We start from the raw sequence: 57,671 nt of genomic DNA, 5'->3' as shown, positions 1-57,671 counted from the left end.
GCAGCTGCAACCCGCCTTCGCCCGCGAAGAGATTGCCCGCTACGTCGACATCATGCGCGACGAGGCCGACGCGGCCGTCTGCGGACCGAGGAGCACCCCGAGGCCGCCGCAGGGCTGCTGCGCGGCCTCGGCGGACGGGGCGACGACCGCGTGACGGAATCCGGCCGTGCGATGGCTCCGGGATCACGTGGCCGGACCGTCGGCCGCACGTGCCCTGGGCACTGTGGACTCCGGCACGGCCGCCCCACACCTCCGCGAGGCCCTGTCCGACGAGACGCTCGCTCCGCGCACCCGGGCCGCCGCCGCAGCGGCCATCGGCACCGCGGGCCGCTGGGACGCCGTATGGCTCCTGCTGTCCCTCCTGGACGACCCCGACGACGAGATACGCGCCGTTGTGCTCGATGGCCTGGAGACACGCGTCGAGAACGGCCTGCGCCCCTGGGAACGCCACCCCGTGGCCTGGGCGCTGGCAGAACACCTGGCCACCGACGAGAAGCACATCTGGCGCACACGCAACGCGCTCGACGGCCTCGCCCAGGCTCTGCCCGAGGTACGGCGGCTCGCGGACAACGCTCCGTCCGGGGAGGTCCTGGCCGCCGCGCTGTCCCTGCTCGACCCCGACGCCCCGGACGACGAACACACCCGCCACGACCCACGGCGCTTCCTGCGCGGACTGGACGACCCGCACGAAGCGGTCCGCTACCAGGCCGTCCTCGGTCTCCGACGCTGGGCGGAGGCCACCGGCTCACTGCCGCCGGACAGCGGGAGGACCCGCGACCGGCTGACCGGCCTCACCGAGGACGCCTCGCCCCGACTGCGTCAGGCCGCGACCCGCCTGCTCGGCTCGGCGGACTCCGGCCCGCCGTAGGCGGATCCGGCCGGAAGACACCCTCACCGGCGATTTTCGTCCATGTGCGGCCGTGCGGCGTGTGTCCGCAGCCCGGCCGGTCCACACTGGGACCCATGCGCGTGGTGATCATGACGGCGGGTTCGCGCGGCGACGTCGCGCCGTACACCGGGCTGGGCGCCGGGCTGGCGCGCAGCGGGCACGAGGTCACGCTGGCGACCCACGCCCTGTTCGAACCCCTGACCGTCGGCTCGGGGGTGCGCTTCCACCCGACCCCGGTCGACCCGCACGCGGTGTCCCACTCCGACCAGGGCCGCGAGTTGCACGCCAGCACCACAGGCCTGGGCAAACTGCTGCGCGCGGCGTCGATGGCCCGCTCCGCGGCCGAGGAGATGACCGACGCCCTGGTGCAGGCGGCCCGCGGCGCGGACATCGTCCTGGCCGCCGGAGCCGTGGCACCGCTGGGCCGCGCCATCGCGGAGGGGCTGAACCTGCCCAGCCTGGGCCTGTTCCTGCAACCCCAGCATCCGACAAGGGAGTTCGGCGCGCCCATGCTCGGCGGACGCTCGCTCGGCACGGTGGGCAACCACCTGGGCGGACGGGCCGTCATCTCCGCCGTCGACCGGGTCTTCACCCACGCCGTGCACCGGCTGCGCACCCGGCACGGCATGACGCTGCGCGGCCTCTCCGCGAGCCGCCGGGCCCATGAGCGGGCGAACTGGCCCGTGCTGCACGGGTTCAGCGAGCAGGTGGTGTCCCGCCCCAAGGACTGGCGCCCCGGGCTGGAGATCGCCGGGTACTGGTGGCCGCACGACACCCGCGCACTGCCCGGCGCACTGGAGGAGTTCCTGGCCGCCGGGCCGCCGCCGGTGTTCGTCGGACTGGGCAGCGCGACGGTGCCGGACCCCGAACGCGTCAGCGCCGAGATCGTGCGCGCGCTGCGGACGGCGGGACTGCGCGGCGTCATCCAGCAGGGGTGGGCGGGTCTCGCCGCCCGCGACGACGACGATGACGTGATCACCGTGGGCGACGTGCCGCACGCGGTGCTGTTCCCCCGCACGGCCGCCGTGGTCCACCACGCCGGAGCCGGCACCACCGCCGCCGTCCTGCGCGCGGGGGTGCCCACGGTGCCGGTGCCGGTGCAGTTCGACGGCTTCTTCTGGGCGGCGCGCCTGGTCGCCCTGGGGACGGCCCCGGAGGCCGTCCCCCTGCGGCGCCTGACCGCCGACACCCTCGCCCCCGCCCTGCGCCGCGCCACGGGCGACCCTCACCACCACAGCCGCGCCCGGAAGTTGGCTCACGACCTGGCCGGGGAGGACGGCGTGGCCCCGGTCCTGGCCGCGCTGGACCGTCTCACTTCGTGACCGCTCCGCCCTCCGGGGACGGCTTTCCGGGACGGAACCGCTCGTGCAGCCGGATCGCGACGGGGGCCGCGGTGAACACCGAGGAGTACGTCCCGACGGCGAGGCCGATGAGCAGGGCCAGGGCGAAGTCCGTGAGCGAGGAACCGCCCAGCACGGCGAGGGCGGTGAGCATGAACGCCGCGCCCATGCCGGTGTTCACCGTCCGGGGCAGGGTCTGCAGGATCGCCCGGTTGACGGTGCCGGCGAACGGCGACCCGGGGCCCCGCCGGGTCAGTTCCCGGACGCGGTCGAAGAGGACGACGGAGTCGTTGACGGAGTAGCCGATGACGGTGAGCAGGGCGGCGAGGAACACCCCGTCGACCGGTTTGCCGAGCCAGGCGAAGACCCCGAGCAGGATGACCACGTCGTGGAGCAGGGCGACGACCGCGGCGGAGCCCAGTATCCAGCGGAAGCGTGCCGCGAGGTAGACGAACTGCATGCCGAGGGCCACCGCCAGCGCGACCAGGGCACCTTGGCGCAGTTCCTTGCCGAGGCTGGGACCGATCAGCTCGTCGCGGACCTTGTCCGCCCGGCCGTCCAGGTCGCGCAGCGCGCCGGTGACCTCGGCCTCCTCGGCGTCGGTCAGCGGATCCGTACGCACCGTCAGACCCGTCTCGCCGGAGGACTGCACGACCGCCCGGGGAAACCCGGCGTCGGCGAGCGCGGTACGGGCCCGGCCGGGGTCGACGGGGGCGCTGGTGGCGTATTCGATGAGACGGCCCCCGGTGAACTCCACACCGAGGTCGACACCGCGCACGACGATGCCCGAACCGGCCAGCGCGAGCACCGCCGCGGAGGTGACCAGCCAGCGGCGCGGGTGGCGCATCAGGAGCGGATTGCGACGGGTGAGGCGCTCACGGACCGCGCCGATGGTGGCGATGCCGGTCAGACGGGGGCGGCGGCGCACGCCCGGGCGGCTCGTGGCGAACTCGGCGAGCACCCGGCTGATGACCAGGGCGCTGAACATGGAGGCGAGCACCCCGATGCCGAGGGTGACGCCGAAGCCGCGCACGGGCCCGGACGCGAGGAAGAACAGCAGGGCGGCCGCGATCAGCGTGGTGATGTTGGAGTCGGCGATCGCGCTGAAGGCGTTGCGGAAGCCGGCCGCGAGCGACGAGCGGATGCTGGGCCGGCGGCGGACGGCGTACTCCTCGCGCGCCCGCTCGAAGACCAGCACGTTGGCGTCGACCGCCATGCCGATGGCCAGGACGAAACCGGCCAGGCCCGGCAGCGTCAGGGTGGCGCCGAGGGCGGCCAGGGCGGCGTAGGAGAGCAGGCCGTAGCAGGCCAGGGCCAAGGCGGCCAGGCCGCCCATCAGCCGGTAGACGACGATGATGAACAGCGAGGTCAGCGCGGTGCCGATGGCCGCCGCCCAGGCACTGGCGGTGATGGCCTGCGCGCCGAGGGTGGGGCCGACGGTGCGTTGCTCGACGGTCTCCACGGGCACGGGCAGGGCGCCGCCGTTGATGAGCAGCGAGAGTTCGCGGGCTTCCTCGGGGCTGAAGGAGCCCGTGATCCGGGTGGCGCCGTCGCGGATGCCGGTCCCGCAGGTGAGGGACGGGTCGACCTGCGGGGAGGAGATGACCTTGTCGTCGAGGACGATGGCGACCCGCCGTGCGGGGTCGCCGGGCGCATGGCAGGCGGCCTCACCGGTCAGGTCGGCCCAGCCGGCGCGGCCGGTGCCCTCGAAACCGACGGTGACGTGCCATCCGGCGCCGCCCTGCTGGTCGAACCGGGCGGCGGCCTCCTTGACGTCCTCGCCGGTCAGGGACGTCGGCCCGAGGCGCAGTGGCGTGCCGGACTCGTCGGGCAGGACGCGTTCCCGGGGCCGTTTCGGCAGGGGCCGGGAGGTGTCGTCGGCTTCGTCCGCGGCGCCGAGCACGGGGTGGAAGGTGAGCTGCGCGGTACGGCCCAGGACGGCGGCGGCCTTCTTCGGGTCCTGCACACCGGGCAGTTCGACGATGATCCGGTGGTCGCCGGAGCGCACCAGGGTGGGTTCGGCGACGCCCAGCGCGTCGATGCGGCCGCGCAGCACCTCCAGGGTGCGGTCGGTGGCCGCGCTGTCGGCGTCGGCGGTGGGGGTGGAGCGGGTTTCGAGCACGATCTGTGTTCCGCCGCGCAGGTCCAGTCCGAGCCGGATCGGCACGGTGGCGGCGACGTACAGGGACAGGGCGAGCACGGCGAGGGCGAGCAGCGCCCTCACGCGCAGGGAACGGTTCAACGGGAGCCTCCGGCGGGCACGCCACGGCGGCGGCCGACGTGGGCCGCTGCGGGGCGGGTTGAGTGAAGGGAAGGGGGCGTCAGGTGCCGGAGAACACCGGGGGCGCCCGCCCCCGGTCCCGCGCCGTGTGCGGCTGCGAGGAGGGCACGTGCTCGGTCGGAGCCCCGTACGGGCTCGGAAGCCGGCACGGGGTGGTGTCCGCGCTCTGGCCGTGGGTGCCGAGGTGTCCGCGCGGGGCCGGGTGCTCGCCGTGCGGCTGCTCGTGGCGGGTGGCCGCCCGGACGACGCAGGCGGCGTCGCATCCGTCGTCGGCGCGCGTCCCGTCGTACCGGTGGAGGTCCGCGGCCATGGGTGCGTCGGCCACTCCCGTGCCCCGTGTGCCGAGCTGCGGAGCTGCGATGCCGAGTGTGGTCAGCACCGCCAGGACGACGACGGCCAGCACCGCGCCGGCGGGGGAGCGGGGCCGGGTGATGCCGCCGGCGGACGCCGCATGCACGGTGTGGCGCACCTTCCCCCCTCTCTCTCGTCGTGGCGTGCGGACCGGGCCCGCCTGGCGGGTCAGGGCTCGATCAGCCCGGCGCGGATGGCGTAGCGGGTCAGGTCGAGGCGGTCGCGCAGGCCGAGCTTCTGCAGCAGGTTGGCGCGGTGGCGCTGGACGGTCTTGATGCTGATGAACAGCAGGTCCGCGATCTCCTTGGACGAGTGGCCCTCGGCGACCAGCTTGAGAACCTCCTCCTCGCGGGGGGTGAGGATCTGATCGGGAGTCTCGTCCCCGTGGCGGGCCCGGTCGAGGTAGTTCCGGATCAGGGCGGTGACCGCGCCGGGATACAGGAAAGGCTCGTCCCGCATCGCGGCCCGGCAGGCGGCGACCAGGTCCCGGTCGGCCACGGACTTCAGCACGTACCCGCTCGCGCCGGCCTTCAGAGCCTGGAAGAAGTACTGCTCGTTGTCGTGCATGGTGAGCATCAGGATCCGCAGCCCCGGCTTGAGGGCGGCCAGTTCGCGGGCTGCCTGCAGCCCGGTCAGGCGCGGCATGGCGATGTCGAGCACGGCCAGGTCGACCTCGCTGGTGCGGGCCAGCTCGATGGCCTCGGCCCCGTCACCGGCCTCGGCGACCACTTCGAGGTCCGGCTGCTGGTCGAGGATGAGCCGCACACCGCGTCGGACCAGCGCGTGGTCGTCGGCGAGCAGGATGCGGATCGTGCTCGAGGGCGTCGGGGCGGGCGTGGTCGTGTCGGACATGGTCAGGGCTGCTTCCTTGCGACGGGCGCGGTGAGCTGCACGCGGGTGCCGGTGTGCGGTGCCGGGGTGATCTCCAGGCTGCCCTCGACGAGCAGGGCCCGCTCGCGCATGCCGCGGATGCCGGCGCCTTCGCGGGGTGCCTCGATGCCACTGCCGTCGTCGGTCACCGTCAGCACCACGCTGTCGTCGGCGTGGCGCAGGGCTACGGTGACCCGCCCGGCGTCCGCGTGGCGGGCGACGTTGGTCAGTGACTCCTGGGCGACGCGGTAGAGGACGAGCTCCGTCTCCGGCGTCAGGGCGGGCAGGTCGGCGTCGAAGCGGCGCGTGACCAACAGCCTGGTGTGCGTGGCGAAGTCCTCGCTGAGCGAGGTCAGCGCGCTCACCAGACCCAGATCGTCCAGCACACCGGGCCGCAGCCGGCGCACCAGACGTCGGACCTCGTCGAGGCTCTCCCGGGTGATCTCCTGCAACTCCTGCAGCTCCTTGCGCAGCGGCTCCGGCGCGTCGTCCGCGGAGCGCTTGAGCCCCAGCAGGATCGCGGTCATGCTCTGGCCGACCTCGTCGTGCAGTTCCTGGGCGATGCGCCGGCGCTCCGCCTCCTGGGCCAGCAGGGCCCGGGCGCTGCTGGCGACCCTCTCCTGCTCCAGCCGCTCCAGCATGGCGTTGAACGTGCGGATCACCTCCGCGACACCGCCGCCGCCGGAAGCGGGCAGGCGCTGGCCGGGACGCAGCAGGTCCACGGTGGTCATCAGCTTGGTGAGCCGGTCCAGCGGGGCCAGCCCGAGCCGCAGCAGCGCGGCGTTCGCGACGAGCATGACGGCCAGGCCGCCGACCAGGATGACCGCTTCGGTCAGCAGCACCGGCACGGACACGGTCACCGGAGCCCACAGCAGCAGGGCCGTGGCCGTGCCCAGCACCACCGCGTTGAGGGCGAAGATCCGCCAGAACAAGGACACCGTCCCTGCGCCTCCCCTTGTACGAGCTCGGTCTCACCTCCACTGTCGGCCATCGCGGAGCCCACCGCGTTCGCGGCCCGGGCAACTTGAGCAAGCCTGCGTTCAGGCTCTCCCCTCACCGCGCCCCCGTCCATGGGACCTGGCCCCCATTTCCCCGGGCACGCACCACCCATGGCGCGGCCGCATGGGTCCCTCGACCCGGTGCAAATGGGGCCCGCGCCCGATGGGTATCCGCCGCGCGCCCGGCCAGGCTGGAGAACACACGACCACCCGACAGCGGACGGGCGGCCCGGCAACGCCGCCGGGCCGCCCGCCGCGCATGACCGACCCGCGCCACCGCGCATGACCGACCCGCGTCACCGCGCATGACCGACCCGCGTCATCGCGCACCCGCCGTACGCCGCCGAGAAAGAGACCGACCATGTCGCTCGATGTCACCCGGACCGAACCCCACCCTCACGAGGCCCGCCGGCGCCTGGAACACGCCCGCACCTCCCGGCTGGCCCAGCTGCGTGCCCTCGACGAGACCGAGCGCAGCACGGACGACCATCTGGTGTCCGCGCAGAAGACCGCGATGGAACGGGTCCTCGCCGAGATCGAGGAGGCCTTCGCCCGCATCGACGACGGCACCTACGGAATCTGCGTGGGCTGCGCGAAGCCCGTTCCCGCGGAGCGGCTCGAGATCCTGCCCTACACCCGCCACTGCGTCGCCTGCCAGCGCCGCACGGCCTGACCCTCCCGTACCGACCTCCTACGCCCTGCCGCAAAGGGGTGACGTGGTGAACCACCAGACCATCGACGAGAGCACGACGCACCTGTCGGCCGGGGACCTCGCGGCGCTGCGCGAGAACCTCCACGAGCAGCGACTGTTCCGCCAGGAGCAACTGCGCCTGCTCGCCGGACCGGTCACCTCCCGGGCCGAGGACCGGATCCGGCAGCGGGCCGCCGCCCAGATCGAGGTCCGCGTCAAACTCGCCGCCTCCGCCCGCATGGTCCTCACCGACGTCGAAGCAGCCCTCGCCCGCATGAACGAGGGCTCCTACGGCACCTGCCACCTGTGCCGGCGCCCGGTCGAACGGGAACGGCTCATGATCGTGCCGCAGGCCCGCTACTGCGCCCGCTGCCAGCAGGTCAAGGAGGCACAGCCATGACCGACGCCCACGACCTGTCCGGTCACGCCGCCCGTCACCGGCCGTGGCCCCTGTGCCGGCGCTGCTGCGGCATCGCGCTGGACATGGGCAGCGCCCGCACCCGCGTCTGGCTCGCCGGCAAGGGCACGGTCGTCGACGTGCCCACCGTCACCTTCCCCGGCACCGGCGCGGTCCACCCCGTGCAGCGCGGGACCATCATCGACACCCCGGGGTGTTCCCGGATGCTGCAGCGTCTGCTCGGTCACCGGTTGCCCCGCTTCACCCGGCCCATGGTCATCGTCACCACTCCCGTCCTGGACGGCGTCGCCTACCGCACCCGGGCCCGCGCCGCCGTCGAGGTGCTTCGGCCGCGCACCGTCCTGACCGTGCCCAGCGCCCGGAGCATCGCCCTGGCCGCCGACGCGGACCTGTCCCGGCCGCTGGTGGTGGTGGACATCGGCGCCCATCTCACCGAGGTGGTCCTGCTGTGCGACGGAGCGGTCACCGACGCGCACCGCACGGCCGTGGGAACCAGCGACCTCGACGAGACGCACACGCCCGAGCAACTCGTCGAGGCGGTGGTCGCGATGCTGACCGCGATGCGCCGCCAGGACCGCACCTCGCTCACCGCCGAAGCCCTGCGGCGTGGCCTCCTCCTGGCCGGCGGGGGAGCCCTGCGCCCCGACCTCACCCACCCTCTCACCGCACGCCTCAAGGCGCCGCTGCGTATCGTCCCGGCCCCGCACACCGCGGCCGTCCGCGGCGCCGCCAGGTTCCTCCAGGCCGCCCATGGCCACCCCTCGGCCTCCGCGGCCCTTCCGCCCGTCCTCCGCCCTCACTAGGACGGTCACGAACGCGCCTACTGCCGCGCGCCGGCGCCCGTTTCGCGAACTCCGGGCCGGCGCGCCCTGCCCCCCCCGTGCCCGGTCGGCACCCGCACGCGCCGTCTCCACCGCCGAAAGGAGGAACCATGCCCGGCCGCACACCCCCACCCGCACCGCCGCCTCCGCGGGAGCTGCCCCGGATCATGTTCTGGCGGCTGCGGCGCAACCCCCTGCGCCGCCGCAGCGACCTGGCCCAGGCGTGGATCGGCCTCGGCCTGACCCTGGCCGTCCTGGCGGCAACGCCGCTCGCCCTGTTCCTCGTCGGCGACGCCGCCCACCGCCACCACGCCCGCACCGCCCGGCACCAGGCCGCCACCCGGCACCACACGACCGCGGTACTCGTCGAGGACGCCCGCAGCCACCCCGAACCCGGCTCCGCCGAGGCGAGACAGACCCTCTACCCGACCAAGGTCCGCTTCACCGACCCCCACGGACGCACCCACACGGCTCACGCCGATGCCCAGCCGGCCCTGCCCAGGGGCACCATCATCCGCGTCTGGGCCGACACCGACGGAGCACTCACCGATCCGCCCCTGAGCCCCGATCAGATCCGCAACCGTGCCATGGGCTCCGCGCTGATCGCCGTCCTGGGCGTCCACGTCGCGGCAGCCGCCGCCTACGGCACGGTCCACCGCGTCATCCGGCACCACAACCTCGTGGCGTGGGAGACCGCCTGGGCGGCGACAGCCCCTCGCTGGACGACATCACCCTGAAGGGGCCCGCACCCTGACGGGCCGGGCCCAAGGGGGCACCTGGTGCCCGAGCAGGGAATCACGCGTGGTGCATCTCCGCGGAGCGACCGACGCGCAGGTGGCTCTCCTGCGGCCGCAGAGCGCTGACCTCGGTCCAGTCCGTGGCGAAGCTGCCCGGGGGGATGACCGTGACGTCCGCGATGTTGTTGCCGTCGTCGATGGAGCAGACGACACCGCGCCCTTGCGACTTGCCGTAGAACAGGATGCGGTCGTTGCTCACGGCGGTGATCTGCGTCCAGTCCTTGGCGAAGGCGCCGTTGGGGATGACGGTCACGTCCGCGATGTTGTTGCCGTCGTCGATGGAGCAGACGACGCCGCCGCCCCTGGTCGCGCTGTAGAACAGGATGCGATCGCCGCTGAGCCCGGCGATCTCGGTCCAGTCCTTGGCGAAGCTGCCCGGTGGGATGACGGTCACGTCCGCGATGTTGTTGCCGTCGTCGATGGAGCAGACGACACCGCGCCCTTGTGACTTGCCGTAGAACAGGAGGCGATCGCCGCTGAGCGCGATGACCTCGGTCCAGTCCGTGGCGAAGCTGCCGTTGGGTATGAGGGTGACGTCCGCGATGTTGTTGTCGTCGTCGACGGAGCAGACGACCCCGCCGGCCCTGCTCGCGCTGTAGAACAGCAGGCGGTCACCGCTGAGACCGGTGAAGGCCGTCCAGTCCTTGGCGAAACTGCCCGGGGGGATGACGGTGACGTCCCCGAGGTTGTTGCCGTCGTCTATTTCGGCGACCACACCACGCCCTTGTGACTTCCCGTAGAAGAGTATGCGATCTGACATTGTCGACTCTCCAGTCTGAATTCATCCCGGGCTTCGAATTAGCTTTCCAGCCGCCCGAGAATCCTTTGTGGGCCCTCTCATAACGCTACGCTCACCCCGTCGGACCTGCACTCTCAACCTGTGTAATCGAATGGTGGAGTCGTGTTCGAGTAAATTGTTGACGGTGAAATCGCCGTGAATTTTCGAGGGTGTCCTGATTGAATATGGAACGGTGCCGAAAATGCATCCAGGCGGGTTAAGGGAACGGGTTAAGTGGTGGGGTAAACCTTGATAGGCTCCCGGGGAGGAGGTAGACCGACATGGCATCCGAGGAAGAGCTGTTCGCGAGCGTGGACGCTCTGCTGGAGGAGGAGCCGCAGCTCCCGCCCCCGGCCGAGCGGGCCCGGCTGCGTGAGGCCGCCGGCATCACCCAGGCCCGTCTCGCCCAGGCGTTGAAGACGACGACGCAGACGGTGAAGAACTACGAGAACGGCCGCTCCGAGCCCAAGTCGCCGCGCCTGGAGGCCTACCAGCGTCTGCTGCGCGGCTGGTCGGAGAAGTACCCGGCACACGGCGTGCCCGCCCTCTCCCGGCAGGAGTCGCCGAAGACGGTCGTCGGCCCGCCCGCGGCCGAGGGCCCGGAGCCGGAGAGCGTCGCGCGCGTGGGGGGCCACGTCACCCCAGCCGCACCGGAGCGCCCCGCCGCCCGCCGCTCGGCGGCGTCATCGAGACGCCCGGCGAAGCAGACCCCGCAGCCCGTGTCCGACGCGCGCTTCCCGCACGGCCCGCTGGCCGTGCTGGACGCCGACGGTTCCGCGTACGGCGTCGACGGCATCGTCCTCGACTGTCCCGCCACCTCCGTCCCGGAGCTCGTGGAGTGGACGCTGCAGGAGTCCGGCGTCGGTGCCGCGCGCCTGCACCGCAACGGCAAGGACTCCGACCCGCTGATCGTCCTCACCGCAGCGGCCGCCGTGAAGCTCGGACTGCCGGAGCGCCTGGAGGGCCACGAGCAGCGCCGTAACCTGCGCCTGCCCGACGACCACCCCGTCGTCCAGCAGGTGAAGAAGGCGAAGTGGCAGCTCACCCAGCGCGGCTTCGGCCCCTGGGCGCGCGTCTACCGCAAGGCGCAGGGCACTCAGCGACAGTGCGTACAGCTGGCCGTCCTCTCCTGGGACGCCCTCGACGAGCGGTCCTGGCCCGGCGTCGCCGAGATGGAACCGGCCGACATCGCCCGCGTCCTCGGCGTCTACGCCCGACGCGTCATCACCCCGCGCGGCTCCACCGCCGTTTCGGGCCTGGAACTGATGACGGCCCTGCGCCCGCCCACCCGCGCCGTACGGGACGAGACCACCGGCAACTGGGTCCCCGGCCACAATCCGGGCAGCCTCGGCACCGAGCCGATGGACCCGGCGCCGCCGGAGGCCACGCAGGAGCATCCCGTGGTCGTGGGCTCCGGCTGGAAGGGCGGCTTCCTGAACGAGGAGGCCTACCAGTGGGTGCGCGACGTCGACCTGCTGAGCGACGAGGAGTGCCATCTGCCCTACGCGGTCGGCCTGGACCTGAACACCGCGTTCCTCGCCGCCGCCGCCCGGCTCACGGTCGGCCTGTCGGCACCGGACCACTTCCACGGCCCGCAGTTCAACCCGAAGATCCCCGGCTCCTGGCTGGTGGACCTCTCCCACGTGGAGCTGGACCCGCGCCTGCCCAGCCCGTTCACGCCGACCGGCGAGCGGCCCGACGGCCCGGCCTGGTACCAGACGCACACCGTCGCCTACGCCCAGGAACTGGGCTACAACGTCCAGCCGCTGGAGGCGTATCTGCGGCGGGAGACCGGCGCGTACCTGGATCCGTGGCACGACCGGCTCAAGACCGCCTACCTCGACACCCTCGCCGACCTCGGCGTCACCCGGGACCTCGACGACCGTGCCTTCCTCGCGGCGATGGAGCGGCACAAGGACGCCGATCCGGCCCTGGCCGCGGTCCTCGGGGCGATCAAGGCCACCGTCAAGGGCGGCATCGGCAAGCTGCGTGAGCGCCCCCAGGGCCGCCGCTACCGGGACGGAGAGCGCTGGCCGGCCCTGGAACGCCCGACCTGGCGCCCCGACATCCGCGCCGCCGTCATCTCCAAGGCCCGGGTCAACATGCACCGCAAACTGCTGAACATGGCGAAGCTGACGGGCCTGTACCCGCTCGCGGTGCTGTCCGACTGCGTCGTCTACCCGAGCCCCGGCCCCAGCCCGCTGGACTTCCTGCCCTACGCGGCCTCCGGCAAGCCCCAGCCCGGCGGCTTCCGCCTCGGCCCCAGCCCGGGCCTGGCGAAACCGGAAGGCGTCCAGGAGATGCTCTGGGCAGTGGACCTGATGGAGAAGGGCTACAACCCGGCCCGCCACATCAAGGGCGGCGACGCCGTCCTCGACGAAGGGGAGTAGGGCTGTGACCGTGATCGCGCATCAGCCGGGCCGCCACCCTGACGGCCCGGCCCTCGAAGGGAACTGACGCCGTGGGAGAGATCGACGACGCCATCGAGCGCGCCGATCAGGAAGCCTTCACCCGGGAACCGCCCAAGACCCTCAAGGGCCAGATCAACTTCCTGATGAGGCAGCTCAAGACGACCCGGGCCGTGGCGGCGGAGCTCGGGGTGAGCCAGCGGTCGGTGGAGCGTTACCGCAAGGGCGAACGCAGGCACCCGCCGCAGGACATCCAGCGCAGGATCGACACGGCCGTACGGTCCCGTTGGCAGCCCCAGGTCCGCAAGCGCCGGCGCAGGCAGGCCGCGGCCACGGGCGGCATCACCGTGGAGACGCGGGCCCGCTTCGGCTACACCGCGCCGATCGGCACCACCGACGACGGCCGCTTCCGCCGCCTCACCGTGCACCTCACGCCGGAGCACGCCCGCCGCCTGTTCGAGGCACGCGACGCGGGTGCCGGCGACCAGGAGATGCGGCAGATCATCGCGGACGGCTTCAAGGACGTCTACTTCCAGGACGGCGGCGTCCGTGCGATGGACCTGTCGGACGTGGCCATCAACGACATCGACTACCTGGATCTCGACTACTAGAGGACGTCCGCAAGCAGCCGTTGCCCTCCGGGCCGTCCACGGGGGGCGACCTGATCATCGGTGTGGGAGAAGTCTCGTTCGCCGGACGAGCCCCTGGTCAGCATCAGTGCCATCGGCCCCGCCCCACCCTCGTACGGCTGCCCCAAGTGGCGTTCCGAAGCGCCCAAATCTAGCGTCGTACTAAGATTTCCGGCTTGTTACCGAGCTGGAGCCGGACAACCCCAGGCATACCTGCGGGCCCGCCAGCGCCCCGGAGGCATCCGGGATCGAGACGCGAGGACCGGATGGCAGCCATACAGGAGAGCGACGCTCTCGGCCTGCTCGGCGATGAGCTCGGCGCGGAGATCCAGCAGGAGTTCGGTGACGCGGCCCGCTTCTCGGGACGCCCGGCGGCGTCGCCACGCACCCTCGTCGACCTCTTCGACGCCTCCGTGCGGTCGTATCCGGAGGAGCCAGCCCTGGACGACGGCACGACCAGCCTCACCTACCGGGAACTGGCCGCGGAGGTGGAGCGGCTGCGGCGACGGCTCGGCTCCGCCGGGGTCGGGCTCGGGGACCGGGTCGGAGTCCGGGTGCCGTCCGGCACCAACCAGCTGTACACCGCGATCCTCGCCGTACTCGCGGCCGGCGCGGCCTACGTCCCCGTCGACGCCGAAGACCCCGACGAGCGGGCCGCGTTGGTGTTCGGCGAGGCGGACGTGCGGGCCGTCATCGGCGCCGGGCACGAGATCACCGTGCACGGTGCCGGTGAGACCCCCGCCGCACGCCCCGGTGTCGGGCACGACGCGTGGATCATCTTCACGTCCGGCTCCACCGGCAAGCCCAAGGGAGTCGCCGTCTCCCACCGCAGCGCCGCCGCGTTCGTGGACGCCGAGGCCGCGCTGTTCCTCACCGAGGAGCCGATCGGCCCCGGCGACCGGGTCATGGCGGGGCTGTCCGTGGCGTTCGACGCCTCCTGCGAGGAGATGTGGCTGGCCTGGCGGTACGGCGCCTGCCTGGTACCGGTGCCGCGTTCGCAGGTCAGGAGCGGCGCCGATCTCGGGCCCTGGCTGGTCGAGCAGGAGATCACCGTCGTGTCGACCGTGCCCACGCTCGCCGCCCTGTGGGAGCCGGAGACCCTCAACGACGTACGGCTGCTGATCTTCGGCGGCGAGGCCTGCCCGCCCGAGCTGACCCAGCGGCTGGTGACCGAGGGGCGCGAGGTCTGGAACACGTACGGTCCGACCGAGGCGACCGTGGTGGCCTGCGCCTCGCTGATGAGCGGCCAGGAGCCGATCCGGATCGGGCTGCCCCTGGACGGCTGGGAACTGGCCGTCGTCGACGAGGCCGGAGAGCCCGTGCCCATGGGCGGCAGCGGACAGCTGGTGATCGGCGGGGTCGGTCTCGCCCGGTACCTCGACGCCGAGAAGGACGCGGAGAAGTACGCGCCCCTGGAATCCCTGGGCTGGGAGCGGGCGTACCGCAGCGGTGACCTCGTCAGGGCCGAGCCCGAGGGGCTGGTCTTCCTCGGCCGGGCCGACGAGCAGATCAAGCTCGGCGGACGGCGGATCGAGCTCGGCGAGGTGGACGCCGCACTCCAGGCCCTGCCCGGGGTCGCCGGAGCCGCGGCCGCCGTACGCACCGCCCGCAGCGGCAACCAGCTCCTCGTCGGCTACGTCGTCACCCAGGACGGCTGGGACCACGCCACCGCCGTCGAGAAACTGCGGGCCGAACTGCCCGCCGCGCTCGTGCCGTTGCTCGCCCCGGTCGAGGAGCTGCCCACCCGCACGTCGGGCAAGGTCGACCGGGGCGCCCTGCCCTGGCCGCTGAAGGACCTGGACCAGGGCGGCCCCGCCGAGCAGCTCTACGGCACCGAGGCCTGGCTCGCCGAGCAGTGGACCGAGGTGCTCGGCATCCCGGTCACCAGCGCCTTCGACGACTTCTTCGCGATCGGCGGCGGCAGTCTGTCCGCCGCCCAGCTCACCACCCGGCTGCGCACCCGCTACCCCGGCGCGGCCGTCCTGGACATCTACCAGCAGCCCGTGCTGCGCAAGCTCGCCCGCCGGCTCGAGAAGTCGGCGCAGGACGAAGAGGCCCGGCGCACGATCACTCCGGTGCCCAGGCGCGCCCAGGCCATCCAACTGCTGCTCCTCGTGCCGCTCTTCACCCTCCTCGGGCTGCGCTGGACCGTGGCACTGGCCGCACTCGGCAATCTGCTGCCCGCCTACGCGTGGCTGCCCACGGCCCCCTGGTGGCTCCTTGCGGTCGCAGCCGTAGCGCTGTTCAGCCCGCCGGGGCGGCTCGCCCTGGCCGCCGGCGGCGCGCGCCTGCTGCTGCGCGGCGTGAAGCCCGGCAGGTACGCGCGCGGAGGCGGCGTACATCTGCGGCTGTGGACCGCCGAACGGCTGGCCGAGTTCAGCGGCGCGACCTCGCTGACCGGCTCCTGGCTGGAGCGGTACGCGCGGGCGCTGGGCGCCAGGGTCGGCCCGGACGTCGATCTGCACTCGCTGCCCCCGGTCACCGGCATGCTCAAGCTGGGGCGGGGCGCGGCCGTGGAGTCCGAGGTGGACCTGTCCGGCTACTGGCTGGACGGCGACCGGCTGGAGGTCGGCACGGTCAAGGTGGGCGCGCACGCCGTCGTCGGCACCCGCAGCGTGCTCTTCCCCGGCGCCCGGGTGGGCAAGCGCGCCGAGGTGGCCCCTGGTTCCGCCGTCACAGGGCAGATCCCCACCGGTCAGCGGTGGGCGGGCGCGCCCGCGGTCAAGCTGGGCAAGGCCAAGCGCAACTGGCCGAAGGAACGGCCGCGCCGGGGAACGCACTGGAGCGTGATGTACGGCCTCACCGGCCTCGCACTCACCGCGCTTCCGGTGCTCGCGGGGCTGGCCGCGCTCCTCGTCGCCCGCGCCTTCGTCACCCCCGGCTCGGTCCTCACCGGCGCCGCCCTGGCCGTCGTACCGGCGACGCTCACCTACGGACTCGCGTACGCGGTGCTGCTCCTGATCGCGGTACGGCTGCTGAGCCTCGGCCTGCGCGAGGGGACGCACCCCACGCACAGCCGGATCGGGTGGCAGGCCTGGACGGTCACGCAGCTGATGGACCGCTCGCGCGAGACGCTGTTCCCGCTGTACGCCGGGCTGGTCACGCCGGTGTGGCTGCGGCTGCTCGGCATGCGGATCGGACGCGGCGCCGAGGTGTCGACCGTGCTGGCGCTGCCCAGCCTGACGACCGTCGGCGAGGGCGCGTTCCTGGCCGACGACACCCTGACCGCGCCCTACGAACTAGGCGGCGGCTGGATGCGGATCGGCCGGGCCGAGATCGGGCGGCGGGCCTTCCTCGGGAACTCGGGGATGACGGCGCCCGGACGGAGCGTGCCGGACGGCGGGCTGGTCGGCGTGCTGTCGGCGACCCCGAAGAAGGCCAAGAAGGGCACCTCCTACCTGGGGCTGCCGCCGGTCAAGCTGCCGCGCGCCGCCGCCGACGGAGACCAGAGCCGCACCTACGAGCCGTCGGCCCGGCTGCTGTGGGCGCGCGGTCTGGTGGAGCTGTGCCGGATCGTGCCGGTGTTCTGCTCGGCGGGCCTGGCGGTGCTGACGATCGCCGCGCTGTGCGCCCTGGGGGCCTGGGCGCCGCTGCTGTCGGGGCTGGTGCTGCTGGCGGCGGGCGGGGTCGCGGCCCTCGTCTCGATCGTCGCGAAGTGGACGCTCGTGGGGCGGCACCGCAGCGGGGAGCACCCGCTGTGGTCGTCCTTCGTGTGGCGCAACGAGCTGGCGGACACCTTCGTCGAGGTCCTCGCCGTCCCGTGGCTGGCGGGCGCGGTGCCGGGCACACCGGTGATGACGGCCTGGCTGCGGGGCCTGGGCGCCCGGATCGGCAGGGGCGTGTGGGTGGAGAGCTACTGGCTGCCGGAGATGGACCTGGTGACGCTCCGGGACGCCGCCACCGTGAACCGCGGTTGCGTCCTTCAGACGCACCTCTTCCACGACCGGATCTTGCGGACGGATACTGTGGTCCTCCGTGAGGGCGCGACGCTGGGCCCTGGCGGGATCGTCCTGCCCGGCAGCACGATCGGGGCCCGCACCACGCTGGGTCCCGCGTCGCTGGTCATGGCCGCGGAGTCCGTCCCCGACGACACCCGCTGGCTCGGCAACCCGATCGAGGCATGGCGCCCCTGAGCGCGGGTCACTCGGAGCCGGGAGGCGACGCACCGGCAGGCAGTGGCAGCAGCGCAGCGCAGGGAGATCAGACGGCAGTGGCAGTCCAGCAGGCGGCGGGCGCGGACCCGTACTTTCCGGAGCACGGCGACCCCCGCTACCGGGTGCACCGGTACGAGCTCGCGCTGGACTACCGCCCGGGCCCGAACCGGCTCTCCGGGACGGCCCGCATCAACGCCATAGCGGGACGGGCGCCGCTCACCGAGTTCGTGCTGAACCTGGCCGACTACAAAATCGGCAGGGTGCGCGTCGACGGACGCCAGCCGCACTACACGCACCGCGGCGGCAGGCTGCGCCTGCGTCCCGCCAAGCCGGTCCGCGCCGGGGCGCCCTTCACGGTCGAGGTGCACTGGTCGGGCAACCCCGAGCCGGTGAACAGCCCCTGGGGCGGGCTCGGCTGGGAGGAGCTGGAGGACGGGGCGCTGGTGGCCAGCCAGCCCATCGGGGCACCGTCCTGGTACCCGTGCAACGACCGGCCCGCGGACAAGGCGTCGTACCAGCTCTCGATCACCACGCCGTCGGCGTACGCGGTGGTGGCGGGCGGACGTCTGCTGACCCGGACGACCAAGGCGAGCACCACCACCTGGGTGTACGAGCAGTCGGCGCCGACCTCCAGCTATCTGGTCGGCCTCGTGATCGGCAAGTACCAGACGGTGCTGCTGGGCGACCCGGGCCCGGGCGGGGTCCCGCAGCACGGGCACATCCCGGCGCATCTGCTGGGCGACTTCTCGCGGGACTTCGCACGCCAGCCGCAGATGATGGAGGTGTTCCAGGAGCTCTTCGGGCCGTACCCGTTCGACGAGTACGCGGTCGTGGTGACCGAGGAGGAGCTCGACGTGCCCGTCGAGGCGCAGGGGCTGTCGCTGTTCGGCGCCAACCACGTGGACGGGGCGCGGGGTTCGGAGCGGCTGGTGGCGCACGAGCTGGCGCACCAGTGGTTCGGCAACAGCGTGTCGATCGCCGACTGGCGGCACATCTGGCTCAACGAGGGATTCGCGAAGTACGCGGAGTGGCTGTGGTCGGAGCGCTCGGGCGGGCGCACAGCGGAGCAACTCGCGTCTGCCGCACACCGGTTGCTGTCGTCGCTGCCGCAGGACCTGCGGCTGTCGGATCCCGGTCGCAAGTCGATGTTCGACGACCGGCTCTACGAACGCGGCGGGCTGGTCCTGCACGCCGTGCGCTGCGCGCTGGGCGACATCGCCTTCTTCCGCATGCTGCGCGGCTGGGGCCAACTGCACCGGGGTGGCACGGTCACGACCGCGGCCTTCACCACGCACGTGGCGCGCTTCGCGACCGAGCCGGTGGACGAACTGCTGCAGGCATGGATCCACGGGACGACGCTGCCGCCGCTGCCCGGGGCCGAGAGGCGCGCGGCGGGCTAGGATCCCCGCCCGCCGCGGTTCTTGCCGACCGGCGTGGACCCGGGCCCTCCCGCCGCCGGCGTCAGCGTGGGATGCCCAAGGTGTCGAGCTGCTGGTGCATGACCTCCGCCGGAAGGGCCGGGTTGCTCAGCGCGCGGGAGGCGAGCTCCGGGTCCTCGCAGCTCTCCAGGACGAGGTCGACCGGCAGGGCGGGATGCGCGGCAGCCATGCCACGCACGCGCTTCTCGGGATCGGCGAGGAGCCGGACCACCACGTCGGCCGGCGCATGCTCGTCGAGCCCCACCAGCCACCTCTTCTCCGGGTCCGGATCGTCGGCGAAGCGCCGCCCCGCGCCCGTGCGAGGGAAGTTGACGTGGCCGAGGAGACCGCCCTTGGTGATGACCTTGCAGTCCAGGTAGGTCTGCAGCACGACCTCGCCGTCGACGCTCGGCTGGTTCTCGCACAGCAGGAGTCGCACCGGGTAGTCGTCGTCGGCGGCGAGCAGTTCGACCGCGTCGGCGGGCAGGTGCGGAGCGCAGGCGGCGCTGCGGCGCAGGAGGATGTTGGCCGACCGGGCGCACCGGCGCAGCACGTCGGGATCGGCGCACCGGCGCACCCATTCGACCGGATACAGCCGGTCGGACGAGGTGATGGTGATGTCGAGGGCGGCGCGTTCGCTCTCCGTCAGCTCGGGGCGTACCGACACGGCCAGCCGGACGCTGTGCGCGTCGTCGTCCGCCAGCGTACGGACGATGTCGATGGACACGTCGCGGTTGGCCGCCAGTTCGCGCCGGTCCGCCTCTGCGCCGCTCGCCGCGAGTCGTTCGGCGGTCGCCGTGCTCATGGCCCCGTGGCGGAGCACCTCCTGCCGGGCGAAGGAGCCGAGGTCCGATTCGAGCAGGAGGTCTGTGTAGCCCGCGTCGTCGCGGCAGGCCTTCATCATGGCCGCCTGACGTACGTCCTCGTCGGCGTCGCCGAGCAGACGGTCGCGGGTGTCGTCGGAGAGCAGGCCCCACGCGCGGCACGCCGCCTCCCGGAGGTCCGGGTCCGGGTGGTCGGCCAGCCCGGCGATCAGATCCGGAGCCGTGAACCGGCAGCCGGCCGCGCTGCGGCGGACCCGTGCCTCATGGTCAGCGAGCAGGCGCCTCTGGACGGCCACGGGCAAGGGCTCCACGGGGATGCGGAACCAGTCGGGCCCGTAGCCCAGAGCCTCGCGCACCCGTGCGTCGGGATCGTCGACGAGCCGGGCGCGTTGTTCCGGCGTCACCGAGGGGTTCGCGGCGAACGCCGACCGCAGCCTGTGATCGGGGTGCGCGACGATGGCGTCGACCACCTCGTCCGGAAGCGCGCGCCAAGCCAGCGTGTCCCAGGCCGCGATGGCTTCCTCGGACAGCAGCCTGGTCAGTACGTCAGCCGGTGCCGCCGGATTCCGCGCGAGGGCACCGATGGTCTCGCGGTCAGGACATTTGTCGCACATGCTTCCCCCTGTTCGCCGGCGCAGGACGCAGGCCCGCAAATTGTGCTTGGACCGTGTGTTCGAGGTCAACGTCGGTGATCACGTCCGTCCCGGCACGGTTCGGGTGGTCCGGGCGCCCGTGCCGGGGTACTCGGCGCCGGTGCACGCAGTCGCACCAACGGGCCCTGGCCGCAGGGGGCTTGACAGGGCAAGAGCGGAGGGCGGATGACAGTCGACCTGATCGGTTTCCTCGGCGTTGTGCTGGTGGCGTACGTGGTACCGGGCCCGGACTTCCTCGTGGTGGTCAGATCGGCCGCCGAGGATGCCTCGAAAGGCAGAGCCGCCGCGCTGGGCGCGCAGACCGGGCTGTGCGTCCACATGCTCGCCGCCGCGGCCGGTCTTTCGGTGATCGCCACCCGCTCACCGATGGTGTACGACGGCATCCGACTGATGGGCGCGGCCTACCTCGTGTATCTCGGTGTGCGAGCCGTGCTCGCCGCCCGCCGGGCCGCTCGGGAGAGGCGGAACGTGAAGGAGGCCGCACCTCACGCCCCACCGGGGGGCGGACCCGCCGGCGGGCGTTTCCGGTCCGGCTTCACTCAGGGGTTCCTCACCAATCTTCTGAATCCCAAGGCCGCCCTGTTCTTCCTCAGCGTCCTTCCGCAGTTCGTCGACGGTGACGGGCCGTTGGCGCAGCAGATCTTCTTCCTGGGCACCCTGGACATCCTCATCGGCGTCGCCTACTGGTTCGCCCTCGTCCTCGTCGCCGCGCGACTGCGGGCCCTGCTCTCGAGGCCGACGATCCGTCACCGCTGGGAGCTGACCACGGGCTGGCTGTTCATCGCCATCGGCGTCTCGGTCGCGGCCGCAGCCTGACGGCCCGGGCGGGTCGGGAGAGCGGAGATGCCGGCCGTCGGTGTACTCCGGTTGACGGATTCAATGATGACCCGGCTGGGCAATGGGCTAAAGAATGTCATGAGCACGACTCCCCTTCCCCCACAAGGAGGTCGATCATGCACGTCCGTTTGCTGACCGGCAGTGTCGCAGCTGCCTGTCTGATGTCCCTGTCCCTGACGGGTGGACAGATCGCGGCCGCCGCCCCCCACACGTCGGACGCCCCTCTGGCCGCCCGTGTCGTGACCTACGACGCCAGCGGCTCCGCCGAGTTCAAGAGTGCCGTCGACCGGGGCGCGGCCATCTGGAACGAGAGCGTCGACGCCGTCGAGCTGCGACCGGTCGCCACCGGCCAGCGGGCGAACATCCGGGTTCTCGCGGACAACGGCTGGCCGCGCGCCCTGCCCACGACCCTGGGCAACGGCACCGTGTACATCGGGCGCCAGGCCGTCGATCAGGGTTACAACACGATCCGCATCTCCGCGCACGAACTCGGGCACATCCTGGGCCTGCCGGATCGCAAGCCCGGACCCTGCTCGAGTCTGATGTCCGGTTCCAGTGCGGGCACTTCGTGCACGAACCCGTATCCGAACGCGGCCGAGAAGGCTGAGGTCGGGGGCAACTTCGGCGGCGAACTCGCCGGGCGGGCCCCGGCGGTGCGTGCCGCGGTGATCGTGGACTGACGCCTGCGCTGCCCCGCGTGAAGAGGCCCCGCGTCCCTTCGGGATGGCTCGCTGTCGATCGGTAGCGGAAGCGGGCCACGACGGTTCCCCTGTCACCACGCCGCACGGCAGGGGAACCGACCGGCCCGTCGCGTCGGAGGGCGGGCCTGGTGGACGGTCGTGCCCTCGGGTTCCATCACCCAGGGGTAATCCGCGACAGAGCGCAGTGCCGCCGTCGGCGCGGCGGCATCCGGCGCGGACACCGATGCCGGCAGGGCGAGGTGCAGGGGGGCGTCGAGCAGGTCTTCCCATTGGAGCTCGGCGGGCCGCGGGCTGGGGTTGCCCGGGTACTCCTCGGCGAGGACGAGGTCGAAGTCGCGGGCTTGGAGGGCGGGCAGGGCCCGTTTCCTCTGGTGGTCCTGGGCGCGCAGGCAGTGGCAGCACCGCGGTACCGCACCCGCCGTCGCCGCCGCGGAGACCGGCCCGGCCGTCGGAAGCCCGTGGCGGACGGGCCTGGTCGGCAATGTCCTCAACCCCAAGAACGCCGCCTTCTGCACCGGGCTGCTGCCCACACTGGCCCCGCCCCGGCTGCCCACCGCCTGGGCCAAGGCGCTCCTCGTCCTCCTCCACACCTTCCTCACCCTCGCCTGGCTGGGCGGCTACGTGCTCCTGCTGTCCAAGGCCGGGCCGGTCCTGCACAGACCCGCGTCCACCGTGCGCTCGGGCGGACCACGGGCGTCGTGCTGATCGGCTTCGGCCTCGCGCCGGCCGGGACCGCGGCTGACACGCAGCCCGGCCACGCCTGCTGCCTCCCCGCTGACGGCGCGCACGCCCGAGGGCGGCGGCCCAAGACCGGTGACATTGCCGGTCCGCGCGCGGCGGCCGGTCCCCGACAGTGGCACGGCCAGCCCAACGGCGGTGCCCGACCGCGGGCACGTGGCAGACACCCCAGGTCCCGTCCGTCCACCGCCCGGGCCCGGTCAACGCGCAGGTGGAGCCTAGGGTTTGCACGCCGGAGCGCGCGGACGTCAGCCTTCCGGTCTTCCCTACGCGCAAGTAGCCTCCGTGGGATGACGGGAGACAGCAGCAGGGTGCGAACGGCTCCCCGCGCAGGGAGCCGGAACGGCCGCGACGCCGCCCGATCGGCCGCCGAGGACCGTGGCCATGCGGAACTCGCACGCGGCAGGCGTCAGTTGTTCGACGGTCCCGTGGGCGACGCGCGCGAGACCCTGCTGCTCGCCGCGTCCCTGCTGGCAGCCGACGCCCCGGAGACCGCCGAAGCCGCACATCTCGGCGCGGCGGACGCCGCCTGGGCGTCCGGCGACGTGGTGGCCTGCCTGACCACCCTCGACGGCACGGACGTGCCAGGGCCGGCGGACGGCCGCGCCGCAACCGGGTTCGTCGCCGGTGACGGGGGTGCCGCGACGACCCGTGCGGGTGGTGCCTCGACGGCCGTCGAGGGAGGTGCTTCGACGACAGGCGAGGACAGCGCGCCTGCGATGGACACCGACGGCTCACCACCGCCCGGTGTCACATGTGGCCCCGACACCCCACGACCGCCCGGCCTCACTCACCCCACCTTTCCGCCCGCAGGGGGCGGGCCACCGGAGCTTTCCGCCCCCGGGACCCGACCGGGCGGGTGGGTCCGCGACCCGTTCCTCCGGGACTACCGCGACGGTATGCGTGCCCTGCTGGCCCGGCGGCCGGAGCACGCCGCCGGGCCCCTGCGGCGCGTGCTGGACCGAGCCCGCCGCGACGACCGGCCGGAGCGGCTGCTGCGCGCGTCGGCGGCGGCCCTGCTGCTCGGGGACGTCCACGCGGCCCGCACCGCCGGGGCCCGCGCCCTCGCGGCCGCCCGGACCACCGAATGCGCCGCGTTCGAGGCACGCGCCCTGGAGTACCTGGCCTACGGCGAACTGCGCGCCGGCCGTCATGCCCAGGCGCGCGCCCACGCCGAGGAGGGCGTGCGCGCGGCGCTCGTGGCCGGTCACCGCAACACCGCGGCGAGCCATCACGCGATGCTCGCCCTGGCCGCTTCGATCGAGGGGGACACCACCGCGGTGGCCCGGTACGCCTCGGCCGCCCTGGCCACCGCCCGTCGCCACGGCCTGGCCCAGGCCGCGACCCTGGCCGAGTGGGCCACCGCCCGCGCCGACCTGGCCCGCGGTCGTCCCCTGGACGCCGCCGACCGGCTCGGGCCTCTCGTCGGTCCCGGCCCGCGGCGCGGTCACTTCGCCGTCTGGATGCTCGCCGCGCCCTGCTTCGTGGAGGCCGCGGTGCTGGCCGGGCAGCCGGAGGACGCGCGGGGCGTCGTCGACGACCTCGCCCGATGGGCCTCCTTCGGTGCCGATCCGCACGCGCCGGCCCAGCACGCGCGCTGCCGGGCCCTGCTCGCCCCGGACGACCGGGAAGCCGACGACCTCTACCTGCGGGCGCTCGCCCTGCACGACGAGTCCGGCGGCGACTTCGAGCGGGCCCGCACCGAGCTCCTGTACGGCCGGTGGCTGCGGCGTCGCCGCAGGCTGCGGGAGGCGCGCGGCCGGCTCGGAGCCGCCCTGGTCGGCTTCGACCGCTGCGGCGCCGGAGCCTGGGCCGACCAGACCCGGGGCGAACTGCGCGCCAACGGAGCCGCGTCCGGGAAGGAAGGGGCCGTGGGGCTGTCGGGGCTGACGCCGCAGCAACTGCGCATCGCACGCCACGTGGCCGAGGGCGCCACCAACCGGGAAGTGGCCCAGCGGCTGGCCGTCAGCACCCGCACGGTCGACTACCACCTGCGCAACGTCTTCGCCGCCCTCGGCGTGCGCTCCCGCATCGAACTGGCCCGCATGGTCGATCAAGAGCAGCGCTGAGCCCCCCGGAAATCTCGGCGGCAGCATCGAGAAGACACCGCACGACCCTGGGGACCGACCGGACGGTATGTCATCCTTCGAAGCAGCACTACACGGGTGACGACGGCCGCACGGCCGGCGCACCCGCCGGACGCCGCCGCGCCCGGACGGCGCCGGGGGCCGCCGGAAGGCCGATGTCGGGGGAGGACCGCCATGCATCCTGCCGCACGCACTCGTACGACGTTCCGCACCGGGCCGACACCGGTTCCGCAGCCGCGGTCACGGCGGATCCGGTCGCTGATCGACGCCGACGCGCTGCGCGTCCTGCACCGGGCCGCCCGCGTCCTGCTGGACGACCTGCCGGACCTGACCGACCGGCTGCTGGCGGTCCTGCGCGAGCAGGAACCGGCGTACCGGACCGCGCTGGAGAACGATCACGCGGCCACCTGGCAGGAGGTGCACCGCTCGCTGCGGCACAGCGTGACCTCGCTGCTCGACCCGCGCGGCACCCGTGAGGCCGCCCACCGCTGCACCTGGCGGATCGGCGCCACCCGGGCCGAGCAGGGACTGCCGCTGGACGCCCTGCTGCACGCGTTCCGGCTGGGCGGGTCCCTGGTGTGGCAGCGGCTGGTCGAGGAGACCACCCGCTCGGAGCCCGAGGACATCCGGCTCCTGGTGCACGTGGCCACCGACGTGTGGAACTTCGTCGACGAGCACTGCACCCTCGTGGCGGACGCCTACCGGCAGGCCGAGCGGCAGCTCGCCTGGCGGCGCGAGAACAGGGTGCGCCTGCTGGCCGCGGCCCTTTTGGACGGTACGAGCAGGATCGCGGACCTGCCCGAGACCGCCGAGAGGCTGAGCCTGCCGGAGCACGGCCGGTACGTCGTCGTCGCGATCGCCGGCGGCCCGCCGCATGATCTTCCGATCGGCGGGAGCGCGTACCTCCACTCGGGAGTGGAGGTGGACCACGGCATCGTCCTGGTCGCCGACGAAGGCGACAGGGAGCCCGACCGGGACCCCCTCGCGGCCCTGGACCTGACCGCCGACGCCCCGGCCGGCCGCCGGATCGGCGTCGGCAGCGCCGTGACGGGACTCGCCGCCGTCGGCGACGCCCGGCGCCTGGCCGACCTGGCTCTGAGCATCTGCCCACCGGAAGGCGGCACGGTCCGGCTCACCGAGCACCTCCCCGAGGCACTGGTCGTCTCCTGCCCGGAGCTCGGCGCGACCCTCACCGAGCGGGTGCTCGGCCCCCTGCTCCGCCTGGAACCGGCCGACCGCGACGTATTGCTGGACACCCTGGTCGCCTGGTTCGCCTGCGAGGGTTCCGCCCAGCGCGCCGGTGAACGGCTGTACTGCCACCGCAACACCGTCCTGAACCGCCTGCGCCGCTGCGAGCAGCTCATCGGCCGCTCCCTGGCCCGCCCGCACGACGTGGTGGAGATCAGCCTCGCACTGACGGCGCGCCGACTGCCGCGCGGCTGACCGGAGATTCCTCAGGGTTGCGCAGGGGGCGCAACCGAACCCCGGCGCGGGTTGCGCACCCCGCCCCTGGTCAATCGCACAGCTCCCCGCCGCCCCGGATCACACCCCCACCCCCGGGCACCCCCCGTTGGCCCGGATCGCGCCCCCACCCCCGGGCCCCCCGTTGGCCCGGATCGCGCCCCACCCCTGGGCAGCCGCACAATCCCCGCCCACCCGCGTTGGGAGCGTGCAGCCACCCGGCCCGAACACCTGTACCGCCCCTCCGCGCCCGTGCTGTCGTGAGCTGCCCTTCCCCCGAAGCACCCGTGCCCGACGGCACGGATCCGAGGAGCCGTGATGCCCGAAGCACCACCGGACGAGGAGCCCGCCCTGCACGTCGAGGGCCTCGACGTGACCTACGGCCGCGCCGTGTCCGCCCTTCGCTCCGTGTCCCTGACCGTCCCGCACGGCACGGTCGTCGCCCTGCTCGGCGCCAACGGCGCGGGCAAGACGACCCTGCTGCGGGCGGTGTCGGGCACCCTGCGCCTGCACCGCGGCGCGGTCACGGCCGGCCGTATCCGCTACGGCGCCACGGAACTCGACGGGCGGGACCCGGTCGCCGCGGTGCGCGCCGGGGTCGTCCAGGTCCCCGAGGGGCGCCGGGTCTTCGCCGGGCTCACCGTCGACGAGAACCTGCGCTCCGGCGGCCTCGGCCTCGGGCGGCGCCGCCCGGACCAGGTCTCCGAGGCCCGGGAGCGGGTCTTCACGCTCTTCCCGCGCCTGGCCGAACGCACCCGGCAGGCGGCGGGCCTGCTCTCCGGCGGCGAACAGCAGATGCTCGCCATCGGCCGGGCCCTCATGGCCGCGCCCCGCCTCCTCCTGCTCGACGAGCCCTCCCTGGGCCTCGCCCCGCAGATGGTGTACCGGATCGCCGAGGTCGTCCGCGAGATCAACGCGCAAGGCACCGCCGTGCTGCTCGTCGAGCAGAACGCGGGCATGGCGCTGTCCCTCGCCGACACCGCCCACGTCCTGGAGGTCGGCGAAGTACGCCTCTCCGGGCCCGCCGAAGAACTCGCCCGCACGGACGCCGTGAAGCGGCTGTACCTGGGCGAGACCACCGAGGAAGGCGCCGAGGCCGCCGAAGAAGGCGCCGAGACCGCACAGAGAGCCGGAACCACCGAGGGGCAGGGAGCCGCGTGACCGTCCGCACCACCGCACCGCCCGAACTCGCCGTGACGGACGTGACCGTCCGCTTCGCCGGGCTCACCGCCCTCGACGCGGTGTCCTTCACCGTCGCCCCGGGCTCCGTCCACGCGCTCATCGGACCCAACGGAGCGGGCAAGTCCACCTGCTTCAACGTGCTGTCGGGCCTGTGCCGCCCGGCCACCGGCACCGTACGGCTCGGCGATGCCGACCTGACCCGGCTGGCGCCCCACCGCATCGCCGCGCTCGGCGTGGCCCGCACCTTCCAGAACATCGTCACCACCCAGGGCACGGTCGCCGACAACCTGATGCTCGGCCGCCACGCCCTGTCCCGGGCCGGATTCGCCGCCAGCGCGCTGCGCCTGCCGCACGTGCGGCGCGAACAGCGCGCACACCTCGCCCGGGCCCGCGAGATCGCCGAACTCACCGGGCTCGGGCACCACTTCGACAGCCCCGTCGCCCTGCTCTCCTACGGCGACCGCAAACGCGTGGAGTTCGCCCGCGCCCTCTGTCTGGAGCCCAGCGTCCTGCTGCTGGACGAGCCGGTCGCCGGGATGAACGCGGCCGAACGGGCCCGGACGGTCGAGGTCGTGCACGCCGTGCGCGCCGAGCTCGGCCTGTCCGTCGTACTGGTGGAGCACGACATGGGTCTGGTGATGCGGCTCGCCGACGAGGTCACCGTCCTCGACTTCGGCCGGGCCATCGCGCACGGCACTCCCGACGAGGTCCGCGGCGACCCCGAGGTGTTGCGCGCCTACCTCGGCACCGGCGCCGAACAGGAGGACGCGGCATGACCACCCTTCTGGACACCCTCTTCAACGGCCTCGCCCTGGGCACGGTCTACGCCCTCGTCGCGCTCGGCTTCGTCATCATCTTCAAGGCCTCCGGCGTCATGAACTTCGCCCACGGCTCCCTGCTCCTGCTCGGCGGCTACCTCACCGCCGTACTCCACGACGACCTCGGCTTCGCCGGGGCACTCGCGGTGTCCGTGCTGGCGACGGCGGCCGTGGCCGGTGTCATGGACCGCTTCCTGCTCCAGGCCGGCGGGCCGGACCCGCACGGCGCCCATGTGCAGACCATCGTCACCATCGGCGTCGACATCCTCATCCTCACCGACCTGTCCCGGCGTATCGGCGGTGACCTGCTCTCGCTCGGCGACCCTTGGGGCGACTCGGTCAGCGGGCTCGGTCCCGTGACCGTCGCGGACAGCCGGATCGCCGCGATCGTGGTCTCCGGCATGGTCATCGCCGGTGTCTTCGCCCTGTTCCGGTACACCTCCTGGGGCCTGTCGCTGCGCGCCGCGGCCGAGGACGTCGAGGCGGCCTCCCTGATGGGCGTACGACTGGTGCGGATCCGCATGCTCGCCTGGTGCCTGGCCGGAGCCCTGGCCGCCCTGGCGGCGGTGTTCCTCGCCGCGTTCCCGGCGCCCGGGCTGGAGCGCACGACGGGGCAGATCGCCCTGAAGGCGTTCCCGGCGGCGATCCTCGGCGGGATGGCCTCGCCACCGGGTGCCCTCGCGGGCAGCCTGCTGATCGGCATGACCGAGGCGCTCGTCGCGGGCTACCAGTCCGACCTGCACGTGCTGGGCGAGGGGTTCGGCGACGTCGCCCCCTACGCGGTGATGGTCCTGGTGCTGCTGGTGCGGCCGACCGGGCTGTTCGGGGGAAAGGCGGCGGTCCGTGTCTGAGCGACTCTCCCGTGCCGGCGCCGTCCGCGTCGGCTGGACCTCGGCGGCCGTCGTCGTCCTCCTCGCGCTGCCCTTCTACCTCGACGCGTTCTGGCTGCGCATCGGCCTGTTCTCGATGGCGGCGGCCATCGGCGCGGTGGGCCTCGGCCTGCTGTCCGGCACCGCCGGCCAGCTCTCCCTCGGCCACGCCTTCTTCCTCGCCGTCGGCGCCTACGGCTACGTATGGCTGGCCGGTGAACCCGGGCCCGGACTGCCCACCGCCCCGGCCGCCGTACTCGCGGTCCTGCTCGCCGGGGCGGCCGGCGGGCTCTTCAGCCCCGTCGCCGGACGGGTACGCGGCATCTACCTGGGCGTCGCGACCCTCGCCCTGGTCTTCCTCGGGCACCACGTCCTGCTCACCGCGGACTCCGTCACCGGCGGATTCAACGGCCGCTCGGTGCCGCCGCTGGAACTCGGCGGCTTCTCCTTCTCCGCAGACTCCGAACTGACCCTGCTCGGCGTGCCGTTCGGCGCCGAGGAACGACTCTGGTACCTGGGCATCGCCCTGTTCGCGGTCACCTGGTTCACCGCCCGCGGACTGCTCCGCGGCCGTCCCGGGCGCGCTCTGGTGGCGCTGCGCGACAGCGAGACCGCGGCGGCCGTGATGGGCGTGAACGTCGCCCGGCACCGCTCGGCGGCCTTCGTCGTCTCGTCGATGTACGCGGGCCTGGCCGGGGTGATGCTCGCCCTCTCCTTCCGCCGGGTGGTGCCCGACTACTTCGGCCTGGTGCTGTCGGTCGACTACCTCGCCATGATCGTCATCGGCGGGCTCGGATCGGTGGCCGGAGCCACCGCGGGCGCCGTCTTCGTCACCGCCCTGCCGCTGCTGATGACCCGCTACGCCGACCAACTCCCGCTGGTGGCCGCCCCCGGCACCACCGACGGCACGGTCGGCCCCACCGAGGCCGCCCGCTACCTCTACGGAGCGGCGATCGTCCTGATCCTCCTCTTCGCCCCCGACGGCCTGCACGGCCTGGTCCGCCGCCTGCGCGCACGCCTGCGCCGCCGCCGGGCCGCCCCGCCACCCGTCGGCACCGCCTCCGCTTCCCTGCCGCCCACGTCAGCCGCACGAACCAAGGAGCCCACCCCGTGAAGTCCACGCACCACACCGCACCACGCACCAGAACACTGCTGGCCACCGCCCTCGCGGCCCTGCTGCTCGCGGGCACCGGATGCAGCTCCAAGGCAGACTCCTCCGGAAGCACCGACGACGGCGCCGACGGCATCAAGACCGGCCCCGGAGTCACCGACAAGACCATCAGACTCGGCGCCCTGACGGACCTCACCGGCCCCTACGCCACCCTCGGCAAGAGCATCGTGCAGGCTCAGCAGATGTGGGCCGACGAGGTCAACGCCCGCGGCGGCATCTGCGACCGCCGCATCGAGATCGTCGTCAAGGACCACGGCTACGACGTCCAGAAGGCCGTCACCGCCTACGCCGACATCTCCACGGACGTCGTGGCCCTGCCCCAGGTCATCGGCTCGCCCGTGATGGCCGCACTGCTCGACGACATCGAACGGGACAAGGTGCTCACCTTCCCGCAGGCCTGGGCCGCCTCCCTGCTCGACCGGGACTCCGTCCAGGTCCTCGGCACCACCTACGACATCGACATGATCGCCGCGGTCGACTTCCTCACCCGCACCAAGGGCCTGGCGAAGGGCGACACGATCGGCCACGTCTACTTCGAGGGCGACTACGGCGCGAACGCGCTGGAGGGCTCGCAGTGGGCCGCGAAGAAGGCGGGCCTGAAGGTCGCCGGCCAGAAGATCAAGGCGACGGACACCGATCTGTCCGCGCAGGTCTCGGCGCTGCGCAAGGAGGGCGTCAAGGCGATCCTCATCAGCGCCGGACCGGCCCAGACGGCCTCACTGGTCGGGGTCGCGGCCTCCCGGGGCCTGAAGGTACCCGTCGTCAGCAGCGCCCCCGGCTACGCCCCGCAGCTGATGAAGACACCGGCCGCCCCGGCCCTGGCGGCCATGCTGAACGTGGTCAGCGCCGTCCCCGCGGTCAGCTCCGATGTGGCCGGGGTCCGCAAGATGGTCGCCTCGTACAAGAAGAAGTACCCGGGCTCCCTGGTCGACTCCGGCGTGCTCTCCGGCTACAACGCCGCTCAGGTGATGGGCACCGACCTGAAGAAGGCCTGCGAGAACGGAAGTCTGGCCCGCGAGGACGTGGTCAAGGCCCACCGCTCCCAGTCCAGCGTCGATGTCGGCCTCGGCTCGCCGCAGAACTTCTCCGACAAGGCACGGCCCGCGAGCACCTCGACCTATGTGCACAAGCCGGACGCCAAGGCGGTGGGAGCCGCCGTGAACGTTGAGAACGCCCACATCGCGCCGGGCGTCAAGCAGTATCTCGCTTCGCGGAACTGACGGCGGGTCCTAGGATCGGCCCGTGATCGCTGACCTGCAATGTGTGGTGCTCGACTGCCCCGAACCGATGCAACTGGCCGCGTTCTACCGGTCGATCCTGGGCGGCACCGTCAACCAGCCGGACCGGCGGTGGACGTTGAGCGACGACTGGGCGACGCTGCACACGCCGTCCGGTGTCGTCCTGGCGTTCCAGCGGGCAGCCGATCACCACCCGCCGCTGTGGCCGGATCCGACCCGGCCACAGCAGTTCCACCTCGACTTCGGCGTCGCGGACCTGGACCGGGCCGGGAAGCAGGTACTGGCCCACGGGGCAACGGTGTTGGACGCCGGTGCCGACGGGCGGAGCTGGCGGATCTATGCCGACCCTGCGGGGCACCCGTTCTGCCTGGTCCGCCACTGAGGAACAGGCACACGCCTCGGTAGGTCGGCTCAGCCGAACCGCAGGATGCGCGGAGCGAAGGTGCCTTCGGGGCCGTCGGCACGGCCGGTCGACCACACCGTCGCCGTGCCCGGCACCGGTGTCAGCCGGAGCATCGAGGATTCGCCTTCCCCGGCCACCGCCGGTTCGCCGTACTCGGTGAACGACTGCCCGTTCCAGGCGAGGAAGTCCGGCCCGGGGACAAGCGGGGGAGTGCTGCCCGGCGGTCCCCACCTCTGCGAGCGGGCCACCGACACCCAGGCCAGTGATCCGGATGCGGCGGGGGTCAGGGAGGTGACCGAACCGAAGTCGGCCGGCACGGTCACCCGGCTCCACGCCTGCCCGTCCCAGCGGACCAGCAGGGGCGGAATCGGCCGGCCCACCGGACCGCCGACGAACCCGGCCGTGCCACCCGCCCACACCTCCGTCGGCGACACCGCCAGCACACTGCCCACGGCCGACCGCGGAAAGCCGTCCACGATCGTCTGCTGCCAGGCCTGACCGTCCCAGTGCGCCACGGCCGCACCGGAGTCGGTGGCGCCCGCGGCCCAGACGTCGTCGGCAGCCAGGATGTGCAGGCCGTACACGGCCCCCGGCGGCACCGGCACGTCCCGCCAGTCGTGCCCGTCCTGGCGCAGCAGCACCTGAGCGCCGTCCCGCGAACCGATCAGCCAGGTCTCACCGCCGCCGGTGACGACTTTGGTGAGCGCCACACCGTGCGGCGGCCGGCTCTCGCCCCAGGTGGTGCCGTCGTAGCGGAGCAGGTGGGCGCCGCCCGCCGCGTCGCGGCCCACCGCCCAGACCGAGGTCGGTGAGGTCGCGGCGACGGACAGCAGCTCCCCCTGCCAGCGGACCCCGGGCAGACTCGGGCGCTGCCACGCCGTTCCGTCCCAGCGCAGCACCAGCGGGAAGCCCGGCGCCTCGCGGCCTACGGCGTCGGCACCCACCGCCCACGCCTGGTCCGGCCCGAACGCCACGGCCTCGTTCAACCCGGCCTGGGGGCGTACCTGCGCCGGGACGGGAACGTGTTGCCAGGACGGCGTCTGCGCCGTGGCCGAGCTCATGCCGACCGTGACGGTCATGGCGACGGCGAGGGCCGCGAGAAGAAGTCGGCGTGCCATGGTCAGCCTCCCAGCCGCTCGCTCATCAGGTTCGGCTTCGAGCCGTAGATCTCGACGGTCCCGAAGGACAGCAGCGAGAACCCGGCCCTCGCCAGGGCACGGGGTTTGACGTCGATAGCGCGGGTGCGCTCGGGGCCGTAGGAGAAGGCGGTGCGCGAGCCGTCCACCCGTGCGTACTTCGACTGGAAGGCGCGGTCGCTGCGCACCGGCAGCCACAGTGCCCCGTCCGGGCCGCGCACCATGGCCTCGGCGGAGGTGTCGCCCAACGGGGGGTACGTGGTGCGCCAGGTGTGTCCGTTCCAAGTCGTCAGGTAGGTGCGGGGCGCGCCGTCGACGTACCGGCTGCCGCCGATCGTGACCCGACCGGACGGTTCGGGCAGGATCGTGTGCACGTTGCTGTCCGGCGGCAGCGGCACCTTCGCGTCCCGCCACAGCGTGCCGTCCCAGCGCAGGACGGCAGCCCCGGTGGTGGTGTCCGCCCAGGCCCAGGCGTCGGCGGCCGTGCGCGCGGTGATCCCCATGAGGTACCGGACACCGTCCGGGGTCGACTGCGCGGTCCAGCGGGATCCGTCGTAGTGCAGGACCTTCAGCCCGGTGTCGTCCTCACCCACCACCCACGCGGCACCCGCCACGGCGGTGAAGTCCTGGTACGTCCACAGGGTCTGCGGCAGTGGCACGGTGCTCCACCCCGCTGCCGACCGGCGCAGAATCTCCGCCGTGCCCCAGCGGTCGTGGAAGATCCACACCTCCTCGCCGACGAACTGGACCTTGCCGAGCAGGCCCGGTTCACCGGCGCCGGGGAAGCCGGTGTCCCGGCTCCACGCGGTGCCGTCCCACCGGTACAGCATCGGTCGTGGTCCGTCTGCTGCTTGCTCGTACCCGGTCGCCCACGCCTCGCCCGGCCCGCGGGCGGCGAGGTCGGACACGGTCACGGGCGGGGTCGCCGCCGGCACGGGCAGTGCCGACCAGCCCGGCGACACGGCGGCGGCCGGCGCCACCACCGCGGCACACGCGATCACGAGGCAGACGACGACCGCGCGAAGCCCGTTCACGAGACCTCCCCAGAACGCGAAGGCCGCTCACGCTATTGCGGACCGCCCACCCTGAACAGACGTCACACGGCCAATCACCGCGCTGCTCCCGTACGCCGTGTCCGAGGTGCGTCCGAGACTCAGGAAGGCGTCGCAGCCCGATCGGACTCGCTGCGCAGGACGCAGAATTCATTGCCCTCGGGGTCGGCGAGGACGGCCCAGCCCGCGCCGTCGGGCTTCCGGCGATCGGAGACCAGGGTGGCTCCGAGCTTCAGCAGCCGCTCGACCTCTTCCTCGCGCGAGGTCGTCGGCCGCAGGCACAGGTGGATCCGGTTCTTGACCGTCTTCGGTTCCGGCACCTGGTTGAAGTTCAGCAGCGGGCCCTCCGGAAGCATCACCTGAACCTCCCGGTCGCCCGGCCCGTCCTGCGGATGCAGCGGACAACCGGTCACCTCACTCCAGAACCGGGCCAACTCGTAGGCGTCCGTACAGTCGATCGCCATGTTCTGCACCACCGAAACCATGCGCGTCAGCCTGCCCGAGCGCCGCCCGGTCCGCCAACCGCAACGGCTGCCGACCACCGTCACCGAGGACCTCAGGTGCCGATCACGCTCGCGCGGGTACACGGCGCTGCATGTCCGAGGTGATGCAAGCAGGCGGTTGGGGGTTGCTGGCGGGCAGTGCTCTCCTGCTGGGAGCGGTGTTCGGCTACGGGATGCGCGTGTCGCAGAAAGTCATCGCGCTGGTGATGGCCTTCGGTGCCGGCGTGCTCCTCTCGGCCGTCTCCTTCGAACTGGTCGGCGAGGCCTACGAGCAGGGTGGGCTGGGTCCGGCAGCGATCGGGACGCTGGCCGGAGCAGTCGCCTACACCGCCGGGAACCTGTGGCTGGCACGCCGAGGCGCCCGCCATCGCAAGCGATCGGGCCATCACACGGAACAGGCGCAGCCGTCCGAGGAGCAACAGGGCGGCTCGGGCACGGCGCTGGCACTCGGCGCGCTTCTGGACGGAGTGCCCGAGTCGGCGGTGATCGGCGTCAGCCTGCTCGACGGTGGGGCGGTCAGCCTCGTGACGGTCGCGGCGGTGTTCATCAGCAATATCCCGGAGGGCCTGTCCAGTTCGGCGGGGATGAAGAAGTCCGGGCGCAGCAAGGCTTACGTCTTCGGGGTGTGGGGCGCCATCGCGGCCGCGAGCACCGTGGCGGCGATCCTCGGCTACGCCGTCCTCGGCGGCTTCTCGCCCACCGTGATCGCGGGGGTGACGGCGGTGGCCGCCGGAGCGATCCTGGCCATGATCGCCGACACGATGATCCCCGAGGCGTTCCAGGAAGCCCATCTGGCGATCGGGCTGGTCACGGTCAGCGGCTTCCTGGTCTCCTTCGCGCTCTCCCACGCCTGACCACGCCTGACCCTCGCGCTGCCCGGTCCTCGACGCCCCTCCCCGCACCCACGGGTGCCACGGCAGCATGCGACGACGCCTACGCGGAGGCGTCGGTGCTTCGCTCCTCCGACGCGGGAGCGCCTGCGGTCCGGGCCTCCAGGGCGTGCAGGACGGCCACCATGTCCTCGCCGCCATGGCCCCGCCGGACGGTCTCGTCGTAGAGGGCGTGGCACACGTCGAGCAGCGGGGACGCCAGGTCGGCCTTGCGGGCGGCCTCGGCGATCAGGCGGTTGTTCTTCAGGACGTCCGCGGCGGCCGCCTGGACCGAGAAGTCGCGCTCCAGCAGTTTGGGCGCCTTTCCCCGGGAGACGGCACTGGCCATGGGACCGGCGTCCAGGACGTCCCGGAAGAGACGCTGATCGAGCCCGTGCCGCTCGGCGAAATGGAACGCCTCGGCAAGTCCCGTGACCACGGCGATCAGGAACAGGTTCACGGAGAACTTCAGCAGCAGGGCGCCCGGGACGGCGCCGCACCCGAACGTCTCCCGGCACAGGGGAGCGAGCAGCGGCCGGACGGTCGCCACGGCGTCGTCGTCGCCCGACAGCATCCCGACCAGTTCGCCCCGCTCGGCGGGGACGCGGCTGCCGGAGACCGGGGCCTCGACGTAACGCCCGCCCGCGGCCCGGATGTCCTCCTGGAGGCCGCTGGAGTACTCGGCCGCGGTCGTGCCCATGTGGACGACGGTGTGGCCGGCGACGCTCGGGACGAAGTCCGGGGTGCCGCGCCCCAGGACCGCGTCCACGGACGTCTCGTCGGCCAGCATGAGGAGCACGGTGGAGGCACGGCGGAAGACGTCGGCGGTGCTCGCCGCCACCTCGGCCCCGGCGGCGCGCAGAGGCTCGCAGCGCTCAGGGGTGCGGTTCCAGACCACGAGACGGGTCCCGGCACGGGCGAGGTTCAGTGCCATGGGCTGACCCATGACTCCCAGACCGATGAAACCGACGTACATGACGCACCGCCTCCTGCGGCTCGCGCGGCAGCCGAGCCGTCGCCGCCCTCGGCTATGACAGCGGTCATAGTAGCCGCGGTTATGACGGCGGTCATAGGGTGGGAGTCGACAAGGGGCGCTGAAGCTGACGTGCGTGAGAGCTGAGGGAGGCCGAGGGTGGCGAAGGCTGAACGGGGACCGCGTGAGCGGATGGTCTTCAGCGCGGCCCAGCTCATCCGCCGCGACGGAGTCGCCTCCACCGGCATGCGCGAGGTCGCCGTGACCGCCGCCGCCCCTCGTGGCTCGCTCCAGCACTACTTCCCCGGCGGCAAGACGCAGTTGGTCGACGAGGCGGTGGGCTGGGCAGGCCGATACGCGGCGGACCGCGTCGCCCGGTTCCTGGCCTCGCTGCCCGAGCCGACACCGAGCGGACTCTTCGCCGCGATGGTGCGTCAGTGGACCGACGAGTACGAGGCCGCCGGCTTCGCGGGCGGCTGCCCGGTCGCGGCGGCCACGGTGGACTGCGCGGAGTCGGTCCCCTCCACGCGGAAGGCGGCGTCCGCCGCGTTCGCCACTTGGACCGGTGCGGTCGCCCGGGCCCTGACCGGGATGGGTGTGCCCGAGGAACGGACCGGCGCACTCGCCACGCTCATGATCAGCAGCCTGGAGGGGGCGATCCTCCTCGCCCGCGCCGACCAGGACGTCCGGGCCCTGACGACCGTGGCCCGGGAACTGGGCCCGGTCCTCGACGCGGCAGTGCGAAAGCCGGACGGCTCACCGGCCGGCGGTCACACCGGCGCTGGATGATTGAGTCCAAGGGCTCGTAGCCGTAGGCCGCCAGCGAGCGGTGCCGCATGCCGCTGCCCTCGCTCGCCCAGCGCGTGCAAGGCGTGCCCGTTTCATCCTGGCGGTCAGCGGAGAGCACGCGACGCATGCTTCAGTACCTCGGAGGAGGTCTCGGTCGGGGCCCAGCTGGGGAATGGCCTTGAGTCTCCAGCGACTGGAGACAGCAGAGTGGGGGACATGGACGTGACGACCCTCTACTCGATCGGGGAGCTTTCCCGACGGACCGGCTTGTCCGTGAGGACCATCCGGTTCTACTCCGATTCGGGGGTGGTAGCGCCGACCACCCGTAGTCCCGCCGGTTATCGGCTCTACGACCTCGACGCACTGCTTCGTCTGGAACTCCTCCGCACACTGCGCGAGGGCCGTCGGAATCACGCCCACGCTAAGTGACACCGAGCTGAGCACGCTCGCGGTCATGTCGGCGCTGCTCGGATACACCTCTGAGCGGCGCCGGCTTCACCGCGTCGGGCGGGACTTCGGCCACCTGTTTCCCTACGTGCCCCAGCAGTCCGGCTACAACAAGCGGCTGCGCGCCGCGTTCTCCCTGCTCACCAGCATGATCCGGATCGTGGCCCGCGATACCTCGCTGTGGAGCGACGATGTGTGGCTGGTCGACTCCACACCGGTCGGTTGCGGTTGCTCCCGTGAGACGGCCAAGCGCTCGGACCTGGCAGGCTGGGCCCAGTACGGCTACTGCTCATCACACTCGCGATACTTCTGGGGGCTGCGTCTGCACCTGGTGTGCACACTCGGCGGACTGCCGGTCCTGTTCGCTCTCACCGGGGCCAAGGCGGACGAGCGCGAAACGCTGCGCGACATGCTCGATACTGCGCCAGACATCCTCGCCGTTCACCCCGGGCAGACGATCATCGGGGACAAGAACTACTTCGGCCGCGAGTTCGAGCACGGCCTTGCGGCCGGCCCGCAAGGGGGAAGCCGAGCCGGCCGGGTCACACCTGTTCAAACCGCTGCGGCAGGTCATCGAGCCGATCAATCAGACCTTCAAGGGGGAGCTCAACCTGGAACGACACCCCTTGGACTCATTCATCTAGTCCTGGTACTGCGTGAGGTCGATGCCGTACACCGCGAGGTCGTGGCCGTGGACCGGGTCCTGCGCGGTGCCTTCCGCCCGCATGCCGAGTTTGTCGAGGACGTTGGCGGAGGCTGCGTCGGCGATCCGGCGCACGGCCACCACCCGGTCGAGACCGCGGTCCTGCAGTGCGAATTCCAGGGTGGCGTGGGCCGCTTCGGAGGCGTAGCCCTGACCCCAGAACACCCGCCCGAGCCGCCAGCTGATCGCCACCTGCCCGGCGATCTCCGCCGGAGCGTCGGCCACGGACAGACCGACGGCGCCCGCCAGCTCACCGGAGCCCAGGAGTTCCACGGCGAACATCCCGAACCCCTCCTCGTCCCACTCCTCCTCCCATGCCTCGATGTCCTGCGCGGTCTGGTCCTCGGAGCGCGTCGCGCCGTCGCCGATACGGCGCATCACCGCCGGGTCGGCGTGGATCTCGGACAGCGGGACGAGGTCGTCCTCCTCCAGCCATCGGCGCAGGAGGAGGCGGGGCGTGCGAATTTCGGTCATGGCCCCATCCTGCCGACGCGGAGGTGAGAGCGCGAACCGCGGTGCCGTCCGTCCACTCACGGATGGCGCCGGCCGCGTGCCGGACGGATCCCGCACCGGTCCCGACCGCGGCTCACGAACCCGGGCCGTTGCGCTTGCCGATCAGGTCCCGGTACAGGGCCGCGCGTTCCTCATGCGTCGCGGCCTTGGCGAATTCGGTCTTCCAGTCCTTCTCCAGACGCTTCAGCTTCTGCACCCAGTCGCCGAACTCCCGCAGATCGACATGGCGCTGGCTCGAACCGAGCGGGGCCTTGGCGCCGGGCTTGTCGTCCTTGTGGCCGCCGAGGTGGCTCACGGGATTGTTGTTCTTCTCGCTGCTCGTCACGCCGTGCTCATAGCCGTCGGGCGTCCTGCCTCCCGGCCCGGCGGTCTCGATGCCGACCTGAAGTGCGCCGTCGCGCTTGCCGGTCGGGGGCTTGTAGCCCATGAACAGGTGCCCGTACGACTCGTCCGGGAGGATCGTGTCGCCGTGGTAGTCGTTGTTCCCCATGCCGCCCACGGCGAGGGGCAGGCCGTAGAGGTGGCTGTGGGGGTCGAGCCAGTTCTGCACGGTGGCCCCGATCTCGCCCTTCTCCACGAACTCGCCCCGCGTCCCGTCCTTCTCGTTGTCGCCGATCTCCATGTGGTGCGTGCCGAACCCACGCCGGTACACCGGTGCCGCCGGTGTCGACCGGGGCTCCCACACCTTCCGGTCCTCCTTGGTGATGTGGAGCCACTGGGGCAGCTCGTAGCCGTGCTGGCCGTCGGCCAGCTGCGGGATGCGGACGTTGACGCGACCGCCGTAGGCCAGGGCGTGGGCGACGTCGTCCTTGAAGTCCTCGTGGATGCCGGCCTCCGGGTTGAAGACCTTGAGCCCCTCCTTCAGCATCAGGAAGATCCTGGTCAGCAGCTCGGTGCCGCGCTCGACGCGCCGGCGGTGCTGGTCGGCGTCGGGTACGTCGTCGCTGATGCCGGGTGGGAGGAAGGTCTTGACGAAGGTCTGGAAGATCTGCTCGTTCCGTTCCCCCTCCAGCTGGTCCTTCTCGGACTGGGGAGTCTCGTCGGCGTGCATGGCCATGTGGCGGCCGAGTTGGTAGTCGGACCGCGCGGCCTTGGCCGGCGGCATGCCCTGGGCGCGGTCCTCGACGTTCCGCTGCCACCGCAGGGTCGCCACGAGCAGCCGCTTGCCCTCGGGCTGCTGGAGCCAGCCGCGGAAGTCGCCCGCCTTGATGTAGGCCTCCGCTTCGGCGTGGGTGCAGATGCCCACGGTCTTCAGCCACTTGGGGTCCTCGGACTCCACGGCCCTGATCGCCTGGAGCTCCTCGTCCGTGAATCTCGGGCCGCCGCGCACCCGCTTGTGGATGACGTCGCGTACCTGCTTGTTCCTGATCTCCTGGCTGCCGCCGACGAGCAGCCGCGCCAGACGGACCATCCCCGGGGGTGAGGCCGTGGCCGGGGGCGAGGCGGCGCTCGTGGCCGGCGGGCCGGGCCGGTCCGCCCGCTGGACAGGGACGGGGGCACCCGTGTCGGCGCTGCGCTGTATCACTCCGCCGGGTGCGGCGGCCCCCGGCAGTGACAGGTCGGGGTCGGCGCCCCTTGCCATCCTCCGGCCGTTGGACCCGGCGCTCCTCTCGAACGGGTCGTCAGGGTGGGAGACCCTCTCGCCCCTGCCGTTGTCGGTGCCCGGCACGGGCCCCAGAGCCTGCTGGCGCACGTGGTCGATCTCTTCGTACATCACCTCGTCGCTGACACTGTTCCCGCCGAGCACGATGTGGGAGCCGGTGGTGTAGGCGAGGGCTCCGAGTTCCTCGGCCGAGCGCTGGGCGACGGGCCCGCTGTGCACGCGCACATGGCCGAACTCCATGCCGTAGGCCTGCTCGGCCCGTTGAAGGATGCGGCCCTCCAGGGGGCGGCCGGGGGAGCCGACGGCGTCGAGGACGGAGGGCCGCCGCTGGACCGGTACGGGCCCCTCGACGTCGCGTTCCCCGGCCCCACTGCGCTCTCCCTCGGGGTGGTGCTCGTCCCGGGCCCGCTGGATCGCGCGGGTCACCGCGGCGTTGCCCGCCGCCCGTTGCAGCGCGATGAGCGGGGGAGGGACGGGGGCGGTGACCGGCCGGGGCGTGGGGCGTTCGCCGATACGGTCGGCGTTCGAGCGGTTCTGTGCCTGGGCACGCATGCGCGTCTCCCCTTCGTTCGACGAGGGCCCTCCCCTCCTACCCGACCGGCGCCGGCAGCCGGGAGGTCCGCGGGGGCAGCCCCGGGGGCAGTCCTCGCCGGTGCACGGCACCTGCCCTCCGGGGCCAGTCCTCGCCGGAGCACGGCACCTGCCGCTCGGCTGCGCCTACGGGCTCTCCGGAACCGGCTGCTTCTCCCCAGACGGTGCGACCACGCCCACCGCCGCGATGAGCAGCACCACCGAGGCGATCACGAGGAGCGCCCGGCCGGTGCCCAGCGGCACCAGCAGCAGCGTGCCGAGCACACCGCCGCTGAAGATCCCGCCCACGGTGGCCGTCCACCGGGTCCTGGCCAGCCGCTGTTTCGCCGTCATGCCGCGCAGTGCCGCCCGGGGACGTCGCAGCACGTCGTTGATGAGCTCGGCGATGGCCGTCTGGCTCAGCAGCGTCGGCATGCCCGGCACATGGACGCGCAGGACGGTGGAGGCACGCACGCCCATGGCCAGCGCCACGAGCGCGACGACCCCGCGGTCGTCCTGGGCGGGGATGGCCCCGGTGCCGTGTCTCGCCAGGGCCAGCGTGGCGGCGCACACCAGCAGCACGGCCTCGCAGACGAGCCCGATCGGAAACCACAGCCGTCCGCGCCCCGCGAGCCACGCCAGTGCGACGCCCGCGCCGGCCGCCCCGGCCATGAACGCGCCGATCGCGACGGCGGATCGCGCCCACGGAACATCGCCCTCCCCGGCGAGCCCGAACGACAGGAAGAGCACGTTGCCGGTCGCCAGCGCGCAGAACACCTTCCCCATGGTCAGAAAGCTCACGGCGTCGACGGCACCGGCCAGCACGGTGAGTACGGTCATGACGGCCACCCGCCGGGCGTCGGTTGCGAGGACCGGGGACGCATCGGACATGCGGCCAGTGTGAGCAGCGTCGAGGGCCCGCCACAGGACCGTGGCCGGGACACGCGGCCGATGGCTACGGGCGGGCTACCGGCGTTGCGGGCAGCCTGTCCGGGGCACAGGCGCGCAGCCGCACGTCCCGGTCAGGGCTTGAGCCGGGCCGCCAAGCCCTCGAAGTAGCTGCGGTGAAGGGTGGTCAGGTCCACCTGCTCGGGGTCGAGCAGCCACAGCAGGTGGGCTCCTTCGAGGAACGCGGCCGTCTCCGCCGCCAGGATCGCCGGGTCGAGGCCGGGCCGGGCCGAGCCGTCGGCGACGGCTCGCGTGAACAGGGCGGACAGGTGGGTCCGCAGGGCCCGGCCGCGGTCCCGGAACCAGGTGTGGAGCACGGAGCCGGGCTGGAGGTTCTCCGCGGTGAGGGTGGTGTGCAGCGCGGCCAACCGCCCTTCCGTGGCGGCGGTGTGCTCGGCGTCCCGGATGAACCAGTCGAACGCCTGGTCCAGGGTGGGTTCGGCGTCGGCCGGGACGGACAGCCGCTGCAGGGCGCGCCGGTCGGCTTCCTCCAGGACGGCCCGGACGAGTCCGTCCTTGCTGCCGAAGTGGTGGATGAGAGCCGAGGGCGTCGCACCGGCGCGCTCGGCGATCGAGGCCACGCCGGTGCCTCGCACCCCCTGACGTGCGAACAGGTCGATCGCGGCGTCGACCATGGCGCGTCGACGCTCCACGCCCCGCTTCTGCACCTGCCCCTTGACTCCGGCCATGCGCTCAGGTTGCCCGGAGGGCGCCCGTGGCGTCCAACCCGGCCTGACGGAAATCCCGTGCGCGTGGCGCCTCGAACCATTATCTTGAACGACCATGCAGGAAAATAAACTCGAGAACGAGGACACGCACGAGTACCTGGCGGGCGACGAGCAGATCGTCCGCACGGGCGACGTGGAGCTGTGGGCGGAGAGTGTCGGCGATCCCGGCCACCCACCCGTGCTGCTGGTGATGGGCGCACAGGCACAGGGCACCCAGTGGAACGACGGCATCGTCCGCCGACTGGTAGACGGGGGCAGGCGGGTCGTCCGCTACGACCACCGCGACACCGGTCGCTCGTCCACCGTCGACTTCACCACCCACCCCTACACCGTCGCCGACATGGCCTCCGACGCGCTCGCCGTCCTGGACGCGTTCGGAGTCGCACAGGCCCACCTGGTGGGCGCGTCCCTCGGCGGCCTCATCGCGCAGCGCCTGGCCGTCACCGACGCCTCCCGGGTCCTGACCCTGACGAGCCTGTCGTCCCAACCCCTCGGTACGGACACCGCCTCGGCGGTGCAACGCGCGCTGCAAGGCGAGTCCCCGCTCCCCGGGGAACTGCCACCGCCCAGCCCCGAACTGCTGGCCGCGCTCACCACGGCCTTCCCGGATCCGCAGGCGGACCTGGAGGAGTACCTCGCCGTCCGGCTGCCGTTGTGGCGGGTCCTGCACGGACGGGTGCTGCCGTTCGACGAGGGCGAGTACCGCGCGATGGAACAGCGGGTGTACGAGCGGGCACGTGATCTGAACGCCGGGCTCAACCACACCCTCGCAGGGGCCGCAGGCTCGGGTTCCACGACCGACCTGGCCTCGGTCACCACACCGACGCTGGTGCTGCACGGCACGGAGGACCCGATGTTCCCGCCCGCACACGCCGAGGCGACGGCCGCCGCCGTCCCCGGCGCCCACCTCGTGATGATCGAGGGCATGGGCCACACCCTGCCCGGGGCGCTGGACGAACGCCTGGCCGCCGAGATCCTGCGCCACACGTCATGAGCCCGGGTGCCGGCGCGTCGGGAGGGGCCGCCTTCCGTGCCGTCCCGCCGGCGCCTAGAGTTCGGGCACAGCGAGTCCCCGCGAGGAGCGATCACATGGTCGGTGTCCCGAGCGCGCGTTGACGTCGTCGGCCGTGACCGGCCTGTCTTCGCGTGCTGCCCTTGATGTCGCGGCACAGCGAGCCCTCTCCTGCCCGGACCGCCGACGCACCTCACGTGCGTGCGGTGGCGGGCCTCGTTGTCGGCAACACAAGGGATGCCCGTGCCGTCCGCTTCCTCCGCTGAACCGAATTCCCCCCGGCCTGCTCCGGCCGGCCTGTGGCGGGACGCCGACTTCCGCAGACTCTGGGTGGGGCAGACAGCCTCCCAACTCGGGGAACACGCAAGCCTGGTGGTCCTGCCGCTCCTGGCCGTCCTGACGCTTCACGCCGGTGCCGGCGAGCTGGGCGTCCTCCGCGCCGTGGGGCAGGCGCCGATCCTGCTGCTGTCGCTCTTCGCCGGCGCGTGGGTGGACAGGTGGCGCACCCGCACGACCATGGTCCTCACGGACGTGGGCCGCGCCCTGGCCCTGGGCGCGGTGGCCGTGGCCGGCCTCTTCGGCGGGCTCGGCATGTCCGGCCTGCTCGTGCTCGCCTTCGCCGTCGGGGCCCTGTCCGTGTTCTTCGACGTGGCCTACCAGGCATCGCTCGTACGACTGGTGGAACGCGACCACCTGGTGCGGGGCAACAGCGCGCTCGAAGGCAGCCGGTCCGCGGCGCAGATCGGCGGTCCCGCCCTCGGGGGAGCGCTGGTGTCCCTGCTGTCGGCGCCGATCGCCGCCGCCTTCAGCGCGCTGTTCTTCACGCTGTCCTTCCTGTCGATCCGGCGGATCCGCCGGGCCGAAACGATGCCGGAGCGCCCGGACGAGCCTCGCACCGGCGACGACGGCGGCACGTACCGCACCACCGCCCCGCGGATGTGGCGGCGGATACATGAGGGCCTGCGCTTCGTCGCCGGCGACTCCGTGCTCCGGGTCGCGTGCCTGGCCTCGGCCGCGTTCCAGTTCTCCTTCGCGGCCATGATGACCGTCTACCTGCTGTTCCTGCCGCGGGAACTGCACCTGTCGGGCACCGTTGTAGGACTGGCGCTCGCCGCGGCGGGACCGGGGGCGCTCCTGGGCTCGCTGCTGGCGGCCCGTCTGCCGAGCAGGTTCGGGTACGGCACGGTCCTCGTGTGCGCGGCGACGCTCGGCGACGGCGTGTTCCTGTGCGTGCCCGCGCTGCACGGCGCCTCCGCTGTGACGGTTCCCGCCCTCCTCACGGTCGGCTTCGTCTTCGGCTTCGGCGGCCAGCTGGTGAACGTCACGGTGATGGCCGTTCGGCAGTCCGTCACTCCGGACGGGCTGCAAGGCCGCGCGGCGGCGACGATCACGTTCGCCGGCATGGGTCTGACCCCGCTCGGCTCCTTGGCCGGTGGATTCCTCGCGGGGGAGTGGGGGCTGCGCACCGGCCTGCTGGCGACGGCCGCGGGCATGCTGCTGTCCCCCGTGGTGATGGTCCTATCCCCGCTCGCCCGCCTGGGACGGGAGCTTCCGGCCCCGCACGACACGCCACCGACGGCCGGTCGGACAAACTCCCCGGATCTCACCCGGGAGACCTGATCCTCCCGGCCGGAATCGGGACGTGTGGAAGGCTGGAAGGGTGAGGACCGACCCAGCGGGCCGGGCACGGCACGGACCCCGTGCCGGTCGCCCGCGGTCGCCAGGTTCGGCCGAGGGCGCGGCGCTCTCCCGGCGCGTCCCCTGGTCGAACTCAGGCCGCGTACCGCATCGTGAACGGGATGCTGACCTGCAACGAGACCGCCGTGAGCGTCTGCCCGGGCAGGCGGGCGCGCCGGTGAGGTCGACAGGCCTAAGGGGCGAATGTGATGAGCCGAGCGAATCAGCCTTCGGAGGGTGATCCGGAGGAGGCGGCATCCGGCCCGAGCGGGCTGATGGACCTTCTGGGCGTCGCCGCGGTGCTGGTGGAGGCCGACGGCCGGATCGACATGTGGAGCCCCCAGGCCGAGGAACTGTTCGGCTACACCTTCGACGAAGCGGTCGGACAGTACGCGGCCGCCCTGCTGATCCATCCCGAGCATCAGGAGGCGGGGCTCGCACTGTTCGCCGAGGTGATGGAGACAGGCCGAGGCTGGGCGGGGCCCTTCCCCGTGCGGCGCAAGGACGGCAGCACCCGGACGGTCGAGTTCCGCAACATGCGGCTGACGGACAACCTCGGAGACCACTACGCGCTCGGGCTCGCCACCGACCGGGCCACCGTGCGGCAGGTGGAGCGCAAGATGGCCCTGTCCAGCCAGCTGGTCACCCAGGCACCGATCGGCCTGTCCGTCCTCGACACCGAGCTGCGGTACGTGGCCGTCAACGGGGCCCTGGCCGCGATGCACGGCGTCCCGGAGGCCGAACACGTGGGCCGCCACTTCCGGGAGATCCTGCCCGGCGCGCCCTTCACGACCGCGGAGAACCAGATGCGGGAGGTCCTGGAGACCGGACTGCCCCTGGTCGACGAGCAGGTGGTGGGCCGTACCCGAGCCGACCCGGACCACGACCACGCCTGGGCCGTGTCGCTCTACCGGCTCGAGGACCAGGGCGGACAGGTGCTGGGCATCGCCAACGTGGTCGTGGACGTCACCGACCGCTACGAGTCGGCCAGGCAGGCCGACCGGGCCCAGCAGCGCCTGCGCCTCATGGCCGACGGCTCGGCCCGCATCGGAACCACCCTGGAAGTGGAGCGGACCGCCCAGGAACTGGCGGACGTCCTGGTGCCCGACCTGGCCGACATGATCGCGGTGGACATCCTGGACTCCGTCCTGCGGACGGGCCGCCCGGACCGCGGCGAGGGCCCGGCACTGTTCCGCGCCCTGGCGGTGAAGACCGCCTACCCCACCGGTGCCTCCGAGGCGATCATCGCCCCCGGCCACCTCACGACCTACCACACCGACCATCCGGCGGCCCACTGCCTCCGCACCCGCAAGCCCCAGCTGATCACCCACCTGGAGATCGGCGAGCTCAGCCGTATCGCGGCCGACGACGCCGCAGCCGGCCTGCTCGCCGAAGCCGGGGTCCACACCGACATGGCCGTCCCCCTCATCGCCCGCGGAGAGATCATCGGAGTGATGGGCCTGGCCCGCGCCCGCAACCCGCAACCCTTCGACGAGGACGACCTCACCCTCGCCTGTGAGCTGGCCTCGTCCGCCGCGCTGAGCATCGACAACGCCGTCCTGCACCAGCACATCCGCAGCGCCGCCGAAACCCTTCAGCGCAGCCTGCTGCCCCGGCCCTCGCCCCGCCGCCCCGGCCTGGAGATCGCTGCCCGGTACCGGCCCGCGCAGGCCTTCAGCGAGGTCGGCGGCGACTGGTACGACATCATCCCCCTCAGCGGCGATCGCACCGGCCTGGCGGTCGGCGACGTCATGGGCAGCGGCATCCCGGCCGCCACCGCCATGGGCCGGCTGCGCACCGCCACCTCCACCCTCGCCGACCTCGACCTGGCACCGAGCCGGATCCTCACCCACCTCGACAAGATCACACAGGGCCTCGACCCCTACATCGCCACGTGCGTCTACGCGGTCTACGACCCGCACGAGCGCCTCTTGCAGGTGGCCTGCGCCGGCCACCTGCCCCCGGTCCTGGTACGGGCCGGCGGACCCCCTGAACTGCTCGACCTGCCCACGGGCACCCCGCTGGGCGTGGGCAGCGGACCCTTCGAAACCTCCACTCTCGCCATGAACCCCGGCGATCAACTGATCCTGTACACCGACGGTCTCGTCGAGACCCGCGACGACCCCATCGACAAGCGCCTGGACCATCTCCTGCGCCTGCTGGCCCCACCGCACCCGTCCGCGGAGGACACCTGCGACCGACTGCTCCGGCAACTCCGTCATCCCGCCGACCATGACGATGTCGCGCTTCTCATCGCGCATGCGCAGCCGCTGACCGCGCTCTGAGCGGATCCCGGACCCATGGGGTCCTGAGAAGCCCGGCCGGGACAGGCCCACCGGCCACGGCACCGGCACCGCCCGCATCCACCCCGCTCGCTGGTGTGTGCGAAGCGGCCCCCGGTGTTATTCAATGAGGTGTGCGGCCAGGGACTCGGGGCCCCACCGCACGGGTCCGAAAACAACCCCGGCACCCGCGCCGGGGATTGCTGAGAGAGCCGCATGGACTCCACACCCTCGCCCTCGTCCTCCTCGGCGTTCGACCTGGTCAGCCGCGCTCTGGGGCGCTACATCCCGCGTGGCGGAGCGGCCGCGCCCGGCGGCACTGCCCAAGCGCAGGGCGACCGCACCCCCCTGCGGGCCCCCGAGAACCCGGCAGCCGGCCGTCAGGAGCAGATCCTCGGCGCGCTCAACCTCGACACGGACCTGATCATCACCCGCTGCAACCTGGAAGCGCCCGTGTTCGAGGGTCTGGACGCCGGAGCCGGGAAGCCGTTCGTCGATCTCCTGCCCCCCGGTGACGTGCCGACGGTCACCCGGCGGTTGCGGCAGGTCATCGAGAGCGGTGAGGCGCACGTCGCCCGGATCCAGCGACTGCGCCGGGGCGACGGGTCGGAGCTGGTGGTCTCCATGAGCATCCTGCCCGCCGCGGCAGCCGAGGAGGGCCTGACCGTCTCCGTGATCGCCATGGCCAGGAGGCTCCACCTCTACGCCGCCGAGACCGCGATCGGCACCTCGCTGGACATCGGCGAGACGGCGCAGTCGCTGGCGGAGTCCCTGCTGGCCTGGGGAGACGTGGCCGCCGTCGACCTCGACTTCGCCGTGTGGACAGGCGAGGGAGTCACTGGAAAGGCGCAGGGGCGCATCCATCTGCGGCGGGCGGCCCTGGTGCCGGACCGGGTGTGGCCCGAGGGGTACATGACCCCGGGCGACGATCTTCCCGGGGACGCGAGTCGCCTGCTGGCGCAGGCGGTGCTGCGGGACGACGCCCCGCAGACCATCGTCATACCCGACCGGGAGGCGCTCGAGCGGGTCTTCGGCAGCCCACGCGTGGTGCGTGCCCTGGTGCCCGGCGACCGGTCGGCGGGTCTGGCGTGCATACCCCTGGTCCTGGACGGCGCACCGCCCGTCGTGCTGGGCGTGGCGGAGGTCTGGCGGCGGGCGGACTGCCCCTTCCGCGACGGCGAGCTGTTCGACCTGCAAGAGCTGGTGGCCCGGACCGCCCACCACGTCGACCTGGCCCGTCAGCACCAGCGCGAGCACACCCAGGTGCTGGCCTTGCAGCGCCGGCTCCTGCCCCGGACCGGCGGCGACACCATCGACATCGCCAGCGTCTACCAGCCCGCGACCCCCGACAGTGCGGGCGTCGGGGGAGACTGGGTGAACAGCTTCCCGCTGCCCGACGGCCGTACCGCACTGGTGGTCGGCGACGTCGTCGGCCACGGCCTGGGAGCGGCGGCCACCATGGGCCAGCTGAGCATGGAGGCCCGAGCGCTGCTGTCCGCGGGGCTCGCGCCCGACCAGGTGCTGGAGCACCTGGACGAGACGGTGACGGTGCTGGACGACGCGGACTCCGGACTGGCGGCCGGCTACAGCGCCCTCGGATCGACGTGCTGCATCGCCCTCTACGACCCGGTCGGCCACCATGTGACGCTGTCCAGCGCCGGGCACCTCCCCCCGATCCTGGTCTCCCCGGACGGGCGCGCGGGCCCGCTCTCGATCCGCCCTCACCCCGGCCTGGGAGCCGAGTTCGCGCTGCGGGAGCCGTTCGACGTGTACACCATCGGCGTGCCGCCGGGCTCCATGCTCGCGCTCTACACCGACGGCCTGGTGGAGGACCGTGACCTGTCGATCGACGAGGGCATCGGCGGGTTGTCGGACATCGTGTCCACGGTGCACCCCTGGGACACCCTGCAGCAGGCCGCACGGCGGATCGTCTCCACGCTGGCGCCCGCGCCTCAGCGCGACGACGTGACCCTGCTGCTCGCGCGGATGATCGGCTACCGCAAGGAGGACACGGCGTCCTGGCGGCTGCCCGCCCGCGGCGACGCCCCCGCCCGGGCACGCACGCACGTCGCCGCGCTGCTGAGGCGGTGGGGCATCAGGGACGTCACCCGGGACAGCGTGCTGTTGCTGGTCAGCGAGCTCGTCACGAACGCGGTGCGCTTCGCCGAGGGGCCCATCACGGTGCGGCTGATCAGGGCCGGCCACGGGCTGCTGTGCGAGGTGGGCGACAGCGGCAACGGCAGGCCGCGTCTGAGGCGGGGCGACCTGCTCGACAACGGCGGTCGTGGCCTGAGCATCGTGCACCGGCTCACCACCCGGTGGGGGGTGCGGTGGACGGACACCGGGAAGGTCGTCTGGGCGGAAGTCGCCAGGTGACGCGGCCGGTCTGGGGGAGTGCGGCGAAGGCTTGAGCGGCGTGCTCGACGGCCGAGGGTGCGGACGGCGCCCTCAGGCGCACTACAGCCACTGCCCTTCCAAGGCGGTGGCGGTGAGCCCCGGTGCCGCCGCGTACAGCACGGCGCGGTTGCCCGGCTTCTGCTGCCCGGCGTCGTGCGCCCGCCGCAGGATGTCGAACACGGCGGCGCCTCCGCGGTTGCCGCTGGTGTAGCTGTCCCGGCTGTAGTCCAGCAGCCCCGAGGGCCACGCGTCGGGCATCGTCTGCTCCATGTACTCCAGTACGCGGGTCCCCCCGGGGTGCGCGAGCAGTACGTCGGGGTGCCAGGCGTCGGGGTCGTCCTGGTACCGGGTGCGCAGCCACTCCCACATCGCGGTGACCGTTTCCTGTACGGCGCGCGGCCCACGCCGGTCCATCACGAAGTGGGTGCCGTCCTCGCGTGTCTCCAGTCGGTGCAGGTCCTGGGTGCCGGGCAGGGTGTGGTGCCAGGCGGCGTCGAGCCGCAGTACCGACTCGGGCCTGGGGCGGCCCGTGACCACCGCGGCGACGGCGGTGTCCGCGAACAGCAACCGGACGATCAGGGACTCGAGGGTGTCGTCCGCGGGCTGGTAGGTCGTGCTCAGGGCCTCCGAGATGACGACCAGGACCACCCGGTCGGGGTCGGCGGCCACGAGGTCGGCCGCCAGCGCCAGGGAGCGGGTCCCCGCGATGCAGGCCCACTGCGTGGCCGGCAACAGCATCGCGTCGCTGCGCAGCGACAGCCTGTTGGCCAGGGACATGTCGAGACCCGGCAGCGCCGGGGTGGTGGAGTGACTGGTGATCAGGCAGTCGACGTCCGCGGCGTCCAGCCCGGCGATCTGCAGGGCCCCGCGCGCCGCGCGCTCCCCGTAGGACTGCACGGCCTCCCAGGCAGGTGCGGTGCGTTCCTGGACGGTCTGGGGTGCGGGTACGGTCTCGAGGGCGGCGATCACGCGGTCCACGTCCTGCCGGGTGAACCCGTCCCGGGCCAGCGCCTCTTGAGCCGGCTCGACGCCGACTGCGCGCAGGGCGTTGCCCTTGCCGGGTGCGACCGCGGTCTCCAGGGGCAGCATCCACCCGCGGGTCTCTATGCCGGTACTGGCCGCGATGCCGTCGATCCGCGGCGCCCACGACGCGTTCGGGTGCCGGTCGCTCACCTCCGCCACTATCTGGCTGGTTTTCACGGCATGCTCGCCGTGTATCACGGCAGGCGGGCAGAGGTATGCGGCCATGGTGGTGCACCTTCCGAGGGGGCGGGGAGAATGTCACGAGGGCTGTGTCATGGGTCACTTTGGACTTCGTGCCCAAGAGAATGCCGATGGGCCCCACTTCGGGAGCCGACGTCCGGTTCGAGCATGGACGTCAAATGGACATTTCCGCTGTGATGCAGACAACTTAGGCGGACTTTGCGGGTGTGACACGGCACACACCGCCACATCGGAAGGTGTACTGCCGCTTTCCTGGGACCCCTCGAAGTCCTGCGCGACGGGCGGCCCGTGCACCTCGACGCGGCAAGGTCCGGCTGCTGCCGACGACTCTGCTCGCCGAGGCCAACCACGTGGTCACCGTGAAGACGCTGGTGAACCGGCTCTGGGGGCAGAACCCGCCCGGCCGCGCGCGATACGCTCCAGAACTACGTCCTGCGTCTGCGTCGCGCCCTCGGTTGCCCGGCGGGCGGTGCACCGGTGCTCACCGCCCCCACGGCTATGTGATCGAAACCGCGCCGGACGCCCTGGACCTGTACCGTTTCACCCCCCTGGTCCGCCAGGGCCGCACGGCTCTGGCGGAAGGCGCGCCGGCGCGCGCGGCCCCGCTGCTGGGCGAGGCCCGGGGGCTGTGGCGGGGGGACCCGCTGTCGGACCTGCCCGCGCACCTCGTCCGCGCGGGGTGGTGGCCCGCGCTGGACGAACAGCGCCTGGACGCAATGAAGTTGCGCATCGACGCAGACCTGGTCCTCGGCCGGGCCGCCGACGTCCTGCCCGAACTGCGTGGCCTCATCGGGGAGTACCCGCCGCGCGAACACTTCTGGACGCAACGGATGCTGGAGCTCTTCCACTGCGGACGCCGGGGCGAGGCGCTGGAGAGCTACCGCGAGGTCACCGCGCTGCTCGCCGGCGAACTCGGCGTCCGCGCCCGGGGTCGAGCTCAGGCAGGTCCACCAACGGCTGCTGGCAGCCGCCCCGGACCTGATCGGGGTACGGGCGGCGAGGGCGGCCACGGCCACGGGACGGCCATCTGCCCGTGGAGATGACCACGTTCGTCGGCCGCGAGACACAAGTGGCGTAGGTGCGACGCCTGTTGGTGACCGCCCGGCTCGTCACCCTCACCGGAGTGGGCGGTGTGGGCAAGACACGGCTGGCTCTGCGGGCCGCCGCCGAGGCCGCGCCCTCCTTCGCCGACGGCGTCCGGCTGGCCGACCTCGCCCCGCTGAGAACGCGGACCTCCTCGACCGGGCCGTGTCGGAGGCGCTCGGCCTGCGCGACCAGTCCGCGCGCCCTGTCGCCGACGTGGTCGCCGACCATCTGCGCGACCGCCGACTGCTGCTCGTCCTGGACAACTGCGAGCACGTGGTGGAGCACGTCGCCGGGCTCGTACTGCGGCTGGCGCGCACGGCACCCGGACCGCGCGTCCTGGCCACGAGCCGGCAGCGCCCGGGAACTCCCGGCGAGCACGTACTGACGGTGCCGCCGCTCACCCTGCCCGCCGTGGAGGGCACCCCGGGCGGCACCCTCGCCTGCCGTAAGCCCGCGGTCGAGGTCTCGGGTGACGTCGCGGTCATGGCCGCAGCCGCTGCCGCGACCGAAGTCCCGGCTTCCTCCGACACCGACGACCCGTTGCTGCGCTCCGAAGCCGTGAGGCTCCTCCTGGACCGTGCCGCCGGCTCCGCACCCGCCTTCCGGCTCACCGCCCGCAAGCGCCGGGCGGTGGCCCAGCAGTGCCTGCGGCTGGACGGCATCCCCCTCGCCGTCGAACTCGCCGCGGTACGCCTGAGCGCGATGACGGCCGAGGAGATCCTGGAGCGCCTCGACGACCGGTTCCGCCTGCTGTCCAGGCCGCGGCCGCGCACGTCGGCCCGCGGTCACCACTCCCTTCGGGGCATCGTCGACTGGAGCTACGACCTGTGCACCGAAGGCGAACGGCTGCTCTGGAGCCGGCTGCTGTCCGTGTTCTCGGGCGGCTTCGACCTGAAAGCGGCGGAAACCGTCTGTGCCGGCGAGGGCGTGCCCCGGGAGGACGTGCTCGACCTGCCGGCCGGGCTGGTCGACAAGTCGATCGAAGACGCCTCGATGCCGGTACCGGCACCGGAGGAGGGGACGTCACGGGTGCGGTCGACACACACCCGGACGGGTGGTTCCCACACTCCGACAGCGTAGGACGGCGCCTCACGCGGGGCGGCGGGAGCGGGCCCGCCGGAAGCTCCATGGAGTCGCGTGTCGCCAGGAACCGGACTGTCCCTCCCTCGGCACCGCACCACCCCACGGCCCGGAGCATCCCATGTCCCGTACGACCCCGCCCCGCGTGAGCGTGATCATCCCCGCGTACAACGCGATGCCCGAACTGACGCGTTGCGTCACCTCCGTCATGGAGCAGACGCTCGGTCCGGACGTGATCGAGATCATCGCGGTCGACGACGGCTCGACCGACGGCACCGGACCCGAACTGGACCGCCTCGCACAGACCTGCTCCAGCATGCGGGTCGTCCACCAGCCCAACAGCGGAGGGGCCGGGGTCCCCCGCAACACCGGGCTGGACAGGGCCGCCGGCGACTACGTCTTCTTCCTCGACTCCGACGACTACCTCGGCCCGGACGCGCTGCGCCGCATGGTCGCCATGGCCGACGAGAACCGCACCGACGTGGTCCTCGGCAAAATGGTGTCGGTCGGTGGACGAGCCGTGCCGACAGCGGTCTTCTCGCACAACCAGCCCCGGACGGACGTCTTCTCCTCCGCCGCCTACCGCACCCTGGGCTGCTGGAAGCTGTTCCGGCGCTCGCTGATCGAACGGCTGAACCTGAGGTTCCCGCCGTACCGCAACTGCGAGGACAAGCCGTTCACGGCTGCCGCCTACCTCAACGCCGACGGCATCTCCGTGGTCGCCGACTACGACTGCTACTACTCCCGCAACCGCCAGAACGGCAACAACCTCACCCGTACCGCGGCCGACCTCGTCCACCGCATGGACGGCACCCGCCTGTGCTTCGAAACGGTCGCCCGCTACCTGGAGCCCGGACCGCGCCAGGACAGAATCATGCGCCGCCACGTGGAATGGGAACTGTGCGGGCCGCTGCGTGCCCTGCTGCCGCGCGAGAGCGACCAGCGGGCACGGGAGGTCTTCTACCCGCAGTTCCGGCACTGGGCGCGGAACTACGTGAGCGATGGCGTCTTCCAGTCGATCGCCCCGCAGGACCGGCTGATCGTCCACCTCCTGCGCGCCGACCGCTTCGAGGACCTCATGACCGTGGCCCGGCACGCCAAGGAGGACGCGGCGCGCGGCCACGTCGTGGACAAGGGCCGCGTCTACTGGTCCCACCCCTTCTTCCGGGACCCCGAGAAGGCGGTCCCGGACGCCTGCTTCGACGCCACGAGCCGCATCCCGGTCCACCACGAACTGGCCGAAGCCGCCTGGACCGGCGACGGCGATGTGCTCCGACTCGCCGGTCACGCCCACATCGAGTCCCTCGGCCCCCTCCAGTCCGACACCCGGCTGATCCTGCGCCCGAGCGGCTTCCGGCACCCGGACATCCATGTGCCCGCGACCGTCGGCACGGGCCCGCACCACGGCCAGGACGCTGCGACCGGCTTCACGGCCGACGTGGACCTGGACACGGTGGACTCGGGAACCCCGCTCGGCAGCGGCCGCTGGGACCTCTACCTGGACGTCCGCGCCCAGGGAGTGAGCCGAACCGTGAGGCTCCGGCGAGCCCGGACGGACGCGAACGGCGAGCGGCACGCTCCACCGCAGCGGCCACTGGCCCCCGGCCCCCGGCCCGGGCACGGCCCCACCACCGCACGCCCCTTCTTCACCCCCCACGGCGACTTCTCCCTGGACCTCCGGGAAGCCGAGGTCGCTCCGATCTGCCGCGTGACCGAGATCGCCTGGGACACCTCCGCACCCGCCACCCTCGTCCTCGGCGGCCGCCTGACCGACGATGCCGCGAGCCGCCCCGTCACCGCCCTGCGCGCCGAAGGGGACGCGGGCTCGGTGCGAGAGGTACCCGTGCTGTACGCACGCGACGGCAGCCCCGCCTTCACCGCCCGCCTGCCGGTGGGGGAACTGCCACCAGGACGGTGGACGCTGACCCTCCGCACGGACGACCCGGGCAGCCGCATCCCCGTTCCGCCCGCGAGGGGACTGTCCGGCACCCGGTGGTTTCGCGCGTCCCGGCTCGGCCGCCCCTACTACGCCAAGCCGCTCCCGGGCGGCCCGAGGGGCGCCCTGGTGCTGCGCGTGGCGCCGGTCAGGCTGACGGCGGCCCTCCGCCGCCTGAGGGGTGTCAGCCGGTGGACGACCGGCTAGCGGATGTGCCGTCCGGCGCGGAGGCCGGTGTACTGGCGGACCGTCTGAAGGAACGCATCTACGCGACGATCACGATGATCGCCGTGGTGGTCGGTCTGTCCTTCGGCGAGGTGAGCGCACTCGGCGCCGTCGCCACGGTCCTGACGACCGCTCTGGGTCTCTGGCTCGCGGCGCTCGTCGCCGACCAGCAGGCCCACCGCACCGTCCACCGGCACCTCGCCACCGGTCGTGAGCTGCGCCGCATGCTGTACGTCAGCAGCCCACTGCTGTCCTGCGCCGCGGGCCCGTCCGTGCTGATCGCCCTGGCCGCACTCGACGTCCTGACCCTGCACGCCGCGTTGCTGGCGGCGGCGGGCGTGTGCGTGGTCTCCCTCTTCCTGTGGGGCTGTGTGGGCGGGCTGCGCATGGGAGGCGGGGCCCTGGCGGCCCTGGTGGCGGGCCTTGTGGACGCCTCGATCGGTGTGGCGGTCGCCCTGGTGAAGGCGGCTGCCGGGCACTGACCGGCGGGATCAGTCCCGTTGCGAGGCGAGCAGCTCGCCGAGTTTGCCGAGGCCCTGACTCCAGCCCTCCTCGTGGAGCGCGCGCCGCCGCTCCGAGGTGAAGTCGCCCTGGTCGAGGACCAGTTCGGACCGCGCGGCGTCGATGTCGTGAAGCGACAGTGTCACCACCGTCTCCCGGTCCTCGGGGTCGGGATCCTCCCAGCGGAAGGTGTACGCCAGGCGCTCCGGGGGCTCGACCTCGAGGAACTCGCCCACCAGGTAGAACAGTTCACCTTCCGGGGGCCGCATCGCGATGCGGTAGGCGCCGCCCGGGCGGAGGTCGCTCTCGACGCTCGGGATGGTGAACCCGTCCGGTCCCCACCAGCGGGCCAGTTCCCGGGGATCGGTCAGCTCCCGGAACACGGTCGGGCACGATCCGTCCAGGGCGCGCCGCAGGCGCACTCTCAGCTCGCTGCCGCGTGTCATCACGCCCACCTCCCACCGTGAGTGCCGGGAAGGACCGTCACGCCCGGTCTATGGTCCCGAGGGATGGGAAACCCCTGCTGGACGGGGTGACGGCCAGGCGATGCCCAGCCGGTGCGCGACGGTGCCGAGGGCCGTGCCCAGCGGCAGGGAAACCCTGGTGAGGGCGTGCTGGTCACCCCGGGTCTGATCCCGGTTGACGATCAGCACCGGCTTGCCTTCCTTCGCCGCCTGGCGGACGAACCGAAGCCCGGACATCACCGTCAGCGAGGAGCCGAGGACCAGCACCGAGGTGGCCGCGCGGACCAGCTCACGGCAGTGCTCGACCCGCTGCGGCGGAACGGTTTCGCCGAAGAACACGACGTCCGGCTTGAGCGTGCCGCCGCAGGCCGTACAGGGCACCACGCGGAAGCCCCCGACCTGGTCGTCCGTGAGGTCGGCGTCCCCGTCCGGGTTGATTCCGGCGGCCACGGGTTCGAACGCCGGGTTGGCCTCCTCCAGTCGCAGGGCGAGTTCGTGGCGCGGGCTGAAGGCGCCGCAGGACAGGCAGATGACCCGGGTCAGGGTTCCGTGGAGTTCCACGACGTCCTCGCTGCCCGCGGCCTGGTGCAGACCGTCCACGTTCTGGGTGATGACACCCGAGAGCAGACCCTGCCGCCCGAAGGCGGCCACGGCCTGGTGGCCGGCGTTGGGGCGGGCCCGGCCGAAGGTGCGCCAACCGAGGTGGCTGCGGGCCCAGTACCGTCGCCGGGCCCGGGCGTCGGCGGTGAAGTCCTGGTAGGTCATCGGTGTGTGCCGGCTCAGGCTCCCGCCCTCGCCCCGGTAGTCGGGGATGCCCGACTCCGTGGAGATGCCCGCGCCGCTGAGCACCAGCACTCCACCCGTGCGCAGCGCATCGGTGACCGGCTCCAGATCCGTGGTCGCCGGCGGCAGGTCCCCGGCAGGGGTCCAGCTCAGGGTGGGGCGCATGCGCATGCCGTCAGGGTACGGAACAACGGCCCGTCGGCGACTCCCGGTGCGGTCCGCGGAGCGTTCACCTCCATTTCATTGCAACGATGCGGGTGGTGTTGTTGCGTTAGGCGGCAAGGCCGTTGCAATGAAATCTCGGCTCTGAGCTGCTGTCACTGGCTTTGCGTGCAACGAAGTTGT

The 57,671-nt window shown here is 72.6% G+C and carries 48 protein-coding genes and 3 pseudogenes (1 of these 51 running past the window's edge); 34 read left to right on the top strand and 17 right to left on the bottom strand.

What is annotated here, in order from left to right:
- From IE153_RS32950 to IE153_RS32940, 3 genes are all read left to right on the top strand, one after another.
- A protein-coding gene (locus IE153_RS32950) for a cytochrome P450 (protein ID WP_308432225.1) crosses the window boundary here: on the top strand, positions 1-154 show its end. 266 nt of this gene lie to the left of the window's left edge; only the last 154 of its 420 coding nucleotides appear in the window; the start codon falls outside the window, past its left edge; it ends in the stop codon at positions 152-154.
- 12 nt (positions 155-166) lie between these two features.
- The gene (locus IE153_RS32945; protein WP_308432222.1) at positions 167-868 is read left to right on the top strand and encodes a HEAT repeat domain-containing protein; all 702 of its coding nucleotides are present in this window, start codon (positions 167-169) and stop codon (positions 866-868) included.
- Between the two features lie 95 nt (positions 869-963).
- Complete coding sequence (locus tag IE153_RS32940; protein ID WP_189593396.1) at positions 964-2,211, top strand: glycosyltransferase; 1,248 nt, start codon at positions 964-966, stop codon at positions 2,209-2,211.
- On the opposite strand, the gene secD is transcribed toward IE153_RS32940, so the two are convergent.
- From secD to IE153_RS32920, 4 genes are all read right to left on the bottom strand, one after another.
- On the bottom strand, positions 2,201-4,471 hold the full coding sequence (gene secD / locus IE153_RS32935) for a protein translocase subunit SecD (RefSeq protein WP_189593395.1): 2,271 nt from the start codon (positions 4,469-4,471) through the stop codon (positions 2,201-2,203). The two genes, IE153_RS32940 and secD, sit on opposite strands and share 11 nt — an antisense overlap.
- Before the next feature lie 79 nt (positions 4,472-4,550).
- On the bottom strand, positions 4,551-4,967 hold the full coding sequence (locus IE153_RS32930) for a hypothetical protein (RefSeq protein ID WP_189593394.1): 417 nt from the start codon (positions 4,965-4,967) through the stop codon (positions 4,551-4,553).
- Positions 4,968-5,029: 62 nt separating this feature from the next.
- Positions 5,030-5,713, bottom strand: a complete 684-nt coding sequence (locus tag IE153_RS32925; RefSeq protein WP_189593393.1) for a response regulator — start codon at positions 5,711-5,713, stop codon at positions 5,030-5,032.
- Between the two features lie 2 nt (positions 5,714-5,715).
- The gene (locus tag IE153_RS32920; RefSeq protein ID WP_189593392.1) at positions 5,716-6,669 is read right to left on the bottom strand and encodes a sensor histidine kinase; all 954 of its coding nucleotides are present in this window, start codon (positions 6,667-6,669) and stop codon (positions 5,716-5,718) included.
- A 421-nt stretch (positions 6,670-7,090) separates the two neighbouring features.
- Here IE153_RS32920 and IE153_RS32915 point away from each other — a divergent pair, with 421 nt between their 5' ends.
- From IE153_RS32915 to IE153_RS32900, 4 genes are all read left to right on the top strand, one after another.
- Positions 7,091-7,402 (top strand): TraR/DksA C4-type zinc finger protein, encoded by a 312-nt coding sequence (locus tag IE153_RS32915; protein WP_189593391.1) that lies wholly within the window; start codon positions 7,091-7,093, stop codon positions 7,400-7,402.
- A gap of 43 nt (positions 7,403-7,445) precedes the next feature.
- Entirely contained in the window at positions 7,446-7,820 is a 375-nt protein-coding gene (locus IE153_RS32910; protein WP_189593390.1) for a TraR/DksA family transcriptional regulator, read from the top strand.
- Positions 7,817-8,641 carry a rod shape-determining protein gene (locus tag IE153_RS32905; protein WP_189593389.1) on the top strand — a complete coding sequence of 275 codons (825 nt, stop codon included), beginning with the start codon at positions 7,817-7,819 and terminating at the stop codon, positions 8,639-8,641. Before IE153_RS32910 ends, IE153_RS32905 begins: the two co-directional genes overlap by 4 nt.
- A gap of 128 nt (positions 8,642-8,769) precedes the next feature.
- Positions 8,770-9,396, top strand: coding sequence for an Rv1733c family protein (locus IE153_RS32900; RefSeq protein WP_189593388.1), 627 nt, complete (start codon positions 8,770-8,772; stop codon positions 9,394-9,396).
- A 58-nt stretch (positions 9,397-9,454) separates the two neighbouring features.
- On the opposite strand, the gene IE153_RS32895 is transcribed toward IE153_RS32900, so the two are convergent.
- Complete coding sequence (locus IE153_RS32895; protein WP_189593387.1) at positions 9,455-10,216, bottom strand: hypothetical protein; 762 nt, start codon at positions 10,214-10,216, stop codon at positions 9,455-9,457.
- Positions 10,217-10,515: 299 nt separating this feature from the next.
- On the opposite strand from IE153_RS32895, the gene tap reads away from it, so the two are divergent.
- The 4 genes from tap (at position 10,516) to IE153_RS32875 (ending at position 18,825) form a co-directional block, all read left to right on the top strand.
- Entirely contained in the window at positions 10,516-12,624 is a 2,109-nt protein-coding gene (gene tap / locus IE153_RS32890) for a telomere-associated protein Tap (RefSeq protein ID WP_189593386.1), read from the top strand.
- A 71-nt stretch (positions 12,625-12,695) separates the two neighbouring features.
- Positions 12,696-13,253, top strand: coding sequence for a telomere-protecting terminal protein Tpg (tpg, locus tag IE153_RS32885; protein ID WP_189593385.1), 558 nt, complete (start codon positions 12,696-12,698; stop codon positions 13,251-13,253).
- 284 nt (positions 13,254-13,537) lie between these two features.
- On the top strand, positions 13,538-17,404 hold the full coding sequence (locus IE153_RS32880) for a Pls/PosA family non-ribosomal peptide synthetase (RefSeq protein ID WP_189593384.1): 3,867 nt from the start codon (positions 13,538-13,540) through the stop codon (positions 17,402-17,404).
- A 77-nt stretch (positions 17,405-17,481) separates the two neighbouring features.
- On the top strand, positions 17,482-18,825 hold the full coding sequence (locus IE153_RS32875) for a M1 family metallopeptidase (RefSeq protein ID WP_189593383.1): 1,344 nt from the start codon (positions 17,482-17,484) through the stop codon (positions 18,823-18,825).
- Positions 18,826-18,886: 61 nt separating this feature from the next.
- Here the strand turns inward: IE153_RS32875 and IE153_RS32870 are convergent, their stop codons facing one another.
- A complete protein-coding gene (locus IE153_RS32870; RefSeq protein WP_229829287.1) occupies positions 18,887-20,281 on the bottom strand; it encodes a HEAT repeat domain-containing protein in 1,395 nt (464 codons plus the stop codon).
- Between the two features lie 204 nt (positions 20,282-20,485).
- On the opposite strand from IE153_RS32870, the gene IE153_RS32865 reads away from it, so the two are divergent.
- The 11 genes and pseudogenes from IE153_RS32865 to IE153_RS32815 all read left to right on the top strand — a co-directional run bounded on the left by IE153_RS32865 (position 20,486) and on the right by IE153_RS32815 (position 31,804).
- On the top strand, positions 20,486-21,136 hold the full coding sequence (locus IE153_RS32865; RefSeq protein ID WP_189593382.1) for a LysE family translocator: 651 nt from the start codon (positions 20,486-20,488) through the stop codon (positions 21,134-21,136).
- Between the two features lie 137 nt (positions 21,137-21,273).
- A complete protein-coding gene (locus IE153_RS32860; RefSeq protein ID WP_189593381.1) occupies positions 21,274-21,837 on the top strand; it encodes a snapalysin family zinc-dependent metalloprotease in 564 nt (187 codons plus the stop codon).
- A gap of 318 nt (positions 21,838-22,155) precedes the next feature.
- Positions 22,156-22,563 (top strand): LysE family translocator, encoded by a 408-nt coding sequence (locus IE153_RS42630; protein ID WP_308432221.1) that lies wholly within the window; start codon positions 22,156-22,158, stop codon positions 22,561-22,563.
- 431 nt (positions 22,564-22,994) lie between these two features.
- Positions 22,995-24,665, top strand: a pseudogene (locus IE153_RS32850) (LuxR C-terminal-related transcriptional regulator); the annotation flags it as partial.
- Positions 24,666-24,857: 192 nt separating this feature from the next.
- Positions 24,858-26,126, top strand: coding sequence for a PucR family transcriptional regulator (locus IE153_RS32845; protein WP_189593380.1), 1,269 nt, complete (start codon positions 24,858-24,860; stop codon positions 26,124-26,126).
- 336 nt (positions 26,127-26,462) lie between these two features.
- A complete protein-coding gene (locus IE153_RS32840; protein ID WP_189593379.1) occupies positions 26,463-27,305 on the top strand; it encodes an ABC transporter ATP-binding protein in 843 nt (280 codons plus the stop codon).
- Positions 27,302-28,102 (top strand): ABC transporter ATP-binding protein, encoded by an 801-nt coding sequence (locus tag IE153_RS32835; RefSeq protein ID WP_189593378.1) that lies wholly within the window; start codon positions 27,302-27,304, stop codon positions 28,100-28,102. Before IE153_RS32840 ends, IE153_RS32835 begins: the two co-directional genes overlap by 4 nt.
- A complete protein-coding gene (locus IE153_RS32830) occupies positions 28,099-28,995 on the top strand; it encodes a branched-chain amino acid ABC transporter permease (protein ID WP_189593377.1) in 897 nt (298 codons plus the stop codon). Before IE153_RS32835 ends, IE153_RS32830 begins: the two co-directional genes overlap by 4 nt.
- Positions 28,988-30,127 (top strand): branched-chain amino acid ABC transporter permease, encoded by a 1,140-nt coding sequence (locus IE153_RS32825; RefSeq protein ID WP_189593376.1) that lies wholly within the window; start codon positions 28,988-28,990, stop codon positions 30,125-30,127. The genes IE153_RS32830 and IE153_RS32825 overlap by 8 nt, the downstream gene beginning before the upstream one ends.
- A complete protein-coding gene (locus IE153_RS32820; protein ID WP_189593375.1) occupies positions 30,124-31,404 on the top strand; it encodes an ABC transporter substrate-binding protein in 1,281 nt (426 codons plus the stop codon). Before IE153_RS32825 ends, IE153_RS32820 begins: the two co-directional genes overlap by 4 nt.
- A gap of 22 nt (positions 31,405-31,426) precedes the next feature.
- Entirely contained in the window at positions 31,427-31,804 is a 378-nt protein-coding gene (locus IE153_RS32815) for a VOC family protein (RefSeq protein WP_189593374.1), read from the top strand.
- Between the two features lie 29 nt (positions 31,805-31,833).
- On the opposite strand, the gene IE153_RS32810 is transcribed toward IE153_RS32815, so the two are convergent.
- The 3 genes from IE153_RS32810 to IE153_RS32800 all read right to left on the bottom strand — a co-directional run bounded on the left by IE153_RS32810 (position 31,834) and on the right by IE153_RS32800 (position 34,498).
- Entirely contained in the window at positions 31,834-32,943 is a 1,110-nt protein-coding gene (locus IE153_RS32810; RefSeq protein ID WP_189593373.1) for a hypothetical protein, read from the bottom strand.
- A gap of 2 nt (positions 32,944-32,945) precedes the next feature.
- Entirely contained in the window at positions 32,946-33,995 is a 1,050-nt protein-coding gene (locus IE153_RS32805) for a hypothetical protein (protein WP_189593372.1), read from the bottom strand.
- 119 nt (positions 33,996-34,114) lie between these two features.
- A complete protein-coding gene (locus IE153_RS32800; RefSeq protein ID WP_189593481.1) occupies positions 34,115-34,498 on the bottom strand; it encodes a VOC family protein in 384 nt (127 codons plus the stop codon).
- Positions 34,499-34,608: 110 nt separating this feature from the next.
- Here IE153_RS32800 and IE153_RS32795 point away from each other — a divergent pair, with 110 nt between their 5' ends.
- The gene (locus IE153_RS32795) at positions 34,609-35,370 is read left to right on the top strand and encodes a ZIP family metal transporter (RefSeq protein WP_189593371.1); all 762 of its coding nucleotides are present in this window, start codon (positions 34,609-34,611) and stop codon (positions 35,368-35,370) included.
- 79 nt (positions 35,371-35,449) lie between these two features.
- Here the strand turns inward: IE153_RS32795 and IE153_RS32790 are convergent, their stop codons facing one another.
- The gene (locus IE153_RS32790; protein ID WP_189593370.1) at positions 35,450-36,361 is read right to left on the bottom strand and encodes an NAD(P)-dependent oxidoreductase; all 912 of its coding nucleotides are present in this window, start codon (positions 36,359-36,361) and stop codon (positions 35,450-35,452) included.
- 189 nt (positions 36,362-36,550) lie between these two features.
- On the opposite strand from IE153_RS32790, the gene IE153_RS32785 reads away from it, so the two are divergent.
- The 3 genes and pseudogenes from IE153_RS32785 to IE153_RS32775 form a co-directional block, all read left to right on the top strand.
- Positions 36,551-37,147 (top strand): TetR/AcrR family transcriptional regulator, encoded by a 597-nt coding sequence (locus IE153_RS32785; protein WP_189593480.1) that lies wholly within the window; start codon positions 36,551-36,553, stop codon positions 37,145-37,147.
- 216 nt (positions 37,148-37,363) lie between these two features.
- Positions 37,364-37,546: pseudogene (locus tag IE153_RS32780) on the top strand (MerR family transcriptional regulator); the annotation flags it as partial.
- A 4-nt stretch (positions 37,547-37,550) separates the two neighbouring features.
- Positions 37,551-38,217 (top strand): annotated as a pseudogene (locus tag IE153_RS32775) (transposase); the annotation flags it as partial.
- Between the two features lie 17 nt (positions 38,218-38,234).
- Here the strand turns inward: IE153_RS32775 and IE153_RS32770 are convergent.
- The 4 genes from IE153_RS32770 to IE153_RS32755 all read right to left on the bottom strand — a co-directional run bounded on the left by IE153_RS32770 (position 38,235) and on the right by IE153_RS32755 (position 42,620).
- On the bottom strand, positions 38,235-38,771 hold the full coding sequence (locus IE153_RS32770; protein ID WP_189593369.1) for a GNAT family N-acetyltransferase: 537 nt from the start codon (positions 38,769-38,771) through the stop codon (positions 38,235-38,237).
- Between the two features lie 112 nt (positions 38,772-38,883).
- Entirely contained in the window at positions 38,884-40,965 is a 2,082-nt protein-coding gene (locus tag IE153_RS32765; protein WP_189593368.1) for an eCIS core domain-containing protein, read from the bottom strand.
- Between the two features lie 165 nt (positions 40,966-41,130).
- Positions 41,131-41,874, bottom strand: a complete 744-nt coding sequence (locus IE153_RS32760; protein WP_189593367.1) for a DUF1275 family protein — start codon at positions 41,872-41,874, stop codon at positions 41,131-41,133.
- A 131-nt stretch (positions 41,875-42,005) separates the two neighbouring features.
- Positions 42,006-42,620: a TetR/AcrR family transcriptional regulator gene (locus tag IE153_RS32755; RefSeq protein ID WP_189593366.1), complete on the bottom strand. Its 615-nt coding sequence runs from the start codon at positions 42,618-42,620 to the stop codon at positions 42,006-42,008.
- Between the two features lie 94 nt (positions 42,621-42,714).
- On the opposite strand from IE153_RS32755, the gene IE153_RS32750 reads away from it, so the two are divergent.
- The 4 genes from IE153_RS32750 (at position 42,715) to IE153_RS32735 (ending at position 50,006) form a co-directional block, all read left to right on the top strand.
- A complete protein-coding gene (locus tag IE153_RS32750) occupies positions 42,715-43,653 on the top strand; it encodes an alpha/beta fold hydrolase (protein WP_189593365.1) in 939 nt (312 codons plus the stop codon).
- Positions 43,654-43,908: 255 nt separating this feature from the next.
- Complete coding sequence (locus tag IE153_RS32745) at positions 43,909-45,291, top strand: MFS transporter (protein ID WP_189593364.1); 1,383 nt, start codon at positions 43,909-43,911, stop codon at positions 45,289-45,291.
- 266 nt (positions 45,292-45,557) lie between these two features.
- Positions 45,558-47,633, top strand: coding sequence for a SpoIIE family protein phosphatase (locus IE153_RS32740; RefSeq protein ID WP_189593363.1), 2,076 nt, complete (start codon positions 45,558-45,560; stop codon positions 47,631-47,633).
- Positions 47,634-47,846: 213 nt separating this feature from the next.
- The gene (locus IE153_RS32735; protein ID WP_189593362.1) at positions 47,847-50,006 is read left to right on the top strand and encodes an ATP-binding SpoIIE family protein phosphatase; all 2,160 of its coding nucleotides are present in this window, start codon (positions 47,847-47,849) and stop codon (positions 50,004-50,006) included.
- An 81-nt stretch (positions 50,007-50,087) separates the two neighbouring features.
- On the opposite strand, the gene IE153_RS32730 is transcribed toward IE153_RS32735, so the two are convergent.
- The gene (locus tag IE153_RS32730) at positions 50,088-51,275 is read right to left on the bottom strand and encodes a beta-ketoacyl-[acyl-carrier-protein] synthase family protein (RefSeq protein WP_189593361.1); all 1,188 of its coding nucleotides are present in this window, start codon (positions 51,273-51,275) and stop codon (positions 50,088-50,090) included.
- Between the two features lie 476 nt (positions 51,276-51,751).
- On the opposite strand from IE153_RS32730, the gene IE153_RS32725 reads away from it, so the two are divergent.
- From IE153_RS32725 to IE153_RS32710, 4 genes are all read left to right on the top strand, one after another.
- Positions 51,752-52,294 (top strand): AfsR/SARP family transcriptional regulator, encoded by a 543-nt coding sequence (locus IE153_RS32725; protein WP_189593360.1) that lies wholly within the window; start codon positions 51,752-51,754, stop codon positions 52,292-52,294.
- Between the two features lie 205 nt (positions 52,295-52,499).
- Positions 52,500-53,417, top strand: coding sequence for an ATP-binding protein (locus tag IE153_RS32720; protein WP_189593359.1), 918 nt, complete (start codon positions 52,500-52,502; stop codon positions 53,415-53,417).
- A gap of 121 nt (positions 53,418-53,538) precedes the next feature.
- On the top strand, positions 53,539-55,560 hold the full coding sequence (locus tag IE153_RS32715) for a glycosyltransferase family 2 protein (protein ID WP_189593358.1): 2,022 nt from the start codon (positions 53,539-53,541) through the stop codon (positions 55,558-55,560).
- Positions 55,545-56,060 (top strand): hypothetical protein, encoded by a 516-nt coding sequence (locus IE153_RS32710; RefSeq protein ID WP_189593357.1) that lies wholly within the window; start codon positions 55,545-55,547, stop codon positions 56,058-56,060. The genes IE153_RS32715 and IE153_RS32710 overlap by 16 nt, the downstream gene beginning before the upstream one ends.
- A 9-nt stretch (positions 56,061-56,069) precedes the next feature.
- On the opposite strand, the gene IE153_RS32705 is transcribed toward IE153_RS32710, so the two are convergent.
- Together IE153_RS32705 and IE153_RS32700 are read right to left on the bottom strand one after the other, a co-directional pair.
- Positions 56,070-56,525: an SRPBCC family protein gene (locus IE153_RS32705; RefSeq protein ID WP_189593356.1), complete on the bottom strand. Its 456-nt coding sequence runs from the start codon at positions 56,523-56,525 to the stop codon at positions 56,070-56,072.
- 48 nt (positions 56,526-56,573) lie between these two features.
- A complete protein-coding gene (locus IE153_RS32700; protein WP_189593355.1) occupies positions 56,574-57,497 on the bottom strand; it encodes an NAD-dependent protein deacetylase in 924 nt (307 codons plus the stop codon).
- Positions 57,498-57,671: the final 174 nt, after the last annotated feature.

It is taken from the genome of Streptomyces massasporeus, from assembly GCF_014648995.1.
GTDB classification, from domain to species: domain Bacteria; phylum Actinomycetota; class Actinomycetes; order Streptomycetales; family Streptomycetaceae; genus Streptomyces; species Streptomyces massasporeus.
Note: the sequence above shows the minus strand (reverse complement) of the source record. Positions and strands in the feature narration are given on the sequence as shown.

Bases quoted from the DNA above. Each gene is read 5' to 3' on its own strand.
- IE153_RS32765 (WP_189593368.1), bottom strand. From the start codon at position 40,965: ATGCGTGCCCAGGCACAGAACCGCTCGAACGCCGACCGTATCGGCGAA.
- IE153_RS32840 (WP_189593379.1), top strand. From the start codon at position 26,463: ATGCCCGAAGCACCACCGGACGAGGAGCCCGCCCTGCACGTCGAGGGC.
- IE153_RS32715 (WP_189593358.1), top strand. From the start codon at position 53,539: ATGTCCCGTACGACCCCGCCCCGCGTGAGCGTGATCATCCCCGCGTAC.
- IE153_RS32865 (WP_189593382.1), top strand. From the start codon at position 20,486: ATGACAGTCGACCTGATCGGTTTCCTCGGCGTTGTGCTGGTGGCGTAC.
- IE153_RS32735 (WP_189593362.1), top strand. From the start codon at position 47,847: ATGGACTCCACACCCTCGCCCTCGTCCTCCTCGGCGTTCGACCTGGTC.
- IE153_RS32755 (WP_189593366.1), bottom strand. From the start codon at position 42,620: ATGGCCGGAGTCAAGGGGCAGGTGCAGAAGCGGGGCGTGGAGCGTCGA.
- IE153_RS32785 (WP_189593480.1), top strand. From the start codon at position 36,551: ATGGTCTTCAGCGCGGCCCAGCTCATCCGCCGCGACGGAGTCGCCTCC.
- IE153_RS32705 (WP_189593356.1), bottom strand. From the start codon at position 56,525: ATGACACGCGGCAGCGAGCTGAGAGTGCGCCTGCGGCGCGCCCTGGAC.
- IE153_RS32800 (WP_189593481.1), bottom strand. From the start codon at position 34,498: ATGGTTTCGGTGGTGCAGAACATGGCGATCGACTGTACGGACGCCTAC.
- IE153_RS32895 (WP_189593387.1), bottom strand. From the start codon at position 10,216: ATGTCAGATCGCATACTCTTCTACGGGAAGTCACAAGGGCGTGGTGTG.
- tap (WP_189593386.1), top strand. From the start codon at position 10,516: ATGGCATCCGAGGAAGAGCTGTTCGCGAGCGTGGACGCTCTGCTGGAG.
- IE153_RS32745 (WP_189593364.1), top strand. From the start codon at position 43,909: ATGCCCGTGCCGTCCGCTTCCTCCGCTGAACCGAATTCCCCCCGGCCT.
- IE153_RS32770 (WP_189593369.1), bottom strand. From the start codon at position 38,771: ATGACCGAAATTCGCACGCCCCGCCTCCTCCTGCGCCGATGGCTGGAG.
- IE153_RS32845 (WP_189593380.1), top strand. From the start codon at position 24,858: ATGCATCCTGCCGCACGCACTCGTACGACGTTCCGCACCGGGCCGACA.
- IE153_RS32830 (WP_189593377.1), top strand. From the start codon at position 28,099: ATGACCACCCTTCTGGACACCCTCTTCAACGGCCTCGCCCTGGGCACG.
- IE153_RS32700 (WP_189593355.1), bottom strand. From the start codon at position 57,497: ATGCGCATGCGCCCCACCCTGAGCTGGACCCCTGCCGGGGACCTGCCG.
- IE153_RS32915 (WP_189593391.1), top strand. From the start codon at position 7,091: ATGTCGCTCGATGTCACCCGGACCGAACCCCACCCTCACGAGGCCCGC.
- IE153_RS32940 (WP_189593396.1), top strand. From the start codon at position 964: ATGCGCGTGGTGATCATGACGGCGGGTTCGCGCGGCGACGTCGCGCCG.
- IE153_RS32860 (WP_189593381.1), top strand. From the start codon at position 21,274: ATGCACGTCCGTTTGCTGACCGGCAGTGTCGCAGCTGCCTGTCTGATG.
- IE153_RS32900 (WP_189593388.1), top strand. From the start codon at position 8,770: ATGCCCGGCCGCACACCCCCACCCGCACCGCCGCCTCCGCGGGAGCTG.
- IE153_RS32925 (WP_189593393.1), bottom strand. From the start codon at position 5,713: ATGTCCGACACGACCACGCCCGCCCCGACGCCCTCGAGCACGATCCGC.
- IE153_RS32880 (WP_189593384.1), top strand. From the start codon at position 13,538: ATGGCAGCCATACAGGAGAGCGACGCTCTCGGCCTGCTCGGCGATGAG.
- IE153_RS32740 (WP_189593363.1), top strand. From the start codon at position 45,558: ATGAGCCGAGCGAATCAGCCTTCGGAGGGTGATCCGGAGGAGGCGGCA.
- IE153_RS32795 (WP_189593371.1), top strand. From the start codon at position 34,609: ATGTCCGAGGTGATGCAAGCAGGCGGTTGGGGGTTGCTGGCGGGCAGT.
- IE153_RS32760 (WP_189593367.1), bottom strand. From the start codon at position 41,874: ATGTCCGATGCGTCCCCGGTCCTCGCAACCGACGCCCGGCGGGTGGCC.
- IE153_RS32750 (WP_189593365.1), top strand. From the start codon at position 42,715: ATGCAGGAAAATAAACTCGAGAACGAGGACACGCACGAGTACCTGGCG.
- IE153_RS32810 (WP_189593373.1), bottom strand. From the start codon at position 32,943: ATGGCACGCCGACTTCTTCTCGCGGCCCTCGCCGTCGCCATGACCGTC.
- IE153_RS32870 (WP_229829287.1), bottom strand. From the start codon at position 20,281: ATGTGCGACAAATGTCCTGACCGCGAGACCATCGGTGCCCTCGCGCGG.
- IE153_RS32905 (WP_189593389.1), top strand. From the start codon at position 7,817: ATGACCGACGCCCACGACCTGTCCGGTCACGCCGCCCGTCACCGGCCG.
- IE153_RS32790 (WP_189593370.1), bottom strand. From the start codon at position 36,361: ATGTACGTCGGTTTCATCGGTCTGGGAGTCATGGGTCAGCCCATGGCA.
- IE153_RS32730 (WP_189593361.1), bottom strand. From the start codon at position 51,275: ATGGCCGCATACCTCTGCCCGCCTGCCGTGATACACGGCGAGCATGCC.